This window comes from Pseudomonas sp. YuFO8, from assembly GCF_035065025.1.
Taxonomy (GTDB): domain Bacteria; phylum Pseudomonadota; class Gammaproteobacteria; order Pseudomonadales; family Pseudomonadaceae; genus Aquipseudomonas; species Aquipseudomonas putida_AE.
Window position 1 is genome coordinate 1 of record NZ_JAXDEQ010000031.1, and the last position, 57175, is coordinate 57175.

A 57175-nucleotide genomic window follows, 5' to 3' on the forward strand; every position below is an offset into this window, starting at 1 on the left:
CGGACAGTGAAAGCTTCCGGGTTTTTTGTTGCATCAGTGAAAGCCAAGTTGCCTGTCAGGGCCTCTTCGCTGGCAAGCCAGCTCCTACAGTGTTTTGTAGCGATCACGAATTCGCGTCACAAACCACATCTACGAAACCACTTAAATATCAATAAATCCACTGTCATTTGTGACAGTTACACTGCTGCGGAAAAAATCTTAGGGTGTTCCTCACGGCATCGACAGAACGTCAATGTCAATACCCATGAGATGAAGCTGAAATGGATAACAATTTCGAACGCATGTTAGAGACAATGAAACAACCCAACCCAGGAACCAATGGCACTTTCAAGTGGCGCTTGGATTCGGAGCTCGACTGGACCGAAGCGACCACTGCTCGCGCGGAACTTTGGAATCTTTCTGGTGGACGGAAAAAATGGTGCGTGTATGCCCGGACAGGCTCCCACCTAACAAATGACCTTTTCCACTATATATTCCAGTTTGACTACATTGACGAAAACGTTATTGACAAGACACTTACTCTAGGAGAACAGGGTCTTACCTTTACACATTATTACTCGATCGGCAATCCAGAATACAACGTAATAGATGCACTATCTGCTAAAGTCTCTATCAAACTCGATCCGAAGAACAACACTTTCAAGGGTAACTTTGAAGCGACATTCGGCTCCAACGTCAAATCCCCCAACGGCGAATTCGATTTGACAAGACAACCACGTTAAAGTTAATGACGTGGCAGACTATCCCAACTAGTGGTAGCTGCCCCTCACAATGGATGAGTGCACATTATCCATTGTGGGGTTACTCACAATGAGGCCATGGGTGTTGTCGAAAGATTCACTGGAGAAACGCCGCCACCCGACTCGCCGCCGAAGCCAAATGCTGCTCATGGGTAAACCCCGAAGCCTTCAACGGCTTCAAATCATGATCCCCCGCCACCAACCAGAACACCTCGATACACGGCGATAACGCATAGCCCTCGACCGCCTCACGGTTACCCAGCGCATCCCGCTCCCCCTGAACAATCAGCGTCCGCGTCTTCAATCCAGCCAAATGCTCAACCCGCGGTTTCTCCGGTTTGCCCACGGCATAAAACGGATAGCCAAGGCACACCAGCGCGTCCGCGCCCAGTTCATCGGCGAGCAAACTGGCCATGCGCCCGCCCATGGACTTGCCGCCAATGGCCAGCGGCCCAGTGACATGACGTCGCACTTCGCCGTACACCTCACGCCAGCATTCCAGCAGTTTCGCCGCCGGATTCGGCGGGCGTTTGCTGCCATCGACACGCCGCTGCGCCATGTACGGAAATTCAAAACGCAGCACGTTGACGCCGTGTGCAGCAAGGCGTTGCGCCATGTCGCTCATCCAGGCGCTGTCCATCAGAGCACCGGCGCCGTGGGCCAGGATCAGGGTTGCCGAGGCCTTGCCGCTGGCGACGTTCCACAACCATCCGTGATCCCGCACGCACTGCGCCCATTGATCCCCGTCAATACCGGCCTTGTGCTGTTTGTCCATGCTTGCCTCGCTTTTAGTCTGCCTATAACTCCGGCCAAAGGGTGCGTTTGCACACTTGGGCTGAACCGTGGATGGGGAACCATGAACACTTCTATCAGTACCGCCTACAACTATAAGGTGGTCCGCCAATTCGCCATTATGACGGTGGTGTGGGGCATCGTCGGCATGGGGCTCGGGGTTTTTCTCGCTGCCCAGTTGGTCTGGCCGGAACTCAACTTCAATTTGCCCTGGACCAGCTTCGGCCGCCTGCGCCCGCTGCACACCAACGCGGTGATCTTCGCCTTCGGCGGTTGCGCCCTGTTCGCCAGTTCGTTTTATTCGGTGCAACGCACCTGCCAGGCCCAGCTGTTTGCACCGAAAATCGCCGCCTTCTGTTTCTGGGGATGGCAGCTGGTGATCCTGCTGGCGGCCATCAGCCTGCCGCTGGGCTACACCAGTTCCAAGGAATACGCCGAGCTGGAATGGCCGATCGACATCCTGATCACCATCGTCTGGGTCGCCTACGCCATCGTGTTCTTCGGCACGATCATGCAGCGCAAGACCAAACACATTTATGTGGGTAACTGGTTCTTCGGTGCCTTCATCGTCACCGTGGCGATCCTGCACATCGTCAACAACATGGAGTTGCCGGTCAGCTTCACCAAGTCCTACTCGCTGTACTCCGGTGCCACCGACGCGATGGTGCAATGGTGGTACGGCCACAACGCCGTGGGCTTTTTCCTCACCGCCGGTTTCCTCGGGATGATGTATTACTTCGTGCCGAAACAGGCTGAGCGTCCGGTGTACTCCTATCGCCTGTCGATCGTGCACTTCTGGGCGCTGATCACCTTGTACATCTGGGCCGGCCCCCACCACCTGCACTACACCGCCTTGCCGGACTGGGCGCAGTCGCTGGGCATGGTGATGTCGCTGATCCTGCTGGCGCCAAGCTGGGGCGGGATGATCAACGGCATGATGACCCTGTCGGGCGCCTGGCATAAGTTGCGCAGTGACCCGATCCTGCGTTTCCTCGTGGTGTCGCTGGCGTTTTACGGCATGTCGACCTTCGAAGGGCCGATGATGGCGATCAAGACGGTCAACGCCCTCTCCCACTACACCGACTGGACCATCGGCCACGTCCACGCCGGCGCGCTCGGCTGGGTGGCGATGATTTCCATCGGCGCGCTTTACCACATGATCCCGAAAATCTTCGGTCGCGCGCAGATGCACAGCATCGGCCTGATCAACGCGCACTTCTGGCTCGCCACCATCGGCACCGTGCTCTACATCGCCTCGATGTGGGTCAACGGCATCGCCCAGGGCCTGATGTGGCGTGCGGTGAACGAGGACGGCACGCTGACCTACTCCTTCGTCGAAACCCTGGTGGCCAGCCACCCTGGCTTCGTCGTGCGACTGGTGGGCGGGGCGATCTTCTTCAGCGGCATGTTGCTGATGGCCTACAACACCTGGCGTACCGTGCGGGCCTCGCAGCCTGCCGAAGCCGCCGCTGCCGCGCAGATGGCCTGAGGAGTCCGCCATGAAACACGAAACTATCGAGAAAAACGTCGGCCTGTTGCTGCTCCTGATGATCCTGGCCGTAAGCATCGGCGGCCTGACCCAGATCGTCCCGCTGTTCTTCCAGGACGTGACCAACAAACCGGTGGAAGGCATGAAGCCCTACACCGCGCTGCAACTGGAAGGCCGCGACATCTACATCCGCGAAGGCTGCGTCGGTTGTCATTCGCAGATGATCCGCCCGTTCCGCGCCGAGACCGAACGCTACGGGCACTACTCGGTGGCCGGCGAAAGCGTCTGGGACCATCCGTTCCTCTGGGGTTCGAAACGCACCGGGCCGGACCTGGCCAGGGTGGGCGCGCGTTACTCCGATGACTGGCACCGCGCGCACTTGTACAACCCGCGCAACGTGGTGCCGGAATCGAAGATGCCGGCCTACCCGTGGCTGGTGGCCAACGCGGTCGATAGCAACCACACCGAAACCAAGCTCAAGGCCATGCGCACCCTGGGCGTGCCCTATACCGACGACGACATCGCGAGCGCGGCCGAGTCGCTCAAGGGCAAGTCCGAAATGGACGCACTGGTTGCCTACCTGCAAGTGCTCGGCACTGCGATCAAGAGCAAGAGGTGAGCCATGGTCGTTGAAATGAGCACTGGAATGATCCGCGGCCTGGGCACGGTCGTGGTGTTCGTGGCCTTCATCGGCCTGACGCTGTGGGTATTCAACGGCAAGCGCAACGCGCAATTCGCCGAAGCGCGCCTACTGCCGTTCGCCGACGAGCCACACCCCGAGATCCCCGAAGAATCCGCCACAAGGAGCACCCGGCCATGACCACTTTCTGGAGTACGTGGATCTGCGTACTGACCATCGGCAGCCTGATCGGCCTGACCTGGCTGCTGATCGGCACCCGCAAGGGCGAAACCAAGGGCAGCGTCGACCAGACCATGGGCCACAGCTTCGACGGCATCGAGGAGTACGACAACCCGTTGCCGCAATGGTGGTTCATGCTGTTCGCCGGCACCCTGGTGTTTGCCGTCGGTTACCTGATCCTCTATCCGGGCCTTGGCAACTGGAAAGGCATCCTGCCCGGCTACGCCAACGGCTGGACCGGCGTGCACGAGTGGGAAAAGGAAATGGACCGGGCCGACGCCCGATTCGGGCCGATCTTCGCCAAATTCGCCGCCATGCCGCTGGAGGAAGTGGCCAAGGACCCGCAAGCACTGAAAATGGGGGGTCGACTGTTCGCCTCCAACTGCTCGGTGTGCCACGGCTCGGATGCCAAGGGCGCGTTCGGCTTCCCCAACCTGGCAGACAGCGACTGGCGCTGGGGCGGCGACGCCGACACCATCAAGGCCACCATCCTGGGTGGACGCATGGCGGCGATGCCGGCCTGGGGTGAAATCCTCGGCGAAGCGGGGGTGAAGAACGTTGCCGCCTATGTCCGCCATGAATTGGCAGGCCTGCCATTGCCGGCGGACAGCAAGGCCGACCTGCAAGCCGGACAGCAAGCGTTCAGCAGCACCTGCACCGCCTGTCACGGGGCCAATGGCCAGGGCACAGCAGCCATGGGCGCGCCAAACCTGACGCACCCGGCCGGTTTCATCTACGGCACGGGGTTGACCCAGCTCGAGCAGACCATCCGCCATGGTCGCCAGGGTCACATGCCGGCGCAGAATGAGCTGCTCGGCAACGATAAAGTACAGTTGCTTGCGGCTTATGTGTACAGCCTGTCAAACGGATTGAATACAGAAAACCTGCAAGTCGAAGGCAAAAAGCAATAGTTCGCAACACCCCCACTGCCGCATTCTTTCGGATGCGGCAGTTCCCTGCCCCTTTGCGACCCATTGTCGCACCCTTCCATACCTCCCCTTTCGAATCCCCGGATTCGGGTCTACGCTTGATCGATGGGGACTGGCCCGTGCCGGTTCCAGGTCTTCCTTGCACGATGTGTTCAACCAATCGGCCGATTGAAAGGCCGCAAAGGCAGGTAGATACCGGCTGTCGAGCCAAATGCCGTCGGTCGGCGATCAGGCCTTTTCAACACACCCCGTTACAAGTGACCTGAACCCCTCGCTTCTTCCGTTCCCTGCGACATTTTGTCCGAGGCCAATTTTGACCCTACGCGGCGCATGGAAAGGCCGCAGAATCAGCATTTGAAAGCATTGACCCAGGTCATGGCGCGTTGCAATGACCCCCTGCTTTCTACATACTTGCGGCCGATTTTTAATCCTAATAAAACACCCAAACCGTGGAACCTTAGAATGAGCACAGCAATCAGTCCGACTGCTTATAACTATAAGGTAGTCCGCCAGTTCGCCATCATGACGGTGGTCTGGGGGATCCTTGGCATGGGGCTCGGTGTCTTCATCGCCTCGCAACTGGTCTGGCCGGAATTGAACTTCGGTCTGCCCTGGACGAGCTTTGGACGCCTGCGCCCGTTGCACACCAACCTGGTGATTTTCGCCTTCGGTGGTTGTGCACTGTTTGCCACTTCCTATTACGTCGTGCAGCGAACCTGCCAAACGCGACTGATTTCCGACAGCCTCGCGGCCTTCACCTTCTGGGGTTGGCAAGCGGTGATCGTCGGCGCCATCGTTACCTTGCCGCTGGGTTACACCACCACCAAGGAATACGCTGAGCTGGAATGGCCGATCGCCATTCTGCTGGCCATCGTCTGGGTTACCTACGGCCTGGTGTTCTTCGGCACCATCGTCAAGCGCAAGACCAAGCACATCTATGTGGGCAACTGGTTCTACGGTGCCTTCATCGTCGTGACGGCGATGCTGCACATCGTCAACCACATGTCGCTGCCGGTCAGCCTGTTCAAGTCCTACTCGGCCTACTCGGGTGCGACCGACGCGATGATCCAGTGGTGGTACGGCCACAACGCCGTAGGTTTCTTCCTGACCACGGGCTTCCTGGGGATGATGTACTACTTCGTGCCGAAACAGGCCGAGCGTCCGATCTACTCCTATCGCCTGTCCATCGTGCACTTCTGGGCGCTGATCACCCTGTACATCTGGGCCGGTCCTCACCACCTGCACTACACCGCTCTGCCGGACTGGGCTCAGTCCCTGGGCATGGCCATGTCGATCATCCTGCTGGCACCAAGCTGGGGCGGCATGATCAACGGCATGATGACCTTGTCGGGCGCCTGGCATAAGCTGCGCACCGACCCGATCCTGCGGTTCCTGGTGGTGTCCCTGGCGTTCTACGGCATGTCGACCTTCGAAGGGCCGATGATGGCGATCAAGACCGTCAACTCGCTGTCGCACTACACCGACTGGACCATCGGCCACGTACACGCCGGCGCGCTGGGCTGGGTTGCGATGATCTCGATCGGCGCGATCTACCACATGATCCCGAAACTGTTCGGTCGCGCGCAGATGCACAGCATCGGCCTGATCAACACGCACTTCTGGCTCGCGACCATCGGTACCGTGCTGTACATCGCTTCGATGTGGGTCAACGGCATCACCCAGGGCCTGATGTGGCGTGCAATCAACGACGACGGCACCCTCACCTACTCCTTCGTCGAAGCACTGCAGGCCAGCCACCCTGGCTTCATCGTGCGTGCCCTGGGCGGTGCGTTCTTCGCCGCCGGCATGCTGTTCATGGCCTACAACGTATGGCGTACCGTACGTGCCTCGAACCCGGCAGAAGCTGAAGCTGCCGAACAGATTGCTGTAGTTGGAGCTCACTGATGAAGCATGAAGCAGTCGAGAAGAACATTGGCCTGCTGGCCTTCTTCATGGTTATCGCCGTCAGTGTCGGCGGCCTGACCCAGATCGTTCCGCTGTTTTTCCAGGACGTCACCAACAAGCCGGTCGAGGGCATGAAGCCCCGCCCGGCCCTGGAACTGGAAGGCCGCGACGTCTACATCGCCAACGGTTGCGTCAGCTGCCACTCGCAGATGATCCGCCCGTTCCGTGCTGAAACCGAACGTTACGGCCACTACTCGGTCGCCGGTGAAAGCGTGTGGGACCACCCGTTCCTGTGGGGTTCCAAGCGTACCGGTCCGGACCTGGCCCGTGTCGGCGGTCGTTACTCCGATGACTGGCAGCGTGCGCATTTGTACAACCCGCGCAACGTGGTGCCTGAGTCGAAAATGCCGGCCTACCCGTTCCTCGTGGAAAACAAGCTCGACGGCAAGGAAACCGCGAAGAAAATGGAAGTCTTGCGCACGCTCGGCGTCCCTTACACCGACGAAGACATCGCCGGTGCACAGGATGCCGTGAAGGGCAAAACCGAAATGGACGCGCTGGTGGCCTATCTGCAAGGCCTGGGCACCATCATCAAAAGCAAACGGTGATCTAAATGGATATCGGGATGATTCGTGGCCTGGGCACCGTCGTCGTGATGGTGGCCTTCGTCGGTCTGGCGTTGTGGGTATTCAGTCCCAAGCGCAAGTCGGAGTTCGAAGACGCGACCTTGCTGCCTTTTGCGGATGATCCCGAAGCCATCAAGCACGTCGAGCAAGCTTCTAGGAGTAACAAAGAATGACTACATTCTGGAGTCTGTATGTCACAGTCCTCAGTCTCGGTACGATCTTTTCCCTGACCTGGCTGCTGCTGTCGACCCGTAAGGGCCAGCGCAGCGAGGCGACCGAAGAGACGGTCGGCCACTCCTTCGACGGGATCGAGGAGTACGACAACCCCCTGCCGAAATGGTGGTTCATGCTGTTCGTGGGCACCATCATCTTCGCCCTGGGCTACCTGGTGCTGTACCCGGGCCTGGGCAACTGGAAAGGCCTGCTGCCGGGTTACAACTACCTGGATAACGAGAAGCAGACCGCGTTTGCCAACGGCCAGACCGGCTGGACCGGCGTTCACGAGTGGGAAAAGGAAATGGCCCGCTCGGACGCCAAGTTCGGTCCGATCTTCGCCAAGTTCGCTTCCATGCCGATCGAAGAGGTGGCAAAGGATCCACAGGCCCTGAAAATGGGCGGCCGCCTGTTCGCCTCCAACTGCTCGGTCTGCCACGGTTCCGACGCCAAGGGTGCCTATGGCTTCCCTAACCTGACCGACGCCGACTGGCGCTGGGGCGGCGAAGCGGAAACCATCAAGACCACCATCATGGGCGGCCGTCACGCGGTGATGCCGGCGTGGGCTGAAGTGATCGGCGAGCAAGGCGTTGCGGACGTTGCCGCTTTCGTCCTGACCAACCTCGATGGCCGCAAGCTGCCGGAAAACACCAAGGCCGACCCGGTTGCCGGGCAGAAACTGTTCGCGGCCAACTGCGTGGCGTGCCACGGTCCGGAAGGTAAAGGCACCCCGGCGATGGGCGCACCCGACCTGACCCACCCGGCCGCGTTCATCTACGGTTCGAGCTTCGCGCAACTGCAGCAGACCATCCGTTACGGCCGCCAGGGCCAGATGCCTGCGCAAGAGCAGATGCAGGGCAACGACAAGGTTCACCTGCTGGCCGCTTACGTCTACAGCCTCTCGCATGGCGAGAAGGCTCCGGTGGCGGACGCCCAGTAAGGCAAACGCTTGATGCAACAAAAAACGGCCCCGCCAATGTGAATTGGCGGGGCCGTTTCTATTGTGGCTTACGCTAGTCTATAGATGCCCGCGACTCATTCTGGCAGCAATGGGCAACGGCGACCCAAGCGTATTCAATGCCTGCATGAACCTGGGAGAGACTCATGCACGCCCGGCAGCTTATGGAAGGCGACCGCCGCCCAAGGAGTCCAGGCCACCCGTTCCGCGCTTGTTGTCAGCAGCAATCCCCCTGGGGCGGGCTTTATCGATAGAAGACTCAATCGTGTGAGTCGGGGTACTGGACGTCGCCTGAGGAGCTGGAGCCGTGCAACCGGTCACAGGTTTCGGCTCCGGGGTGACTTGTGGCTCGGCAGCGGGGATTTGCACAGCGGTGGGTTCATCTTCATGATGGGTCATGGTTACTTTTCCTTAAGTAAATTATTGAATGTTCAAGCTGCGACCTGGCTACTGTCGCCGATCCAAAGTACGCATTTCATATTGACGATGCCATCCAGCATTGTTCTCAAACTATTACCCGGACCATAAGCCCTGAAATCGTCCAGGGGTGGATAAAGGGCAATAGCGAATTGTCTATAGTCAAGTGACCTGCATCATGTTTTGTTACATTCGCTACACCATTGTTGATTTTTCCCCAACGCGACCAAAGGTCGCACCCTTGAGCTAGAGCGACAGGCGTATCATTGGGCCACTGCGACACCTCTTTTTGACCGCGGTCGGCACGTACTGACCGAGGCATTTTTCCACTGCCGTGGGATGCAATGATGAGCAACCAGATTCCGGTACACGACGTCACTCCACCCGCCAAGAACGCGAACAACAGCGTCGACCTCTACGCCTCCAGGGAAAAAATCTACACCCGTGCCTTTACCGGCATTTTCCGCAACCTGCGAATGGCAGGCGGTGCCGCGCTGTTCCTGTTGTATTTCGGTACGGTGTGGCTCAACTGGGGCGGGCACCAGGCCGTCTGGTGGAACCTGCCTGAGCGCAAGTTCTTCATCTTCGGTGCCACCTTCTGGCCCCAGGATTTCATCCTGCTGTCCGGCATGCTGATCATCGCCGCCTTCGGCCTGTTCTTCATCACGGTGTACGCCGGCCGGGTCTGGTGCGGATACACCTGCCCGCAGAGCGTGTGGACCTGGATCTTCATGTGGTGTGAAAAGGTCACCGAAGGCGACCGCAACCAGCGCATCAAACTCGACAAGGCGCCGATGAGCGCCAACAAGTTCCTGCGCAAATTCAGCAAGCACAGCCTGTGGCTGTTGATCGGTTTCGTGACAGGCATGACTTTCGTTGGCTACTTCTCGCCGATTCGCGAACTGGTGATTCAGTTCTTCACCGGCGAGGCGGATGGCTGGTCGTATTTCTGGGTCGGTTTCTTCACCCTCGCCACCTACGGCAACGCCGGCTGGCTGCGCGAGCAAGTGTGCATCTACATGTGCCCGTACGCACGCTTCCAGAGCGTGATGTTCGACAAGGACACGCTGATCGTCTCCTACGACCCGCGCCGTGGCGAAAGCCGTGGCCCGCGCAAGAAAGGCATCGACTACAAGGCCCAGGGCCTGGGCGACTGCATCGACTGCACCATGTGTGTCCAGGTCTGCCCGACCGGGATCGACATCCGCGACGGCCTGCAGATCGAGTGCATTGGCTGCGCGGCGTGCATCGATGCCTGCGACGCGATCATGGACAAGATGGAGTACCCGCGTGGCCTGATCAGCTATACCACCGAGCACAACCTGTCCGGGCAGAAAACCCATAAGCTGCGCCCGCGCCTGATTGGCTATGCCGTGGTGCTGATGGCGATGATCGGCGTGCTGGTGACTGCATTCTTCATGCGTTCACTGGTCGGTTTCGACGTCAGCAAGGACCGCGTGCTGTACCGTGAGAATGCCGAAGGCCGGATCGAGAACGTCTACAGCCTGAAGATCATGAACAAGGACCAGCGCGACCACAGCTATGTGCTCGAGGCCACCGGCCTGCCGGACCTCAAGCTGCAAGGCCGGCGTGAGATCAAGGTGGCGGCCGGCGACATCATCAGCCAGCCGGTCGAACTGTCGGTGGCCCCGGAACAATTGCCGTCGAGCACCAACGAGGTGAAATTCATCCTCAAGGACGCCGATGACGCCAGCATCCACGTTGAAGCCAAGAGCCGATTCATCGGCCCACAAAATCGTTGAGAGAAGTGATCATGCCCGCAGCAACTGCCGCAAGTCCCTGGTACAAGCACCTTTGGCCGTGGATCATCATCGGGATCCTGGCCTGCTCGGTGACCCTGACCTTGTCCATGGTGACCATCGCGGTGAAAAACCCGGACAACCTGGTCAACGACAACTACTACGAGGCTGGCAAAGGCATCAACCGTTCGCTCGACCGTGAACTGCTGGCGCAGACCCTGTTGATGCGCGCCAGCATTCACCTGGATGACGTGACCGGTGAAGTCGACCTGCGCCTGAGCGGCAACAGCCAGCCGGCGACGCTTGAGCTGAACCTGATCTCGCCGACGCAACCGGAGAAGGACCGCAAGATCACCCTCACCCGCAGCGATACCGAACAGGGCCGCTATATCGGCCAACTGAGCGACAAGATCGAAGGCCGCCGCTTCATCGAATTGCTCGGCAGCCAGGATGACCACATCTGGCGCATGTTCGAGGAAGAACTGGTCAACCACGACAAAGAGCTGCTGCTGGGTGACGAGCCGCTGCAAGGCGCGGAAGACCTGAAGAAATAGAAAGCCGCGCTTCGCGCTTCAATGTAGGAGCTGCCGCAGGCTGCGATCTTTTGATCTTGCTTGTTAAGATCAAAAGATCGCAGCCTCGTTTCACTCGTCAGCTCCTACAGGGATAGCGCCCTCCCCGGACAATTTTGAATGACCACCCCAACCCCCTGCTACCACTGCGCCCTGCCCGTCCCGGCCGGCAGCCGCTTCACCGCCGCCGTGCTCGGGGAGTCCCGCGAATTCTGCTGCCCGGGCTGCCAGGCCGTGGCCGAGGCCATTGTCGCCGGCGGGTTGGAGAGCTATTACCAGCATCGCAGCGAAGCCTCGGCCAACCCCGAAGCACTGCCGGTGCAATTGGTCGATGAACTGGCGCTGTACGACCGCGCCGACGTGCAGCAACCCTTCGTTCGCCACGAAGGCGAACTGGCCGAAACCACCCTGCTGATCGAAGGCATCAGTTGCGCCGCCTGCGGCTGGTTGATCGAGAAACACCTGCGCACCTTGCCGGCCGTTGCCGAAGCACGCCTGAACCTGTCCAACCATCGCCTGCACGTGCGCTGGACCGACGCGCAATTGCCACTGAGCCGGGTGCTCGCCGAGCTGCGCCACATCGGCTACGCCGCCCACCCCTACCAGGCCGACCGCGCCAGCGAACAACTGGCCAGCGAGAACCGCCTGGCCCTGCGCCAGCTCGGCGTGGCCGGGCTGCTGTGGTTCCAGGCGATGATGGCGACCATGGCCACCTGGCCGGAATTCAACATCGACCTCAGCCCCGAGCTGCACACCATCCTGCGCTGGGTCGCGCTGTTCCTGACCACGCCGATCGTGTTCTACAGTTGTGCGCCGTTCTTCAAGGGCGCCATGCGCGACCTGCGCACCCGGCACCTGACCATGGACGTTTCGGTGTCGCTGGCCATTGGCAGCGCCTACATCGCCGGGATCTGGACCTCGATCACCGGAGTCGGCGAGCTGTATTTCGATGCCGTCGGCATGTTTGCGCTGTTTCTGCTGGCCGGGCGCTACCTGGAACGGCGCGCCCGGGAACGCACCGCCGCCGCGACCGCGCAACTGGTCAATCTATTGCCCGCTTCATGCCTGCGCCTGGGTGGCGACGGCCAGAGCGAGCGCATCCTGCTCAGCGAACTGCGGGTCGGCGATCAGGTGCTGGTGCATCCGGGGGCGATCCTGCCGGCCGACGGCAAGATCCTCGACGGCCAGTCATGCATCGACGAGTCGCTGCTGACTGGCGAATACCTTCCGCAGCCACGCACCCCGGGCGACGCCGTCACCGCCGGTACACTGAATGTGGAAGGCCCGTTGACCGTCGAAGTCCTGGCCCTGGGTCAGGACACCCGCCTCTCGGCCATCGTGCGCCTGCTCGACCGCGCCCAGGCGGAAAAACCGCGCCTGGCGGAAATTGCCGATCGCGCCGCGCAATGGTTCCTGCTGCTGTCGTTGATCGCCGCCGCCGCCATCGGCCTGCTGTGGTGGGAGCTGGACCCTTCGCGGGCCTTCTGGATCGTGCTGGCGATGCTGGTCGCGACCTGCCCCTGCGCCCTGTCCCTGGCCACGCCGACCGCCCTCACCGCTGCCACCGGCACCCTGCACAAGCTGGGTTTGCTGTTGACCCGCGGCCATGTGCTGGAAGGATTGAACCAGATCGACACGGTGATTTTCGACAAGACTGGCACCCTCACCGAAGGTCGCCTGGCGCTGCGCTCGATCCGCCCCCTCGGCACTCTCGACAGCGACCAGTGCCTGAGTCTCGCCGCGGCCCTGGAGAACCGTTCCGAACACCCGATTGCCCGCGCTTTTGGTCGCGCGCCGCTGGCCGCCGAGGACGTTCACAGCATGCCGGGGCTTGGCCTCGAAGGGCAGGTCGGCGCGCAACGCTTGCGCATCGGCCAGCCCGGTTTTGTCTGCGCACTCAGCGGCGCTGCCGTGCCGGCCATTCCGGACGAAGCCGGCCAATGGCTGCTGCTCGGCGATAGCCAGGGGCCGCTGGCGTGGCTGGTGCTCGACGACCGTCTGCGCGCCGATGCCCCTGCCCTGCTCGCCGCCTGCAAGGCACGCGGCTGGCGCACCCTGTTGCTGTCCGGCGACAGCTCGCCGATGGTCGCCAGTGTCGCGGCCGAGTTGGGTATCGACGAGGCCCGGGGCGGCCTGCGCCCGGACGATAAACTGCAGGTCCTGCAACAACTGCACAGGGAAGGCCGCAAGGTGCTGATGCTCGGTGACGGGGTCAACGATGTTCCCGTCTTGGCCGCCGCCGATATCAGCGTGGCCATGGGCTCGGCCACGGACCTGGCGAAAACCAGCGCCGACGCCGTGCTCCTGTCCAACCGCCTCGATGCCCTGGTGCAAGCCTTCAGCCTGGCACGGCGCACCCGTCGGGTGATCATCGAGAACTTGCTGTGGGCGGGACTGTACAATGGCCTCATGTTGCCGTTCGCCGCCCTCGGCTGGATCACGCCTGTGTGGGCCGCGGTCGGCATGTCGATCAGTTCGTTGACCGTGGTGCTCAACGCCCTGCGCCTGACTCGCCTGCCGAGCGCGCCGACTGCCCGCACCACGCCAGCAACCCGCCCGCTGCCGGCCTGAGCCGCGCGGGCATGGAGTCCAGATGCCAGCTCTCTACGTGATGATTCCCGCCGCGCTGTTGATCGTGGCCATCGCCGTCTACATCTTCTTCTGGGCGGTCGACAGCGGTCAGTACGACGACCTCGACGGCCCGGCCCACAGCATCCTGTTCGACGACCAGGACCCGAACCACACCGCGGCGGTCGACGAGGCCAGCGGCCAGCCGCCCAAACCCGACGACAAGGCGCCGCCCCATGCTTGAATTGGCACCGCTGCTGGTGTCGGCGCTCATCCTCGGCCTGCTCGGTGGCGGGCATTGCCTGGGCATGTGCGGCGGCTTGATGGGCGCATTGACGCTGGCTATCCCCAAGGAGCAACGCAGCCGCCGCTTTCGCCTGCTGCTGGCCTACAACCTGGGGCGCATCCTCAGCTACGCCGCCGCCGGCCTGTTGATCGGCCTGGCCGGCTGGGCGGTGGCCAACAGTCCCGCGGCGATGTTCATGCGTGTGCTCGCCGGCCTGCTGCTGATCGCCATGGGCCTGTACCTGGCCGGCTGGTGGAGCGGGCTGACGCGCATCGAAAGCCTCGGTCGCGGCCTGTGGCGGCATATCCAGCCGGTGGCCAACCGACTGCTGCCGGTGTCGAGCCTGCCCCGCGCGCTGCTGTTGGGCACGCTCTGGGGCTGGCTGCCGTGTGGCCTGGTCTACAGCACCTTGCTGTGGTCGGCCAGCCAGGGCAATGCGCTGGACAGTGCGCTGTTGATGTTGGCGTTTGGGCTGGGGACCTGGCCTGTTTTGCTCGCTACGGGGCTGGCGGCTGAACGGGTGACGGCGTTGTTGCGTAAACGCAGCGTGCGCATGGCGGGCGGGTTGTTGGTGATGTTGTTTGGGATCTGGACACTGCCGGGGCCGCATCAGCATTGGCTCATGGGGCATTAAAAGCATAAGATCGCAGCCTGCGGCAGCTCCTACATGGGATGGCATTACACCTGTAGGAGCTGCCGAAGGCTGCGATCTTTTGATCTTGATCCTCCTTGATGCAAATCAAGATGCCCCACCCCGCCCTCGCATAAAGTGGCTGACACTGCCAGCCTATCCGGGGGAATGCCCGCATGATGCTCGACGCCATTCGTTGGGACACCGATCTGATCCGCCGTTATGACCTGGCGGGACCGCGCTACACCTCCTACCCGACCGCCGTGCAATTCCACAGCCAGATCAGCCCGTTCGACCTGCTGCATGCCCTGCGCGACAGCCGCAAGGCCGCGCGCCCGTTGTCGCTGTACGTGCACGTGCCGTTCTGCGCGAACATCTGCTACTACTGCGCCTGCAATAAGGTCATCACCAAGGATCGCGGCCGCGCACTGCCTTACCTGCAGCGCCTGGAACAGGAGATCCAGTTGATCGCCTGCCACCTCGACCCGACACAAAAAGTCGAGCAGCTGCACTTTGGCGGCGGCACACCGACCTTCCTCAGCCACGACGAGTTGCGCCAGTTGATGGCCCACCTGCGCAAACACTTCAATCTGCTGGACGATGATTCCGGCGACTACGGCATCGAAATCGACCCCCGCGAAGCCGACTGGTCGACCATGGGCCTACTGCGCGAACTGGGTTTCAATCGGGTCAGCATCGGCCTGCAAGACCTTGACCCGGCCGTGCAGCGCGCGGTCAACCGCCTGCAGAGCCTGGAGGAAACCCGCGCAGTGATCGACGCCGCCCGCACCCTGCAGTTTCGCTCGATCAACATCGACCTGATCTACGGGCTGCCCAAGCAGACCCCGGAGAACTTTGCGCGCACCGTCGACGAAGTCATCAGCCTGCAACCGGACCGGCTCTCGGTGTTCAACTACGCACACCTGCCGGAACGCTTCATGCCGCAACGGCGGATCAACAGCAACGAGCTGCCGACTCCCGCGCAAAAACTGCAAATGCTTCAGGGCACCATCGTGCAACTGACCGCCGCCGGCTACCGCTACATCGGCATGGACCACTTCGCGCTGCCCGACGATGAACTGGCGATTGCCCAGGAGGAAGGGACCCTGCAACGCAACTTCCAGGGCTACACCACCCACGGCCATTGCGACTTGATTGGCCTGGGTGTGTCGGCGATCAGTCAGATCGGCGACCTGTACTGCCAGAACAGCAGCGACCTGAATCGATACCAGAACGCCCTGGCCTCGTCACAACTGGCCACCAGCCGTGGCCTGCTGTGCAACGCCGATGACCGACTGCGCCGCGCCGTAATTCAGCAGCTGATCTGCAATTTCAGCCTGGAATTCGCCCAGATCGAACAGGCCTTCAATATCGATTTTCAAGGTTATTTCGCCGAACTTTGGCCGCAATTGCAGTGCATGGCCAAGGATGGCCTGATTGAGTTCGATAGCGAACGCATCACGGTATTGCCGGCAGGCCGCCTGCTGGTGCGCTCGGTGTGCATGGTGTTCGATGCCTACCTTGCGCAACACAGTCAGCAAAGGTTTTCCCGGGTGATCTAGATCCCTGCGACAAATCCGCCGCGTGCTGGCCTCAATGTCCTACAGTGGGTTACCCTTACAGCTTATGTGTGTTTTCCCACAAGGATTGAAGAAATGTCCGAGCCAGTAAAATTGCGCGCTCACACCCAGGCACATTGCAAGGATTGCAGTCTGGCCCCGCTGTGTTTGCCACTTTCTCTGAATCTGGAAGATATGGATGCGCTGGACGAAATCGTCAAACGGGGACGCCCTCTGAAAAAGGGCGAGTTTCTGTTCCGCCAAGGCGACCGGTTCGACTCGGTCTACGCCGTGCGCTCCGGCGCCCTGAAGACCTTCAACCTGAGCGATGGCGGCGAAGAACAGCTCACCGGCTTCCACTTGCCGAGCGAACTGGTCGGGCTATCGGGCATGGACACCGAAAAGCATCCGGTGTCGGCACAGGCGCTGGAAACCACCTCGGTGTGTGAAATCCCCTTCGAACGTCTCGACGAACTGGCCCTGCAACTGCCGCAGTTGCGTCGTCAGCTGATGCGCGTGATGAGCCGCGAGATTCGCGACGATCAACAGATGATGCTGCTGCTGTCGAAAAAGACCGCCGACGAGCGCATCGCCACCTTCCTGGTCAACCTGTCGGCGCGCTTCCGCGCCCGGGGTTTCTCGGCCAATCAGTTCCGCCTGAGCATGTCGCGCAATGAAATCGGCAACTACCTGGGCCTGGCGGTGGAGACCGTGTCGCGGGTGTTCACGCGCTTCCAGCAGAACGAACTGATCGCCGCCGAAGGCAAGGAAATCCGCATCCTTGACCCGATCCAGCTGTGCGCCCTGGCCGGTGGCTCCCTCGAAGGCTGATTCGGCCGATCGCGGCTGAGCGAAACGGTTCAGCCGCCGTTATACTGTGTCGTTTGCAGCCTGCCAGGACATCTTCGATGGTCTTCGACTCCTTCGACATCAAATCCTTCATCCGCCCCGTGATCGACTTTCCCAAGCCCGGCGTGATCTTTCGCGACATCACCCCGCTCTTCCAGTCGCCCACGGCCCTGCGCCTGGTGATGGACAGTTTCGCCCACCGCTATGTCGAGGCGGATTTCACTCATATCGGCGCCATGGACGCCCGGGGTTTCCTGATCGGTTCGGTGCTGGCCTATCAGCTGAACAAGCCGCTGGTGCTGTTTCGCAAGCAAGGCAAGTTGCCAGCCGACGTCCTGGCCGAAGGCTATGCGACGGAGTACGGCGAAGCGTTTCTTGAAGTGCACGCCGACAGCCTGTGCGAAGGCGATTCGGTGGTGATGTTCGACGACCTGATCGCCACCGGCGGCACCCTGATTGCAGCGGCGAACCTGGTTCGGCGCATGGGTGCGCGGGTTCATGAAGCGGCGGCGATCATTGATTTGCCGGAGCTGGGCGGGTCGCAGCGCCTGGAAGACATGGGGATTCCTACTTTTTGCCTGACGCAGTTTGCTCTTACCGATAAGTAAGCGGCGACTGTACTGACGCTATCGCCGGCAGGCCAGCTCCCACAGGGTTCTGTGTCATGCGCAGGATTTGCGTACGGCGTAGATCCTTGTGGGAGCTGGCCTGCCGGCGATGACGTGAGTCGCTACACAGCAAGCCTCAGAGTCCCATCTGCTTGCTGATGATCTCGTTCATCACTTCCCGCGTCCCCCCGCCAATCGAAAGAATCCGGTTATCCCGGTACAACCGCTCCACCAGGCTCTCGCGCATGTAACCCAGGCCACCGAGGATCTGCACGGCATCGTGGGTGATCCGGTCTGCGGTATCCGTGGCAAAATTCTTGGCCATGGAAATCTCCTTGATCACGCTCTTGCCCGCCGCCATCTTCGCCGCCTGCCGGTAGGTGAATTCCCTTGAGACTTCGAGTGCCGTGGCCATCTCCGCCAGACGATGCTTGATCACCTGGAACTTGCCGATCGGCTTGCCAAAGGCTTCACGCTCGCGCGCCCACTTGAGGCTCTCCTCCAGGGCAAGCTGCGCAGTCATGTTGGCCATCAAGGCCAAGGCCAGGCGTTCGTTCTGGAAATTGCCCATGATGCAGGCAAAACCCATGTTTTCGCTGCCGATCAGATTGCCTACGGGCACTTGGCAATCATCGAAGAACAGCTCGGCTGTGTCCGACGCCCACCAGCCCATTTTCTTCAATGGCCGTCCGACGGTAAAACCCGGTGTACCCTTTTCGATTAGCAACAGGCTGATGCCGGAAAAACCCGGCTCGCCGGTGCGCACCGCGACGGTGTAGAAATCCGCGCGCACACCGCTGGTGATGAAGGTTTTACTACCGCTGACCCGGTAGAAGTCGCCCTCACGCACGGCGCGGGTTTGCAGGTTGGCGACGTCGGACCCGCCGCCGGGTTCGGTGACGGCCAGGGCGCTGATTTTCTCGCCGGACAGCACCTGTGGCACGACCCGGTCACGGATTTGCGGCCTGGCCCACTTGAGAATCGGCGGCAAGCCGATGTCCAGCGACCCCAGCCCCGCCACCAGGCCTCCGGAGCCACAGCGCATCAGTTCTTCGCTGGCGGCGATCTTGGCAAACACATCGCCCTCGTGGCTGCCACCCAGGCTCTGTGGATAACCGATGCCGAGAATGCCCGCGGCGCCGGCTTTCACGTAAAGCTCTCGGGGAAAGCTTTCGGCTTCTTCCCACCGGTCGATGTCCGGCAGGATCTCGCGCTCGACGAAGCGTCTTACGCTGTCGCGGACCATTTGGTGGCTGGGGTCGAAGTATTCCTCGAAGGCAGGCATCGGCGAACTCCACTGAAGGGTTCAGCGAAGTTAACCGAGCGCTTGCTTGGTTTTCAACAGGATTGTGTGAATCAGCGGGACCGAGGCGCCTGCATCGCCAGCAAGCCGGCTCCTACAGGGGTTCTGTAGGCACCGCTAATGCCATGTGGGAGCGGGCTTGCTCGCGAAGGCGTCAGTAAAAACACCACACAACTTAGAGGGAAATCGGCTTACGCCCCGCAAACGAATGCGCCAGCGTCCCGCCATCCACCAACTCCAGCTCGCCTCCCAACGGCACGCCATGGGCGATGCGCGACGCGATCAGGCCTTTGCTGCTGAGCAACTGGGCGATGTAGTGCGCGGTGGCTTCACCTTCCACCGTCGGGTTGGTGGCGAGGATGACTTCAGTGAACGTGCCCGCCTCCTCGATCCGCGCCATCAACTGCGGAATGCCGATCGCCTCCGGGCCCAGACCGTCAAGCGGCGACAGGTGGCCCTTGAGCACGAAGTAGCGGCCACGGAAACCGGTCTGCTCCACGGCGTAGACGTCCATCGGCCCTTCCACCACGCAGAGCAAGGTGTCGTCGCGCCGGGTATCGGCGCATTGCGGGCAGAGGTCGTCTTCGGTCAGGGTGCGGCACAGACGGCAGTGACCGACCCCGTCCATGGCCTGGCTCAGGGCCAGTGCCAGGCGCGAGCCACCACTGCGATCACGCTCGAGCAACTGCAACGCCATGCGCTGGGCGGTTTTCTGACCCACACCTGGCAAAACTCGCAGGGCGTCGATCAGTTGGCGAATCAAAGGGCTGAAGCTCATGGGGAAAAGTCCGACGAAAACAACGAGACGCGGTTTATACCCGCGCCTCCGTTGAGCGTCAATTATTGCGCTGGCGCCACCCGTACCACCAACTTGCCGAAGTTGCGGCCTTCGAGCAGGCCGATGAACGCATCAGGCGCATTCTCCAGGCCATCGACCACGTCTTCGCGGAACTTCACCTTGCCATCGCGCACCCACGACGCCATCGCGCTGATGAATTCCGGCTGGCGATCACCGTAATCGTCGAACACGATGAAACCCTGGATCCGTACGCGCTTGGTCAGCAACGTGCGCTGCAACAGCGGCAGGCGATCCGGGCCGCTCGGTGCTTCGCTGGCGTTGTAGGACGCAATCAGGCCACAGAGCGGAATCCGCGCCTTGGGGTTGAGCAACGGCACCACAGCGTCGAACACCTTGCCACCGACGTTCTCGTAATAGATATCGATGCCCTTGGGGCACGCCTGCGCCAGCTCGTCGACGAAGTCCGGGCTCTTGTGGTCGACGCAGGCATCGAAGCCCAGTTCTTCAACCACATAGCGGCATTTTTCCGCCCCACCGGCCACGCCGACCACGCGCAGGCCCTTGATCTTCGCCACTTGCCCAACCACCGAACCGACTGCGCCGGATGCCGCCGCGACCACCAGGGTCTCGCCTTCCTTTGGCTGGCCGATGTCCATCAAGCCCATGTAGGCGGTCATGCCCGGCATGCCGAGTACACCCAGGGCCATGGACGGGCTGGGCAGACCCGACGGTACCGGGATGATACTGCGACCGTCGTTGATGCTGTGGCTCTGCCACCCCGTGGCGCCCACCACCAGATCCCCTTCATGAAACTTGGGATGGCGCGAACGCTCGACCCGGCTGACCGCACCGCCGGTCATCACGTCGCCGATTTCCACCGGCGCGGCGTAGGACGGCGCATCACTCATGCGCCCACGCATGTAGGGATCCAGCGACAGGTAAAGGGTCTTGAGCAGCACCTGACCCTCTTCCAGATCGGGGAGCGCGACGCGCTCCATGCGGAAGTTTTCCGGTGTTGGCGCGCCGACCGGGCGCGAAGCCAGGACGATTCGTTGGTTGAGGGTCATGGGGTCGGACATGGCAGCGTCTCCTTTCGATGAATTCGGGGGTATAGGGAGCAGACCTTTGTGGCGGTATGGCGTTCGATGTTTATTCAGTTGGACCGAGGGGACTTTATCGCCAGCAGGCTGGCTCCCACAGGGATCACTTCGATCCTGTGGGAGCCAGCCTGCTGGCGATAGCGCCCGGGCAGACACCTCACTTCTTCCTGCCAGAAACAAAAATGCCAGGCGCTATGCCTGGCATTTTTTGTAACTCATCTGAGGCCTGAAGGCGAATCAGAATGGCAGTTTCATGCCCGGTGGCAGTTGCATGCCAGCGGTCATGCTGCCCATTTTGTCCTGGCTGTTGGCTTCGATCTTGCGCACGGCGTCGTTGACGGCCGCAGCGAACACCGCTTCCAGCATTTCCTTGTCATCTTCGCTCAGGCCTTCGACCAGGCTTGGGTCGATGGTCACGCGCTTGACGTCGTGACGACCGGTCATCACCACGGTGACCATGTCGCCACCGGCTTTACCGGTGACTTCGGCGTTGGCCAGCTCTTCCTGCATCTTGGCCATTTTTTCCTGCATCTGCTGTGCCTGCTTCATCAGGCCGGCCATGCCACCTTTCATCATGGGAATCACCTCAAAAGTACTTGGATTAAAACGGCGCCCCGCCCGTTCGGGCGAGCGCCTTCAGTTATTAGCCCTGACTGACCAGGGCCTCGACAGGTTCAATAGTATCGTTACGGATGACCGCACCGAACTGCTGCATCATTTGCTGGATGAACGGATCACCATGGATTGACTCCTCGGCCTCGCGCTGACGGTCGGCACGCCGACGGGACGCCGCCTGGGCCGGGGTTTCCTGCTCGGGCTTGATCAGCTCCATGGCTAGGGTCAGGGTGCGCCCGTGATACTGGTTCAACGCTTCGTTGAGGCGCCGCTGTTGCGTGGCGTTGAACAAGGCGCTGTGGGCCGGGTCCAGGTGCAGCAACCAATTGTCGCCATCGACGGCGATCAGCGTGCAGTTGGCGGCGATGCTGCCGGTCATGCCGGAGATCGGCAGGTTCGGGAACAGCTCCAGCCATTGCAGGGCCAGGCCGGTGGCCGGTGCTGCGGCAGGCTCCGGCTCGGGTTCTGCGGCCGGCTCGGCGGCGTGCTCGCTGGCCAACTCGTCGAGGTAGCTGTAGGCCGAGTCCATGTCTGGCTCGATGTAATCTTCGTCCAGCGGCGGCTCGTCATCCAGGTCCATGCCCGGCGTGGCAGCATCGACTTCGGCCACCGACGGCTCTGGAATGGGCGCGGCGGCCCACTCCGGCGCGTCCGGCACCACGCTGTCCGGCGTCGGCAGTGGCATCGGCGGCAACTCGGGCTGCTCGCTGGCGGTTTCCAGCACCGGCTCGACGGCTGGCTGCTGAACGACTTCCGGCTCGACCGGGTCATTCCACGGCAGGTCGACCACTTCTTCGACCACGACCGCCTCGACCACCGGCTCAGGCACCGGCTCAGGCGCTACAACGGGAGCAACCGGCGCAGGTGCCGCAGCCACGGCTGCAACGGGTACAGCGGTTACAGGCGCAACGACCGGCGTGGCAGCCACTGATTTGGCGGAATCAACCGTGGCCTGGCTGATCCCCACTGTCTTTAGCGGTTGCCTCGGCGCGTCCGCAGTATCGGCGGGGCGGAACGCCAGCATGCGCAACAGCACCATTTCAAAGCCGCCACGGGGGTCTGGCGCCAGCGGCAGGTCGCGGCGGCCGATCAAGCCCATCTGGTAATAGAACTGCACGTCTTCGGCCGGCAAGGCCTGGGCCAGGGCCAGCACCCGGTCGCGGTCGCCGTGACCGTTGTCGACGCCTTCAGGCAAGGCCTGGGCAATGGCGACACGGTGCAGCACATTGAGGATTTCCGAGAGCACGCCGTTCCAGTCCGGGCCCTGTTCAGCCAGGTGGCGGACCGCTTCGAGCAAGGCCTTGGCGTCGCCTTCGATCAACGCATGCAACACGTCATAGACCTGACCATGATCGAGGGTACCAAGCATCGCCCGCACGTCAGCGGCCATGACCTTGCCTTCACCGAAGGCGATCGCCTGGTCGGTGAGGCTCATGGCATCGCGCATCGAACCGTCGGCGGCACGACCGAGCAACCACAGCGCGTCGTCTTCGAACGGTACGTTCTCGACGCTCAGCACATGGCTCAAATGCTCGACGACCCGCTCCGGGGTCATGTTCTTCAGGGAGAACTGCAGGCAACGGGAAAGAATCGTTGCAGGAAGTTTCTGCGGGTCGGTGGTGGCCAGGATGAACTTGACGTAGGGCGGCGGCTCTTCGAGGGTTTTCAACAGCGCATTGAAGGAATGGCTGGAAAGCATGTGCACTTCGTCGATCAGGTAGACCTTGAAGCGCCCGCGGCTAGGGGCGTACTGCACGTTGTCGAGCAGCTCGCGGGTGTCCTCGACCTTGGTGCGGCTGGCGGCGTCGATCTCGATCAGGTCGACGAAGCGCCCTTCATCGATCTCGCGGCACACCGAACACTCGCCACAAGGCGTTGAAGTGATACCTGTTTCACAGTTCAGGCATTTGGCGATGATCCGCGCAATGGTGGTCTTGCCGACCCCGCGCGTACCGGTGAACAGGTACGCGTGGTGCAGCCGCTGGCTGTCCAAGGCATTGATCAGAGCCTTGAGCACATGGGTCTGGCCGACCATTTCGCGGAACGAGCGCGGACGCCATTTACGTGCAAGAACCTGATAACTCATCGAAAACCGTCGCAGCGAAGGAAGCAGAAGCGGCTAATGCTAGCGGAGCAAGGCACAAATTGCATCCGGTGCGCTCGTCTAATCTGGCTAAGCTGCTCTTTGGAAGGATTTATCGGAGCGTTTATGCGGCTGGGCTTGGGGGCACTGCTGTTGATCAGCCTGGACGGGGCGGCCGCTGACGCGCCGCTGCGCTTCGTGATACCTGACAGTTGGGCCATGCCGATGGTGCAGCTGGAACGTGGGCGGCCGACCCAGGGCATCCTGTATGACGTGATGCTCAGCCTCGCCACCCAGGTCGGCGTACCGGCGCAGTTTCACGTATTGCCCCGCGGTCGGGTGCAGAGCGCCATGGAGCATGGCGAGGTGGACATTCGCTGCTACGCCGCGCAGTCATGGACGCCGAACCAGTCCGGCGACTATATCTGGAGCATTCCGCTCTGGACGCAACCCGACTTGCTGATCAGCCAGTCCGGCGCTCCGACGTCAGTGAATCCGACTCACCTGGCCCATCAATCGATCGGCACGGTACTCGGCTACAGCTACCCGGCCCTGCAACCGCTGTTCGACGCCAACCGACTGCAGCGCGACGATGCACGCAACCAGGAACAAGTGCTGGAGAAGCTGCATGCCGGGCGCAACCGTTATGCGGTCAGCAACCAATGGACCCTGGACTGGTTCAACCAGCGATTGCTCCCCCAGCAGCAACTGCAAAGGGTGGCGCTGCTGCAGGAACAAAACGTCGGCTGCTATGTGCGCAATGATCCCAAGGTGCCGGTGCAGCGCATACTGCGCACCCTGCTGCGGATGAAGATGTCTGGGGAGATCGATGACATCATTCGGCTCTACATTGGCGGCAAGGCTGAAGCCAGGCCGTGACCGGTTGCCTGCGCCACCCGCCATTGCGCTGGCGCGACAAAACCGGCGACCCAGCCCGGCACATCGACGGCCGGCATCGGCTGCGCAATGAAATCCCCCTGGGCCACTTCGCAGCCAAGATGCAACAGCAGCTCACCGTGCTCGATACTTTCCACCCCCTCGGCGACCACCTGGCGACCAAATGCCCGGGCCAGGCCGATCACGGCCGTGGTCAAGGCCAGGTTATCACCGTCGTGAACAATGTCGCGCACAAAGGACTTGTCGATCTTGATGGTCTGGGTGCGCAGGCGCTTGAGGTAACTCAGGGATGAGTAGCCGGTGCCGAAATCCCCCAGGGAAAACTGCACCCCCAGCGCCTGGCAGGCCTGCAGGCACGCACTGACATGCTGGATGTTCTCGACTGCGACCGACTCGACGATCTCCAGGTCAAGGCGCTGCGGCGCGACCCGATCGTGCCGCGCCAACAGGTTTTGGAGCCGTTCCACGAAATCCGCCCGCTGAAAATGCCGCGCCGCAATATTGATGCTCACCGGCCAGTCATGCCCATCCTGTCGCCATAGATCCAACTGGGCCAACACCTGATCGACGACCCATTCACCGATATCGATGATCAGGTCTGTCTCTTCCACCTGGGGTAGAAATTCCCATGCGCGCACCAGGCCGTTTTGCGGATGCTCCCAGCGCAGCAATGCCTCGAAGCCGACGACCCGGCCACGGCGCATGTTGACCTTGGGCTGGAAATGCAGGCGCAGTTCGCCGTCCACCAGCGCCTGCCGTACCCGCTCGACCGTCTCGTGAGTCGCCTTGACCTCACGGTCGCGGGTCACGTCGAATATATGAAAGCGCTTGCGACCGCTCTGTTTGGCCACATACATGGCCTGGTCGGCATGCCGCAACAGGGTCCCGGCATCTTCGTTATCGTCAGGAAAGAGCGTGACGCCAATGCTGGCAAACACATGGATGTCCTTGCCATGCAGCGAAGACGGTACCGATATGGCTCCCAGCACCCGGTTCAGCGCCGCCCGCAGTTGCGGCAGATCGTGTACGTACCGCAACACCAGGACGAACTCGTCACCTGCCAGCCGCGCGACCACATCCTCGCCACGCACGATGTTGCGCAGGCGCTTGGCCACCTCCACCAGCAGCAGATCGCCCGTGGCATGTCCGTAGCCATCGTTGACCGCCTTGAAGCCGTCGAGATCGAGCATGCACACCGCCAGCGCAATGTTCTCCTGGCGGGAGAACTCCAGCGCCTGATCGAGCAGATCCGAGAGAAACGCACGATTGGGCAGCCCGGTGAGCACGTCATGGCCGACCCGCCATTGCAGGGAATGCAGGAGTTGCCGTTTTTCACTGATGTCGAACCGAATCGACAGATACCTCTCGACCCGCCCGGTGGCGCTATCGATCACCGGCACCATGGTGCTGTCGACCCAATACAGGCTGCCATCCTTGGCGCGATTGCAGATCTCGCCCTTCCAGATCTGACCCAGGGCGATGGTGCGCCACATCTCGACGAAAAATTCAGTGGCGTGCATACCGGAATTGAGCATGCGATGGTTTTGACCAAGCAATTCTTCACGGCTATAGCCGGACACTGCGCAAAACTGATCATTGACGTGGGTGATCCGGCCGCTCAGATCGGTCTCGGAAAAAATCGCGGCGGCATCCACCGCCCTGCGGTACTTCTCATCCATGAGTCAGGCTCGCTGTCGCTGGCGGTGGAACCCGTTCAAGGCAGCAACACCGATGCTGGTAATATTGTGCAAGAGCTCTCGCCGCCTTGCGTGAACGCGCACTAATGGCTTTTTCACATCGTTCCATAATCTGAAACAAGCGCATTCAATGTCGCATTCGCGCGGCAATTCTACGAAATACATCACATTTTGAAAAGCAAGGTGATGGATCATGCAGTTGTCTAATGCGAAAATCTATCGTTAAGTTCTTGATTCTAAATGGGAATTGAGCGATGCACATTTCAAGTTTGGGTCCAGCCATCCGGCGGTACCGCAAGGTCGCGGGGCTTACTCAGGCTGAACTAGGCGAAAAAACCGGTTTTGACCCCAAAACCATCAGCCGCTTCGAAACCGGCACCTATACCCCCAGCGTGGATGCACTGTTCATGTTTGCCAATGTGCTGGGGGTGAAGCTGAAAGCCTTTTTCGCCGACCTTGGCGATGAAGACGAACAGCGGGCGTATCTGTTCGATGTCATACATAAAGCCCCCCCAAAGGATCTGGGAAAGCTGATTGCAGCGGTTGACCAGGCCTTGTCCAAGCCTTAGAGCCAGAAAAGAACAAAGGAGACCGACGTGTCGCGCTCGACAGGTCGCCCTCCTTTTTCCATGTCGCAGGAAAATCACGGACGACAAAAAACCGCTATGGGCAGATGCCATGGCAGTACAGGAAAAATGGTTCGAGGCAGATAACGCGAGAGAGGGTCTCGCGGTTCGTTAAGGTGGTAACCCCACCAGCCACACCCCGGCACACAATGTCACCGCTGCGGCTGCTCCCTTCCAGGCCTGACCGGGTTCACGGCTGATCGTTGCGGGGGGACCGATGGGGTCACCATAACGACGCTCACCTGACGGCGAGCCGCGCCATTGTACCTATCTGAGACGAAGTTACAACCGTTCGAGCGGATTAAAAAAAATGAACTGGTTCAAGGACATGCAATACCCTTGAAAATCTCGTAGTGGGATCGAGATCCGACGCATGCCCCCCTGTAGGAGCTGGCTTGCCAGCGAAGGCGCCCTCAAGTTCGCCCAATCACTCACGACCGTACCCAATCTATTGTGGGAGCCGACCTGCCAGCGAAGGCAGCCTCAAGTTCGCCCAATCACTCACGACCGTACCCAATCTATTGTGGGAGCCGACCTGCCGGCGATGGTCGTTCAACGATAAAGCGTGTTAACTGGCTCACCCCGGCGCTCTTGCGTTTTTTGCTGGCAAGCCAGCACCTACACCTCCCAATCCGCCTTCGCAATCTGCAACCCATGCAACCCCTTGTACGCCGCACGCTCCGGCTGGCTCCACCCCTCGAGCAACGCATCATCCAGGCGATAGACCTCCACCCCCAGCGGCCGGCATACACTCAGCGGATCCTGCGCATCCGGCCCCCACATGGCCAGCGACAGATCGCCACCCGGACAGGTCGACAATGCACACAGCAAATCGATCTCGGCGAAAAACTCCAGGTAATCGCCCTTCTGCGCCGGGCAGGCCTTCATGAAGTACATGTCATCGTGGTTCAGCCCCGTGCACTGGAAGATGTTCAACACGTCATGCACGTCGAATTCAGTCAGGCCGTGGGGCAGTACCGCGCGGGTCAGGTTGGAATGACAGTGATGATGGAAGTCCTCGCCGGTGAGCATTTTGTTCACATAGGGATCACAGCGGGTACCCAGCAAGTCGTGCAGGCGGCCGCCATGTTCATCGATACCATAAGCGGCGAGGCTGTCATCGGTAATGGTCACCAGCGGCCGCAAAAAAGGCAGGTTCGACCAGAGCCTGTCGTGAGTGCTGACGTGCGCGCCCTGCAACTGCCGGGTCCGCGCCGCCCACAAGCGTTCGCGCGGATCGTTGGCGTTCCACACATTGAAGTCCCCCACTTGCGGCCCGACCGGCGTGGTGACACGAAACACATGCCCGGCCGGGACCGTCCAGGCACGACCGGTGCGAATCGGCACTTCGAACGACTCGATCAAGGTGCGCCCGTCCTTCGCGTCGCGAACCCGCTCGTAGAAGGCCTTGTCCACCTGCAAGGCCGAGCCTTTGCTGACTTGATAGGCCGCCGGATAGTCTTTGTACATGGCACAGATCCTCGATCAGTGATGAGAAGCAGGGGCAAGTATTTGCAACAGTAGGTGTTCGGAGTCATCGAGATACAGGCTCATGGCATCTGCGGCCCCGCGCTTGTCACCCTCGGCGAGCAGCTCATGGATCTGCCGATCGCGAGCCAGCCAGGGCGCCTGAAAACGTGATTCATCGGGGGCGGTGCAGAACACCAGGCGCAACTGCGCGACCACGTTGGTGAAAAACTCATCGAATAACGGACTGCGCAACAGCCCGACGATATGTTGGTGAAAGGCCAGGCCATGGGTGCCGACGGCGCGCCAGTCCTCGCGGTCCCGGGCCAGCTCGGTAGCCTCCAGGGCTTGGAGCATGCGATCGGACTGAGACTCGCACAGGGGCCGGCTTGAACCGATTGCCTGCAATTCGAGCGTACGACGAACCTTGAACAGGTCCCGCACATCCTCGATCCCCAACCGGCGCACCATCACACCCTTGTTGCGCACATAGCGAGTCAGCCCCTCCTGCCCCAAGCGATGCAGGGCCTCGCGAATGGTATTGCGCGAAGCGTTGTAGGCTGCCACCAGATCGTTTTCCACCAAGGCCATGCCGGGCAGCAAGCGTCCACCAATGATGTCGGCGCGCAACTCCAGCGTGATGTGATCGGCCAATGACAGTCCGCTGCTCATACCCGTTACCTCGGATTGTTCAACAATCGACGAGGAAGAAATAATCACTATTCGTGCCATATTCCATTGGCGTTTCAATCAAGTTCGACGCATCTGCATGCTTTTTAGAAATAGAAGTACAGTCACCATCCAATTTTCATTGGTTAATATGGCGCATTGATGTGGAGATATCAGATGCGTTACTCGCAGGACCATAAAGCCCAGACCCACAAACGCATCATCAAGGAAGCTTCTGTACGCTTTCGCCGCGACGGCATCGGCGCGACCGGCCTGCAGCCCCTGATGAAAGCGCTGGGCTTGACCCACGGTGGCTTTTATTCACACTTCAAATCCAAGGACGAGCTGGTGGAAAAAGCGCTACAGGCTGCCGGGGATGAAGTGGACGTCCGGTGCGCCGAGCTGTTCGCCCAGGACCGGCCCTTGGAGGCGTTCATCAACGCCTACCTCTCTGAATGGCACCAGACCTCGCCCCACGAAGGCTGCCCGCTGCCGACCATGTCTTCGGAACTCGGCATGCGCGGCCAGCCGAGCCCCACTTCAGACGTGGTACTCCATGCACGATTACGCCAGATTGAAAGTACGCTGGAGGGCGAGAACACCGAGCACCGCAGCATCGTCATCATGTCCACGTTGATCGGCGCGCTGCTGCTTTCGCGCAGCGTCGAGAATCCCGAGCTGGCCGCCGAGATCCTCGAGGTGACTCGTAGCTATCTCAATCGATCCGGCACTAGCCAGCCCAGCGTTTGAACAGCACGCTGGCGTTGACCCCGCCAAAGCCGAAACCGTTGGACAACGCGTACTCGATCGCCATCGGCCGAGCCTGGCCATGGACAATATCCACGCCCTCGGAGGCCGGGTCCGGGTTATCGAAATTGAGGGTCGCCGGCACGATCTGATCGCGGATCGCCAGCAGCGTGAAAATGGCTTCGATGCCGCCGGCGGCACCGAGTAAATGCCCGGTGGCCGACTTAGTCGATGTCACCGCAATGCCGTTGTTCGAACCGAACAATGACTTGATGGCTGCCAACTCTCCCAAGTCGCCTACCGGCGTCGAGGTGGCATGTGCATTCAGATGCTGGACCTGCTCCGGCAAAATTCCCGCCTGTGCCAATGCCAGTGACATCGCCCGGCGTGCGCCACTGCCATCCTCAGGCCCCGCGGTCAGGTGATAGGCGTCAGCACTGGTGCCATAACCGACCACTTCTGCCAGGGGTTGAGCACCCCGGGCCAAGGCATGTTCCAGGGATTCGACTACCAGAAGGCCAGACCCCTCGCCCATGACAAAGCCATCGCGATCCCGATCGAACGGTCGCGAGGCGCGCTCCGGGGTGTCGTTGAACGCGCTGGACAAGGCACGCGCCGCCGCAAAGCCGGCCAGGCTGACCCGATCGATCGCCGCCTCCGCGCCGCCACACACCGCCACATCCGCTTCACCACAACGAATCAGCCGCACCGCATCGCCAATCGCCTGGACTCCGGCCGCACAAGCCGTGACCGGCGCCCCCAACGGACCCTTGAACCCATGCTGGATCGACACATGACCCGCCGCCAGATTCACCAGGAACGAAGGAATGGTAAACGGCGACAAACGTCGCGGCCCACGGCTGTCCGTGGTGCGCACCGCATCGGCAATCGCCCCGAAACCACCAACACCGGAACCGATAATGGTTGCCGTGCGTTCCTGGGCCTCGCCTGTTTGCGCCTGCCAACCCGCCTGTTCGATGGCCTGGCGCGCCGCCTCCATGGCAAACAGAATGAACCGGTCCATCTTCTTCTGTTCCTTGGGCGGTGTTGCCCGATCCGGGTCAAAACCCGCCTCCGGATCCTCCGCCAGGGTCGGCACGGCCCCACCGACACTGGTCGGCAGATCGGCCACCACCTCGCCAGGCAAAGTGCGCAACCCCGAACGTCCGGCCAACAACCGCGCCCAGACCGCTTCGACGCCGCTACCCAGCGGCGACACCAGCCCCATGCCTGTCACTACCACTCGACGATCACTCATACCACAACCACCTCATACCGGTTCGCCCGCGTCATTTGTAACGCGCGGCAGCCTTGCTTTTGGAAAGGTTAGGCGCCATGACGAGACGCGCCGCCACAAATGCATCCCAGTCGCCAGCATTCGGCAAGGACGGAATGGTGACCAACTCACCCTGATCCAGACCCGCCAGGGCTGCATCGACCATCTCGCCCGCCTCCATGACCATCTCCGCCGGAATCTGCGAAGCATCGATACCCGAACGCTCCCAGATCTCGGTACGCGTCACCCCTGGCAATACAGCCTGGACCTTGACGCCGGTGCCGTCGAGCTCTGCGTTCAACGACTGGGTCAGACTCAACACATAAGCCTTGCTCGCGCTGTATGTCGCATTGAAACGCTCAGGAAACAACGCCACCACCGATGCAATGTTGATGATCGTGCCCCGCCCCGCCTTGGCAAAACCCGCCGCCGCAGCCGACGCCAAACGCGTGACCGCCGTGATATTCAACTGAATCATGCGCTCCAGCTGGTCCAGATCAGCATTAGCCAACAACCCATCCGCCGCCACCCCCGCATTGTTCAGCAACAGGCTGATACTCGAATCACTGCGCAGACGCTGCTCAAGCTTCAGCACGTCATCCTTCTGCGTCAAATCCGCCTTTAACACCTCCACCTGAACACCATGGGCATCACGCAACGCATTCGCCGCCGCTTCAAGCCGCTCTTGATCACGGGCGACCAACAACAAATCAAAACCACGCGCCGCCAGGCGCTGCGCGTAGATAGCGCCGATACCGGAAGAGGCGCCGGTGACGAGGGCGGTGCCTTGGGACTGAAGGGAAGACATGAGGTTGCTCCTGGGAGATGCCAGAGGAATGGACAGGCGCCAAATCTCAGCGCGCCTGGGCGGAAAGCCTATTTATTATATGCATAATTTATTTGCAGTATGATAGCCGTAATTTTTTAAACGCTGACGAAAGGCAAAACCTTGCAGCAATCGCCAGAAAGCAAAAAGGCCGGTCAATGACCGGCCTCCAAGGCTGAGTGACAAGCTTAGTTCACCTGAAGCTTCTCGCGATTTTTATCCAGAAGGGCCTTGCCGATACCCTTGACTTCGAGCAACTCGTCGACGGATGCAAACGGACCATTACTTTCACGATACGCAACAATCGCCAAAGCCTTGGCCTCCCCCACGCCGGACAACTCACGCTGCAAGGTCGGCGCATCGGCCTTGTTGAGGTCCACCTTTGCGGATTGCGCACCCGACGAAGCCTCCATTGCCACCGGAGCCTTGGACGCCTCCGACTTGGCCGCAGGCGCGGCGTTAGCAGGGATAGATAGACTGGTGAGCAGGGCAAAAACCAGGGAATAGAAATAGCCTGTACGCATAAATGACGCTCCATGACATCGATTGAGGAAGCAGCTTTTCCGCAGCTGCTTCCTCAAGTTAGGCGATGTAGGGAGGGTGTCAAAAATGTGTCTATTGCGGGATGTGAGACAATCAGGGTTCGAGGCGACGTTGCTGGTAGATCCAGTCGACAATCTCGCCATCGGGGGTGTAGCCGCTGACAGTTTCGCACAGCAGCTGGCGAACACGTGTGTAGTCGTCACGCTCAACGGCGCTCAGCAGCTCCGTCAACTTCACCTTAAGCATGTCCCACGGCAGGAAATCTTCATTGGCTGTCATGATCATCGGGTGTGATGTCGCCGAAACGTTATCTCCAATCAGGAGTTCTTCGTAAAGCTTTTCGCCAGGACGCAAACCGGTAAATTCAATTGAGATATCACCATGTACGTTTTTTTCCGAGCGAACACTCAACCCTGATAGATGGATCATTTTTTCTGCCAGCTCGACGATTTTCACCGGTTCGCCCATATCCAGCACAAAAACATCACCCCCTTGCCCCATCGACCCTGCCTGGATGACAAGTTGTGCAGCCTCAGGGATGGTCATGAAATAACGAGTGATTTTCGGGTGTGTAACCGTAATGGGTCCACCAGCCTTGATCTGCTTGTGAAAAAGCGGGATCACGGAGCCCGATGAGCCAAGCACATTACCAAACCTGACCATCGTGAAGCGGGTTTTGTTGACGCGGGATACGCCGGCCTTGTCGCCAAACAAAACGGGGGCCTTTTCGAGGCTAAGGGCCTGGAGCGTCAATTCTGCAAGACGCTTAGTGCTGCCCATTACGTTGGTCGGCCGTACGGCTTTGTCCGTAGAGATCAGAACAAAGTTAGAAACACCCGCCTGCAGCGCTGCTTGAGCCGTATTCAATGTTCCGATGATATTATTCAGTACGCCTTCTGCGATATTGTGTTCAACCATCGGGACATGCTTGTAGGCGGCCGCGTGATAGACAGTATCAACTTGCCAGGCTTTCATCACATCAAGCAGTTTTTCCTCATTACGCACCGAACCCAGGATTGGAAGCAGCTTGACGTTCAGTGACTCACGAGCGACCCGTTGCTCAAGCTCAGACAGAATGCTGTAGAGGTTGAACTCGCTATGCTCGTAAAGGAGCAAGGTCGTAGGCTTTAACTCCAGTATCTGACGACACAATTCGGACCCGATTGAGCCACCCGCACCTGTAACCAGGACTGACTGGCCAGAAATGCAGTGTTCAAGAAGATCTTCCAACGCTGGTACCGCGTCACGACCTAGCAAATCTGCTATGTCGACCTCTTGGATATCATCGACCTTCACCCGCCCGCTTGCCAGGTCCATGAACCCAGGCACGCTGCGGACATGCAACGGAAAACGCTCAAGAAAACCGAGAATCTCCCGGCGGCGGGCACGGTTTGCCGACGGGATCGCCAGTAGAATTTCCTGCGCCCCCGTAGTATCGAGCATCTGCTGGATATGTTTTGGTTTGAATACTTTTAATCCGGAAATGACACGGCTGGCGATGCTTCCATCATCGTCGATGAAAGCAACCGGCCGCATTAGCCTGCCTATGCGCAGAGCGGCAACAAGTTGATTGCCCGCTGCTCCGGCCCCATAAATGGCCACTTTCGGCAAGCCATTGTCAACATTGGCAAAAGGCACATGTTGAACCGTCGCAAACCAATCGCCTAAAAAATACTGGCGCATTGCCAACCTCAGACCACCTATCATGACCAGGCTCAGCCACCAATAGTTGAAGATGATCGACCGAGGCACGACGTTCTGGTGGTTGCTGTACCAAAAGACGATTACTCCAAGGATCAACGCCGAAAGGCTGACAGCCTTGATTATCGCTATGAGTGCATCAGTACCGAAATATCGCATTACTGCTCGATACACGCCGAAATGAGCGAACAACGGGATTGAAACGATAGGCGCGCTAACGAAAAGCCAGATGTGGTCACTGAAAGGGTTGACCAACTCCTCTATGCCAAGCCTTACGACAAATGCCAGCCATAACGCCCCCCAAACCAGGACGATGTCTGTCAGAATCTGAATAATTCGTTTGCGACGGCGGGACAACCCCAGCAGCATAACCCTCAACCCATCCATACCCTCTCCTGATACCTCATGCGGCTTCAAATTGTTATACCTGCCATTCTACGTCCCTACGAGGAGCGATCACCTAGAAAATACCACTAATTTTCCTGCGCCCCTATCAGAAACGACATGGATACCGCTGCTCACTATCCCCTTGAAAAGACGACAATACTACCGAAAGACACACAGGAACCTCTGCCCTGCCGTCGCTACTTACTTTCACGGGCCGAGCTGCGCTTTCGAGTGGCCATATTGAAAAAAATCTGCTACTCCAGCCACCGAACAGCCCATCACCCGGAGCGCCCTTTGAGATCGCCATACGTCGACTGCACACACTCGAAATCCTGAGTCTTTACAACGCGGTTCACGGTGTTATTCTCTTCCCTCGGTGGGCTGCTGGGACAGCCTGTGCGAGCTGAACAAGCAACGGACTCGAACGAGGGAGAGTACGCTTCGCACTTGAGGAACTGGTTGCTAATTTAGCAGCATTGGCAACGTTTCTTACCGAAAATCTGAAACAAGCCAAAAGTTAACTCTTGAGTCGTCAGGAAACTCACCCTCTCCTTACAGCATACCTACCCGTTAAGGCAGCGATACACGCTAAATTTGCCTGAGCTTCAAATGAGAAACTCCTGATGACCAAAATTCAATGAGCCTGATTGCACGTATAAACAAGCCGTCGATAGTTAAGGCCGTCCGCGCATTTTCATGGCTAACCATTGATCGAGTAGGTCAAGTCGCCACGACTCTGACTGTAAGTGCATTGCTGGCTCGCGGAGCGGGTGTTGAATCCTATGGTCAGTGGCAAGTAGCTCTTTCGCTGCTATTCATGCTTGCGACGCTTTCCAACTTTGCCAGTAACGACGTCACAATTCCTCTGGTGATTGCGAAAGGAGGGGAAGGCAGGAGCGTTATATCCGCAGCGTTGAAATTGCGGTTTCTGGCAGCCTTATTCAACATTGGCTTAGGTATTCTACTTGCGCTTTTCTGGCCAGGCACGTCAACCCTCCTGGTTATTCTTATACTACCCATACTATTCAGAGAACCAGTCATTGCGGTTATGATGTGGTTCATGGCTACGGGCAACATAAGACCTTACGCGCTAATTTCCATATCAACTCTGGTCATACGTCTTTTCTGCACGATAATCATCTACTTGGCAGACAAACCGCTTTACTGGTACGTCATCCCTCTACTCATAGAAAATATTTTTTTCGTTGGCTTACTTTTGCGCGAAGCCAAAAAGGAAAAAATAGGGCTCTTTCAGAAAGTACCAACAGAGTTCTTGCGCAGTATGGCGCACCTCTCTGGCTGGGGCTGGCTTGCAGCAGTAGCGTCGCTAGCCATCATGAGAGCAGATCGCCTGCTGCTCTCAACCCTTGTGCCTGCCGACAGCCTGGGCCTGTATTCAGCAGCTGCTCAGATAAATGACAACTGGTATTACCTGGGAATTTTAATGGTCGGCGGACTTGCTCCGACATTGATCTACCGAGCCAACCCCAGATTGATTGTTCGCAACACCGTCATGCTGACAACTGCAGTGTTGTCGATATGTGCCATGGGCGCGGCCTTCATATCATTTTTCTCAAAAGAGATCATTCTGATTATATTTGGCAAAGAGTTCGATGCTGCGGCTGACATCCTGAAAATAACCACTTGGACCACTGCCTTAATCCCAATTGACATGATCCTTAGCCTCCCTCTACTGCACTTCCGTAAGATAAAATGGGTTGCCGTTAAGAACATCTGCATTTTATTAGGCGTTCTAGGCATAGCCTATTTTCTATTCCCACGCTTTGGCATTTTTTCACCGGCCGTGGCGTTGGCTACCGGATATTTCACATCCATAGTTTTGACCTGCATTAAAATTCGCACCTTGAGGGTGGAAGATGAACGTTGAGCTGAACAACCCGTCAATAATAAACAACAAATCAGGATCACTCGTGCCGCTTTCAACCCTACTGTGCGTCTTTTCGTTCGTATCAGGACTGGTAGCACTAAACCAGACCTCGCTACTAGACGGCTCCGAACCCTGGTTCAATACGTTTGTAGCAATTGAGTTTTTGGGGATCTTATTTTTCTCAGCTGTCAGCACTGCGCTGCTGGAAAAAACAATCATACACCCCTACATATTCCTTCAGGGAACGTTGGCACTGTTTATAGGTGGGCGTTTTTTAGCCTCTCCCTTTCTCGACGCTGCGATATTTTCTGACAACAACTACATCCCCATCGAACTTAGTTATTCGGAAGCCAGCCACCTCATGAGCTTCATCTGCGGCGCATTATTAATGATGCACGCGGGTTACTTGCTCATTCACGTGCTCGACAAGAAAGGACAGATAGCCTTTCCAAGGGACCGTGCGCAGAAAGGCCTGTTCATCCCGTGCCTGGCCCTTCTTTCAGTCTCTGCGATCATTTCCGTTTATGCGATCACCCAACATTACGCGGCGTGCGTTGATCGGGGATACATGGCTATTTATCAGGACCAGAGCACCGACAACCTCTTGAGGCTCTCTTCAATCGGGCAGTATGGCCTGTTACTCGGCGCGGGACTTGCCTTCGCAACATCCAAACGATGGCTGCAGCTGCTCGCCATATCTCTGGTAACGGGGTACTACATTGCCTATCTCGGCGTAGGATTAAGAAGCGGTTTCCTGGCTCTCGTGCTCATGGCAACCTGGCTTGCGCACACCCGCTTGAAACGATTGAACATTATTACATTGCTTTTTGTACCAATCGCAATGTTTGGCCTGGCTCAATTATCTACTACCGTGGGATGCCGAGCTTCAGGCGGCGAGGCGCCTGTAAAAGAGACCATCTCTTCACCCTCCAACTCATCCAACTCATCCAACTCGTCAGCATCATCAGTCTCTTCCGCCACCAACCAGAAAGAAAAGATTGAATCAAGCGGGCCTAATGCGCTTGAGCGATACACGGAAAATATTAAACTGCAACAACTTGCCTGGTTTTCCTATCTGCAAGGCTCGACACTGGTCTACACCGGTGCAGCAATGAGAATCGACAACTATCCCACCAGTGCATTTCTTCAGACATTTATTCCAGGCTACAGTCAGATTGCCCACATCTTTCAGCCAGGAAAAATAAGCTCGGACTTTTACTTTCCGCACTATTTGGCTAGAAGCTATTCGGAAGAAAAGTATGATAAAGGGTTCGGCATGGGCTGGAGCATTTTTTCTGACCTGTCGGCATTCTCCAAAGGAAACACCTTTCTCTTCGGCCTCTTCTCGATCATGCTCGGATTAGCGCTCGCCTATTTTATTAAAGGAATCGAGAGCAGCGCATACTTATACGGCGCTTTAGTCTGCACATTTATGAAGCTTATGCTTTTGCCGCGAAGTGGTCTTTACAGCGTAATTCCTTACCTTGCTGTTTATACATTTATTTTTCTGGGGTGGAAGCTATTTATGTACGTACTACAACGACTAAAGAAAGAAAAGGGCTTGGCCACTGAGACCTAATCAGGCCAGATGATACATCTCATAGCACATACTCAGCTGAGAACGCCATGCGTTCTCAGCTTGCTGCATTTAAAAGCTCACAGCGCACAAAGTGACCAACGCCTTCCTTCCGCTATCGCAGCTGTATAAACAGATCGCGAAATACAGTCACCTCGTGATTTAGCTGGAGATTTCCGCAACACCTGAAATATTTGATCTCTAAATCTAATGCCGAATACAGACTACTGATTACACCGAGTACGTTATAGCAGGCCAACGCTCTACATATCTCAACAACGACTGTTAAAACACCACCTTTAGTCGGCACATTGATTCCAGCCAGCCTATTGTATTCGCCAAATTGTCGAAACCATCTACACAGCCCTCAGTTGTCGATACACTCAGCAAGCTATTGCGACTATCGTAAGCGTCTGGCGAACACACCTATGAAAGTGTTGAACCGAAGATAACGGCATCAGCATTTCAATTGTCCATAGGCTCGGGCCATGACTTCCCAGGTTCTCGCGTCGGCAGGAATCAGATGCTCAATACGCAGCGCCTCCATCGTAATGTCGAGAGGCATGCCAAATGTTGTAAAAGTTGACATGAATTTCAGTTCCCCGTGCCTTGAGTCGAGCCGCGTCAGTACCAACGGAGGCAGTTCGTTTGTCAACGTGGAAGCCTCTTGAGGCGTGGGGAGGCTTTTCAGAAGCGTAGCGAGCCCCGGGTTGCTCAAGGCCTCTCTAGCTGCCCTTTGCCAAGCAATCAATCTGATTTCCTCGACGTTGTTCAGATGATCGCCCAACCCTCCAGGCTCCAGCAGCGTTACCAACAGATTTAGGCCTTCTGCCGCATCGGCACTCAGGCCGACCAGATCGAACAGCACTCCAGTGCTGGCGTTGGCTGCCAATATCTCCCACTGACTCCCCAAGACAATCGCTGGTGCGGGGTTGTTGGCATGAAGCAGGTGAGTTATAGCGTCACGAACAGCCTCCATGCTTGGCGAGGTAAGAGGTGTTGCTTCGTAGCGCGGTGCATAACCACTGGCGAGAAAGACGCTGTTGCAGTGCTCTAGAGGCGCATTGAGTGCCATGAGTAGGTTATGCAGAGTTCCCGGGCTTGGCTTGGCGCGCCCTGTCTCGATGCAGCTGAGGTGGCGCTGAGAAATACCTGACATCAAGGCTAGGTCGAGTTGGCTCAATTTTGCCTGACGTCGCAGTTGACGCAACTGCTCACTTGCAGCGATGGAGGGTGTCGTTCGAGGAAAAGGTCGGGTGCTCATTGTTCGACTCTGACGGCGCGAATTGGCTGAGTCCATGACCTGTGAGGTCATTGATCTCGTCGTGACAATATCACTACCTTGTCAGCGTTGATCACCGCTTCTTGCTCAAGGAGGACAAATGAAAAGACCCTACCTCTCACTTGCCACATTGGTGATTTTTTCCTTGTATACGGCGGGTACCATGTTCGTTGCCGATCAATCGCTCATCGACTTCGGCCTGGAGTTAATATCCAGCCCGGACACTGCCCAAGTAGTTATTGACCTTTACCTGCTCGGCGTCCTCGCTTGCATCTGGATGTATCGGGACGCTCGCTCCAAAGGCCGATCTGCGGTCTCTCTTGTGCCTTACTTTCTGATAACGGCAGTCTTCGTATCGATTGGCCCATTGCTTTACCTCGTTATCAACGGATTCGCCAAGAAGAAGCTGCCTACGGATACCACCGGTTACAGCATCAATATTTCGCGCAATCTCGACTAAAAGGAATGAAGAGGAAGTCCGTTGGCGTTTGGCAATTCCTTTGTTTCTAGATGTCCGGCCAACACGCCTTGCGTGATTGAATGGGCGCCCATCGATGCGGCAGCAACTCCGTAATCTCACTCGCCCGCTGCGTCGGCAGGCGAGTCAGAACATCCTTCAAGTAAGCATACGGATCATGCCCGTTCATGCGCGCAGACTGGATCAAACTCATGATTGCTGCCGCCCGTTTGCCGCTGCGCAGTGACCTGGCGAACAACCAGTTGGAGCGCCCAAATGCCCACGGTCTTATCTGATTTTCGACCGCGTTATTGTCTATGGGCACAGCGCCGTCCTCTAGATATCGAGTCAGTGCCATCCAGCGCTTGAGGCTGTAATCCAGAGCTTTGGCGATAGCCGACCCTTCGGGCACAAGGTCGCGCTGGGCCATCATCCAGGTATGGAGTGCGTCGATAAGGGGCCCCGCTTTTTCCTGACGTACTCGCCAGCGTTCTTCGTCGGTCATCTCCCGCGCCAGCCATTCAATTTCGTACAACCCACCAATTGAGTGCAGCGCCTGCTCGGCCAGCTGGAAGCTTGCTTTGTAACCACCAAAATCATCGCAAACCAGCTTGCCATTCCACGCGCCAAGGAAGTTGCGTGCATGCTCTCCCGCACGGGTTGGACTGAAGTCATAAACGACCGCCTTGAGCCCCGAATATGGCGTAGTGCAGTAGGCCCAGACATAAGCACGATGCGTTTTCCTCTCACCCGGGGCGAGCATCTGCACCGGCGTTTCGTCAGCGTGGATCACGCCTTGAGCAAGCACTGTTTCGCGTAGCGCATCGACCAAGGGCTGGAGCTGCACACCGGTTTGACCGACCCATTGCGCCAGTGTCGAGCGGGCGATGGCCAAGCCGGCGCGGCCAAAGACTTTCTCTTGCCGATACAGCGGCAAATGGTCGGCAAATTTGGCCACCATCACGTGAGCCAGCAGCCCTGCCGTCGGGATGCCCCTATCGATGACCTGGGCGGGAACCGGTGCCGAGTCAGTGTTTCACACTGGCGGCAGACCCATTTCCCGCGCACATGCTGCTCCACCGTAAACACGCCCGGCGTGTAATCCAGCTTCTCGCTGACGTCCTAGCCAACCCGCTGGAGCTGGCAGCCGCAGGCGCATTGGATGTTGTCGGGTTCGTGCTAAATCACGGTACGCGGAAACTGCGCAGGCAAGGAAACACGCTTGGGCTGCTTGCGTGGTTCAGCTTGCGCAGCCGGCGGACTCAACGCCTTCAGCTCGGCTTCAATGGCCGCGATGTCGGTGTCGAGCAAGTCGTCGAGCAAGCTGCCTTGCTCGGGACTCAATTGCTCACTGCGCTTGGCAAACTTGTTACGTTTGAACCAGGCGATTTCGTGGGTGAGTTGCTCGATGATGGTTTGGTCGCGGTCGTTCTTCTTGCCCATCCTGTCGACTTGCTGTCCGAGCGAATCAACCTGGGACAGCAACTGCGCAGCGAAAGCGCGCAGTTGGTCGGGGGTCATCTGATCGAGATTGGGCGAGGAAGTCATGCCCTGGATTTTACCAAAGCGGATCGCCTGCGGCAGCAGGCCGAGGCGCTAATTACAGCTTCTAGAGCACTGTGATTGCACCGCCAGCCCCAACGCGTTGCACCTTCCGAACTCCAGCATTAAGGGCGATGGTGTCCGCGTATTTTTAAGCGGACGCCATCGGCCTTAACGTCAGGATTTCCATGCGCCATCGAAGCTCTTATCCGAAACCCTTCAAGGCCCAGGTTGTTCAGGAATGCCTGCAACCGGGCGCAACCCTATCCAGCGTCGCCATCAGCCACGGCATCAACGCCAACGTGATCCGCAAGTGGCTGCCGCTTTACCGAGACCAGCCGCCAGCAGCGTTTCCGGCTTTCGTTCCGTTGAGAGCTGCACCCAAGCGGCAGACGGAAGCTTTGGCGATTATTGAGCTGCCGCTTGGCGAGCAATCGATCACGGTGAAATGGCCGATGTCTGATCCTGAAGGCTGCGCCCGCTTTGTCCGTGGACTCACGCAATGATTCGCATCGACGCCATCTGGCTTGCCACCGAGCCCATGGACATGCGTGCCGGCACCGAGACCGCGTTAGCCAGAGTGATCGCGGTGTTCGTTGCGGCGAAGCCGCACTGTGCTTATCTGTTTGCCAACCGCCGCGCCACTCGTATGAAAGTGCTGGTGCATGACGGGATTGGCGTCTGGCTGGCTGCTCGTCGATTGAACCAAGGAAAGTTTAAAGGCAGACCGAGCACCAAAGCCTGAAGTTGCTCGGCATCCAGCTCCATCTCGCAGCCTGGTCGAATGCCTGGCCAGTACTGCCCCAGACGCTTACCGACTATCTCCCACCGCACTAACACTAATCCGATGACGCACAGCAAAGCCCGCCATGATGACTTCAGAACGATGCTAGACAATTGATAAACGCTTGAAACAGGAAAGGAGCCTTTAGCTCCGCTGCATTACACCCGCCTCGGTAATCGAAAGGCGGGAAGAAACCTACAGATTTCAGTGGCTTATACTTTCAGATATACCCATCTACTGCCATTACCGGCTTGATTCAAGCTCCCCTGCGTGAAACCTTACAGCTAAAGCGATCAACGGGGCATAAGCTATAATCAGTCCAAACAGACCGTCAATCTTAGCCATGGCTATCAATATTGCAATCGGCGTAAGCCATAGCAAATTAATGATCCCTATGGCCAATGTTACTGGAACATGCTTACCGAACTGGCGGGATGCATACTGGTACCCATGGCTACGATGCGCTTCGTAGACCTTATCGCCCCGCACCAGTCTGCGCACTAGCGTAAATGTGGCATCAACAATGAACACTCCCAGCAACGCCAACCACGCCCACAGCAATTGAGGCGCATGCCAGGCCGCTTGAATAGACAACACGCCCAATGTCATTCCAAGAAAACCGCTTCCCGCATCTCCCATGAAGATCCGTGCAAAAGGGAAGTTCCAATAAAGGAACCCTGCCACAGCCATGGTCAACAACAGTGGAAGCCAAACAAGGTCACTGAAACCTGTGAGGTAATAAATCAGCGAAATCGACAGACCAACACATATAGCTTCAATACTTGCAAGACCGTCAATGCCGTCCATAAAATTGTAAAGGTTCAACATCCAGACCAGATAAAACGCCGCCAGGATATTACCTACCCACCCTAAATCGACGACAATTCCGAATACTGAAACTACCGGCAAGCCTCCCAGCCAGTACAAGGCCCATGCCGCGGCACTGAAATGGCCGAGTAGCCGCCAGCGAGCGGCAATGTGCCCATGGTCGTCCAGAAAACCGATGACTGCGACGGAAAATCCTGCCCCGAGCAATGCGATCAGACCAGACCATGAAGTAGCGCCCGCCACCCCCAATAAAGGAATCATCACCAAAAAACTCAGAACAATGGCAACTCCACCACCGCGCGGCGTCGGCAACTGGTGAGAGCTACGAGCATTGGGAACATCCAGCAAGCTCCGCGACAACGCATACTTTCGCAAAGCCCCGGTCAACAGCAGGGAAAGAACTAAAACTACGGGCAGAAGCCATAAAGTCATCTTTCAAAGATCCAGTTTTTAGTTAACTAAAAAGATTTAGACAGACCGCTCCGATCTATAACGCAACCCGGCCTCTTTCAGCGCGACAGACGAAGATTGTTGAGGAACCCAACCTAAAAGTCTGCGAGCCTTCGATGAATCTATCACCAAGGACCGGAACAGCTGCGTATAGAGTGAGGTTTTCCCCAGCATAAATGAGCAAACGTAAGCAATAGGTGCCGGTAACGGAAACAACTTTGCACGCCGCCCCATGCCGTCCGCCAATAGCTCTACAATGTCTTTAGTTGATACATCGTCGCCATCGGAAATCAGAAACAGCTCATTTGCTGCTGCAGGGTGATCGATACAAAGTCCGATAAACTCAGTGAGATTGCCTAACGAAACCATGCTTCTCTTGTTATTTGTCATCGCAAATGGTAACGGAATACCTGATGCCACCAACTTTAGAAGACGCTGAAAATTTCCTGGAGCATGTGCAGCATAAACCAACGGCGGTCGAATAATCACCAGCTCCATGGAGCTTCCACTCACGAGCTCCCATAGCAGCTCTTCTGCCTTGCGCTTGGACTCTGCATAAATGGCATGCGGTGCGTTCGGACTGAGCTCATCGAACCCACAGCCCTCGGTATATGCACCGTTTACGCCAATCGAGCTTATAAATACGAAACGCTTTACCCCTGATTTAAGCGCTTGCTCAGCCAGATTGAGTGCGCCCTCCACATTGACTCGGTTAAATTCGCTCTGGTCATCTCCAGCGTCCAGGACATGTGCGCGCGCAGCCAGATGAACAACGACCTCAACACCCTTGAGAGCCTCATTCCAGTCAGTTGCAACCGAAAGATCTCCCACCGCTACGGTGTGATTAGAGCCAACAGCTTCAGTGCCAAGCTTCCTGACAGAGCCTTTGACATGATGAATAGCCGCTTTGCTCAGCCTGTCAATCAATGCTCGGCCAAGAAAGCCCGTCGCACCAGTAACCAGAACATTCATAATTTGCCCAAACTAATAAGCGCCAAATTCCAACACTGCTTGAGCAGCATCAATTAAAAAAAGCGCGATATTCGGCGATCAACAACTCCGAATACCTTTTGCTATCAAACGAATTTACTGCTCTATCTCTGGCCGCGGAGGACATTTTGCACAAGATCTCCTCATTCGTTACAAGCATTCGTATTGCATCGGCAAGAGCGGACGTGTCACCCACAGGTACTAGAATCCCGGTCTGCCCATCGACAACAGCATCGGTTAGCCCGTATATACTCGTCCCGACGGTAGGAAGCCCCATTGCCGCAGCCTCAATAACTACAGTGCCGAACCCCTCGCGATAACTTGGCAAACACAACATATCGCCTACAGACATGTACATTTCAGGAGTGCTGGAGAAACCCACTACTTTAATACGGCTCAAGACGTCGGGACAAGACACGCTCTCGATGATCGCCAAACCGTCTGGCTCATAAGGCCCAACCAGCAATAAAAAGACGTCGTTTTTTTCGGCAATCAACAACTCGAAGGAACGTATCAGTTCATTAACGCCCTTATCTTTGGTAATCCGACCAACGAAGACGATAACCTTGCTCTGCGGCTCAATACCCAGTTGGCGCTTTAATGACGCGTTCTCACTTTCACTGAAACGCTTCGGATCAAAACGTGTCAAATCGACACCTGCGAATGAGCCCTCCCCCAGAACACTCAACCTATCAGCCTTGACAATATGTTCAGACACCAGGAACTGTTGCTGACTAAAACTATCGGTATAGCAACGAGTATTCAAATAGCCAATAGTTCTGTCACAAAACTTCAGGATACTTTTTTTCAAACCCGTCATTGTTACCCAGGGCTGCCCCGTGTAGGTATGCAAGCGAACCTTTACACCTGCAAGCCGTCCTGCAATTGCGCAAAGAAGCCCAGCCTTGGGCGTAGTCGAATGAACGATATCAAATTTTTGTGAACGAAATACTTTAACAAGAGAAAGTAAGGACCGAAGATCCTGTACAGGATCGATTTCCCTAACCATCTTCAACGGTATGAAACCGTCACCTACAAGGTTACGTAACTCGCCCCCCAGTTCATCATCGCTGGAAATTATCGTCACTGCTGCTCCAGCTTCCTTAAGCGCTTTGACAGGCGAACTTAATTGAGTCACGATGAAAAACGGAACCGTGGAAACCCTTGCTATTTTTAGTTCTAAATTCGACAAATCAAACCTCGCGCACCACTCAAACCGCCCAAGTCGCACAGAACAAATATTACCCGCACCAATGATAATTATTCAAATTAAATCAGGGCATCGAACTATATATCACATATATTTTCCGGGACGTGCTTGCGAGGCACAAAACCCAAGACCGTTTCAATTTTTTTGAACGGATAGCGAGTCCTGGCAGTGAGCGCATTAACCCTTTCTTGGGTTATTAGCCCTTTAGTAAGGACAGACGCCACTGAAACACCCAAGCGAACCAGACTTTCCGGAAGCACAACCTTGGGTGGAGACACAGCAACGCCAACTGCAATGCCCGCGATAACGTCCCTCAAAGGACAGTCATTGGAAATATTAAAAATTTCACCCTTGGCTCGACCATCAAAGCCACACAACATTAACGCAGAGACAACATCATCTACATGAATGTAGGTGGAAATAGAATCTTTGAAGCCAACATAAAAAAACAATCTGCGCCGTACGATACCAATCAACTGCCTTATAGAGTTGTTTGGCATTCCCGGACCGAACACATTCGACGGCCTTAATATCGAAAATGTAAACTGTCCATTTTTTGGCATTGAAACAATACACTGGTCAGCAAGAGTCTTCGTGACCTCATATTGCCCCTTCGGGTTGACTTCGGTTTCTTCTGTTACAATGCGCTCTACATTGGGAACAGATCCATAAGCACCCACACTGCTCAATTGAACCCAGTGCACCGTTTGACTTGAAGTTTGTTCCGTAATGGCCTTAAGGAAACGCTGGGTTGATGCAACATGAAGTTCATGCATCAGGTTTTCGTTTCGTATTTCACCGGCACAATTAAAAATGACCTCACAGCCATCCAACAGTGCCACAAAGTCCAGATTTTGATCTTTTAGATCACCGACGAAGGCTTCTGTATTTTTATTGGAAACCTTACCTTGGGTCCGGGTGAGAATCCTGACTTGATGACCTTCTTCAAGCAAACGATCAACCAGCCTGGAGCCTATAAATCCGTTAGCGCCCAAAACCAAAACCTTCATCGCTTCTCCGTATCAAATCCAAAAGCAACGCCTAGTTAAAAAAGCAACAAATTCATTACTTTCAATAAAAAGAAAGCAACCATCTCGGTCACCCTTTTCTCGCCATTTTACTCGTTTTTAGCCGATTGCGCCTGAGAAAGACCAAAATGGGAGCAATCGCCATACCCATCAAAAAAGCAGTCAAGATCAGTATTGATACTGCTATCGGAGGGGCGACGCCGCCCAAAAAGACAAGCGATACCGAATTTTGATTTTCGATAGTAAATACCAGAATACCCGCTGATATCACCGTAATTAACGCAACCATGATGATCTTTGTGAGGTTACGCATAAGTAGCTCCCTGGAAAACGGATATCAACTCCCCTCCTCCTCATCTTCATTCACCCGATCCCGCAATTCCTTCCCAGGTTTGAAATGCGGAACAAACTTGCCATCCAGGCTAACCGACTGACCGGTCTTCGGATTGCGCCCTACACGAGGTGCGCGGTAGTGCAGGGAGAAGCTGCCAAAACCACGGATCTCGATACGATCGCCGGTGGCCAGGCATTGGGACATTTGCTCAAGCATGGTCTTGATGGCCAGCTCCACATCCTTGGATGAGAGCAGCCCTTGATGGGTGACAATTCGTTCGATCAACTCCGACTTCGTCATAATTTTCCCTTCTTTTTCAAGCAGCTAGATCAGCGCTTCAAAGGTTTTAGCATGCCCTGACAAATTTGAACAGCCCCCTCCTGTAGCCTGTTTTTTCTTCCGGGGCACTACACTCCCCTGCCCGCCCACTCACCTGCAGATAACCAGCATCGTCCGCGTAACTAAACCCGCGGGATTGAAGCCAAAGAGAAATTCTTCCTCTTCTTCCTTTGCATCATCGGACCTTGCCACGACTGTATAGCCTGCACCTTTGCATTCCTTGGCTGCGCGCTTCTGACACCTTTCCCAGTTCGATCCCAGCCCCGAGCAATCGATCTCGATACCACTGACCCCACGCACGGCATGCGTTTTCGCACTGGTGGCACACCCTGCCAATGCCAGCACCGCTATGACGACTACGAGCGTTTTCATTCACATCCTTATGCCAGGCACAGCGCCTGACCGTCGATTACCCCAAGCTAAGACTAGCTGCAAATAAGCGATTGATCCTGCTAAAGAAACAGACAGTTTTGGTGAGGTAATGTTTCGGGTTTACCCGAAAAGATCGCAGCCTGCGGCAGCTCCTACAGGGCGTGAGCCAAATTGCAGGCACAAAAAAGGGCGACCGAAGTCGCCCTTTTTTACAGAAAGTCAGAACTTAGTTCTGTTTTTCCATTTGTGCACGCAGCAGGTCACCAAGAGTGGTGGCTACTGGAGCATCCGAACCAGCTTGCGGCTTGTCGCGCAGGCTCTGGATCGCTTCTTTCTCTTCTTCAACGTCTTTCGACTTGATCGAGAGCTGGATTACGCGGCTCTTGCGGTCAACGCTGATGATCTTGGCTTCTACTTCTTCGCCTTCTTTCAGAACGTTGCGCGCGTCTTCAACGCGATCACGGCTGATTTCGGAGGCTTTCAGAGTCGCTTCGATATCGTCGGCCAGGGTGATGATGGCGCCTTTAGCGTCAACTTCTTTCACGATGCCCTTAACGATTGCGCCTTTGTCGTTCTCTTGAACGTACTCGGAGAACGGATCGCTTTCCAGTTGCTTGATACCCAGGGAGATGCGCTCGCGCTCTGGGTCAACCGACAGGATAACGGTGTCCAGCTCGTCGCCCTTCTTGAAACGACGAACAGCTTCTTCGCCAACTTCGTTCCAGGAGATGTCGGACAGGTGAACCAGGCCGTCGATGCCGCCGTCCAGACCAATGAAGATACCGAAATCGGTGATCGACTTGATGGTGCCGGAGATTTTATCGCCCTTGTTGAACTGGCCAGAGAAATCTTCCCATGGGTTAGATTTGCACTGCTTGATGCCCAGGGAGATACGACGACGCTCTTCGTCGATGTCCAGAACCATAACTTCCACTTCGTCGCCGACTTGTACGACTTTCGAAGGGTGGATGTTCTTGTTGGTCCAGTCCATTTCGGAAACGTGTACCAGACCTTCAACGCCTTCTTCCAGCTCAGCGAAGCAGCCGTAGTCGGTCAGGTTGGTTACACGAGCGGTAACGCGAGTGCTTTCTGGGTAACGGGCTTTGATAGCAACCCATGGATCTTCGCCCAGTTGCTTCAGGCCCAGGGAAACACGATTGCGCTCGCGATCGTACTTCAGAACCTTGACATCGATCTCGTCGCCAACGTTGACGATTTCGGAAGGATGCTTGATACGCTTCCAAGCCATGTCGGTAATGTGCAGCAGGCCATCGACGCCACCCAGATCGACGAATGCGCCGTAATCGGTGAGGTTCTTGACGATACCTTTGACTTGTTGGCCTTCCTGCAGGGATTCCAGCAGAGCTTCGCGCTCGGCGGAGTTCTCGGCTTCCAGGACGCTACGACGGGAAACGACAACGTTGTTGCGCTTCTGGTCCAGCTTGATGACCTTGAATTCCAGCTCTTTGCCTTCCAGGTGCGTGGTGTCGCGCACTGGACGGACGTCAACCAGAGAACCTGGCAGGAACGCACGGATGCCGTTAACGTCGACAGTGAAGCCGCCTTTAACCTTACCGTTGATAACGCCCTTGACCACTTCTTCGGCTGCGAAGGCAGCTTCCAGAACAATCCAGCATTCAGCGCGCTTGGCTTTTTCACGGGACAGCTTGGTTTCGCCAAAGCCGTCTTCTACCGAGTCCAGCGCAACGTGAACTTCGTCACCGACGTTGATAGTCAGGTCGCCAGCGTCGTTGTAGAACTGCTCAAGCGGGATGAGTGCTTCAGACTTCAGGCCAGCGTGAACGGTTACCCAGCGAGCTTGGTAATCGATATCAACGATAACACCGGTGATGATGGAGCCTGCCTGAAGGTTCAGGGTTTTTAGGCTTTCTTCAAAGAGTTCCGCAAAGCTTTCGCTCATTTTAATTCCTGTTGATGAGGGCGAAGAATACGCCCATCTCCACACCCCAGACGGTGTGGGTTAGTTTCATTTAGAAGAAGCGCCCCAGGACTATGACTGGTCCCCTGCGGCCTTCTTGGTCACCCGGCGATATCGCGAATGGCGATCTCGCTCATGATGCGTTCCAGCACCTGGTCAATGGATAATTCCGTGGAATCCAGCTGTATGGCGTCAGCCGCCGGCTTGAGCGGGGCTACCGCTCGCTGGGTGTCACGCTCATCGCGTGCACGTATCTCATCTAGCAGACTCGACAGACTAACACCCTCGACTTTGCCCTTCAACTGCAAATATCGACGGCGTGCCCTTTCCTCGGCGCTGGCGGTCAGGAAAATCTTCAGCGGCGCATCTGGAAATACCACCGTGCCCATGTCACGACCATCGGCCACCAGGCCCGGCGCTTCCTGGAAAGCGCGCTGGCGCTGCAGCAGCGCCTCGCGCACCGCGGGCAATGCAGCCACCTGGGAGGCACCCGAACCGACGCTTTCGGTACGGATCACATCACTGACTTCGTCACCCTCCAGGATGATGCGCTGCAGCTGACCTTCGGTCGCCGCGATGAATTGCACATCCAGATGAGCGGCGAGTTTTTTCAGCAACTCTTCATTGGTCAGGTCGACGCCGTGGTTATGCGCAGCGAATGCCAGCAAACGGTACAGCGCACCGGAATCCAGCAGGTTCCAGCCCAGGCGCCTGGCCAGGATCCCGGCTATGGTGCCTTTGCCCGAGCCGCTTGGCCCATCGATGGTGATGACCGGTGCAATGCTCTTCACGACTGGGCCTCTTGCGCAACGCGGATACCGACCTGCGCGCACAGCGCGAGGAAGTTGGGGAACGAGGTCGCCACGTTGGCGCAGTCGTGGATGCGGATCGGCGCCATGGCGCGCAGCGAGGCAACGCTGAAGGCCATGGCAATCCGGTGGTCGCCGTGACCATGGACTTCACCACCACCGATCGAACCGCCATCGATGATGATGCCATCCGGGGTCGGTTCACACTTGACGCCCAGCGCCAGCAAGCCATCGGCCATGACCTGGATCCGGTCCGACTCCTTGACCCGCAGCTCTTCGGCGCCGCGCAGCACGGTGCGCCCTTCGGCGCAGGCCGCAGCGACGAACAGCACCGGGAATTCGTCGATCGCCAACGGAACCAGCGCCTCGGGAATCTCGATACCCTTGAGTTTAGCTGCTCGCACGCGCAGGTCCGCCACTGGCTCGCCGCCGACTTCACGCTGGTTTTCCAGGGTGATGTCAGCCCCCATCAGGCGCAGGATGTCGATCACGCCGGTGCGGGTCGGGTTGATGCCGACATGCTCCAGCACCAGCTCCGAACCCTCGGCGATCGACGCGGCCACCAGGAAGAACGCCGACGACGAGATGTCGCCCGGCACTTCAATGTGGGTCGCGGTCAGCTTGCCGCCGGACTCGACCGAAGCGGTAGCACCGTTGACGCTGACCGGGTAGCCGAAGCCGCGCAGCATGCGCTCGGTGTGGTCGCGAGTCGGTGCAGGCTCGGTGACGGTGGTCTTGCCTGCGGCGTACAGACCCGCCAGCAGCAGGCAGGATTTAACCTGGGCACTGGCCATTGGCATGGTGTAGGTCAGGCCCTTGAGCTTGTTACCACCGCGAATGGTCATCGGCGGACGGCCTTCAGCGGCAGTCTCGATCACGGCACCCATTTCACGCAGCGGGTTGGCCACGCGATTCATCGGGCGCTTGGACAGCGAAGCGTCGCCGGTCAGGGTGCTGTCGAAGTCCTGTGCCGCCAGCAGGCCGGACAACAGGCGCATCGAGGTACCGGAGTTGCCCAGGTAGATCGGACCCGGTGCTGGCTTGAGGCCATGCAGGCCGACACCGTGAATGGTCACACGACCATGGTGCGGGCCTTCGATGACCACGCCCATGTCGCGGAACGCCTGCAGGGTCGCCAGGGCGTCTTCGCCCTCGAGGAAGCCTTCGACTTCGGTCACGCCTTCGGCCAGGGAGCCCAGCATGATCGAACGGTGGGAAATCGACTTGTCACCTGGTACGCGAATCCGACCGGACAGGCGGCCACCAGGTTGAGCCAGGAAAATCAGATCGTTGGAATTCATAGCGTCCACATAGGCCCGACGGGCCAGGATTTTACTGAAATGCTCGCGGGCAACCCGGGCGCGAGTGAAAACGCCCAATAATTGGTGCCCATCCCCTGCATCGACCGCGTCGCGCAAGGCGTCGAGGTCGCTGCGAAATGTATCGAGTGTGCGCAGGACAGCTTCGCGGTTGGCGAGGAAGATGTCATGCCACATGACCGGGTCGCTTCCGGCGATTCTTGTGAAATCGCGGAAACCGCCCGCAGCGTAACGGAAGATCTCAAGGTTTTCATTGCGCTTGGCCAGCGAGTCGACCAGGCCGAATGCCAGCAAGTGCGGCAGATGACTGGTGGCCGCCAACACTTCGTCGTGGCGTTCGACCTGCATGTGCTCGACATCGGCGCCCAACTCGCGCCACAGACGATCGACCACGGCCAGGGCCTGCGGATCGGTCTGCTCCAGCGGTGTCAGGATCACTTTATGGCGACGGAACAGTTCGGCATTCGAGGCTTCCACCCCGCTCTGCTCGGAACCGGCGATCGGGTGGCCCGGCACGAAGCGCGCCGGCATGCCGCCGAAAGCCTCGCTCGCCGCACGCACGACATTGCCCTTGGCGCTGCCGACGTCAGTCAGGATCGCTTGCCCCAGATCCATGCCCGCCAGACGGCCGAGCATTTTTTCCATGGCAAGGATCGGCACGGCCAACTGGATCACGTCGGCGCCCTGGCAAGCAACCGCCAGGTCATCTTCGCAGCGATCCACCACACCCAGCTCAACCGCGAGTTTGCGCGACTGCGGGTCGAGATCGACCCCGACCACTTCGCGGCACAGGCCACTTTCGCGCAAACCCTTGGCAAACGAACCGCCGATCAACCCCAGACCGACCACCACCAGGCGTCCAATCATGGGTTCAGCAGATTGCAGTGCAGTGACATCAACCACGGGCCAGAACCTTGGCCAGCGCCTCGAGGAAGCGGCTGTTTTCCGCCGGCAGGCCAATGGTGATGCGCAAGTGGTTCGGCATGCCGTAGTTGGCCACCGGACGCACGATCACGCCTTCGCGCAGCAGCCCCTGGAACACCGGGGCCGCCACCTGACCGAGGTCAACGCAGATGAAGTTGCCTTTGGATGGAATCCAGCCCAGCCCCAGATCACGGAAACCCGCTTCCAGTTGCTGCATGCCCGACTCGTTCAGGCGACGGCTTTCAGCCAGGTATTCGGCGTCCTGAAGCGCAGCGCAGGCAGCGGCCAAGGCCAGGCTGTTGACGTTGAACGGCTGGCGCACGCGGTTCAGCACATCGGCGACCACGGCGGTGGACAAGCCATAGCCGACGCGCAACGCCGCCAGGCCGTAGGCCTTGGAGAATGTGCGCGACACCAGCAGGTTCGGGTAAGCCGCGAGGAAGTCCAGGCCGTCCGGCAGGTCGCTGCCTTCGGCGTATTCGATGTAGGCCTCGTCCAGCACCACCAGCACGTGCTCAGGCACGTCCTGGAGGAATTCGTCCAGCGCCTCGGTATCGAACCAGGTCCCGGTCGGGTTGTTCGGGTTGGCGATGAACACTACGCGGGTATTGGCGTCGATGGCCGCCAGCATCGCCGGCAGGTCATGACCCCAGTCCTTGGCCGGAATCACTTTGGCCTGGGCGCCGACGGCCTGGGTCACGATCGGGTAGACCGCAAACGCATGTTCGCTGAACACCGCGTTGAGGCCTGGCGCCAGGTAGGCGCGCGCCACCAACTCAAGGATGTCGTTGGAGCCATTGCCCAGCGTCACCTGGTTAAGTTCGACGCGGCACTGCTCGGCCAGCAGGGTCTTGAGCGAAAAACCGTTGCCGTCCGGATAACGGGTCAGCTCAGCCAACTCTTCACGGATGGCCGCCAGGGCCTTGGGACTGGCACCCAGCGGGTTTTCGTTGCTTGCCAGCTTGACGATGCTGGCCGGATCGAGATCCAGCTCACGCGCCAGTTCGTCCACGGGCTTGCCCGGAACGTATGGCGAAAGTTGTTGCACGCCCGGCTGTGCCAGAGCGAGGAAATTGCCACTCATTTGCTACCGCCCCTTAGAGAACTGCTTTCGGGTAGGAACCCAGCACTTTGAGTGCTACTGCTTCCTGGCTGATCTTTTCCAGCACACCTTTTACCAGCGGATCGCGGTGGTGGCCGACGAAATCGATGAAGAACACGTAGGTCCATTTACCGCTGCGCGACGGACGGGTCTCGATTCGCGTCAGGTCGATGCCGTTGTCGTGGAACGGCACCAGCAATTCGTGCAGCGCGCCCGGCTTGTTGCTCATCGAGACGATGATCGACGTCTTGTCGTCGCCGGTCGGCGGCACTTCCTGGTTACCGATCATGAGGAAGCGCGTGGAGTTGTCCGGGCGGTCCTCGATTTTCTCGGCCAGGCGAGTCAGCCCGTAGAGGCCGGCCGCCATGTCGCCGGCGATCGCCGCCGAGTTCCACTCGCCCTTGACCCGCTTGGCCGCTTCGGCGTTGCTGGACACCGCCACGCGCTCGACATTCGGGTAATGGGCGTCCAGCCACTTGCGGCACTGGGCCAGGGACTGGGCGTGGGAGTAGATGCGGCTGATGCTGTCGGTCTTGGTGTTTTCACCGACCAACAGGTGATGGTGAATCCGCAGCTCGACTTCGCCACAGATCACCATGTCGTGCTCGAGGAAGCTGTCGAGGGTGTGGTTGACCGCGCCTTCGGTGGAGTTTTCCACCGGGACCACGCCAAAGTTCACCGCACCGGCCGCCACTTCGCGGAACACTTCGTCGATGGCCGCCATCGGCTTGCTGATCACGGCGTGGCCGAAGTGTTTCATGGCCGCAGCCTGGGTGAAGGTGCCTTCAGGACCGAGGTACGCCACTTTCAGCGGCTGCTCGAGAGCCAGGCACGAGGACATGATTTCGCGGAACAGCCGCGCCATTTCTTCGTTGCCCAGCGGCCCCTGGTTGCGCTCCATGACACGCTTGAGCACTTGAGCTTCGCGCTCGGGACGATAGAACACCGGCACTTCGCCTTCGGCCAGCGAGGCCATCTTTACTCGCGCGACTTCCTGGGCGCAACGCGCACGCTCACTGATCAGCTCCAGGACTTTAGTGTCCAGAGCATCAATGCGAACGCGCAGTGCCTTGAGTTCTTGCTCAGACATTAGCCGTGTTCCTTCTCGAACTCTGCCATGTACGCCACCAGCGCGTTGACCGCGTTGATATCGACGGCGTTATAGATGGAGGCGCGCATGCCGCCCACGGAACGGTGGCCCTTGAGGTTCAGCAGGCCACGCTCGTCGGCACCGGCCAGGAACGGCTTGTCCAGACGGTCATCGGCCAGGCGGAACGGCACGTTCATCCACGAGCGGTCCGACTTGTTGATCGGGTTGCTGTAGAGGCCGCTGGCGTCGATGAAGTCGTACAGCGTGCGCTGCTTGACGTCATTGAGCTTGCCGATGGCTTCGACACCGCCCTGCTCCTTGAGCCACTCGAACACCAGGCCGGACAGGTACCAGGCCAGGGTCGGTGGGGTGTTGTACATCGAGCCATTGTCGGCCGCGACCTTGTAGTCGAGCATGGTCGGGCACTGGGAACGGGCGCGACCCAGCAGGTCTTCACGCACGATGTTGACCACGATGCCGCTCGGGCCGATGTTCTTCTGGGCGCCGGCGTAGATCATGCCGAAGCGCGAGACATCCACCGGACGCGAAAGGATGTCCGAGGACATGTCGGCCACCAGCGGAACATCACCGGTCTCGGGAATCCACTGGAATTCCAGGCCGCCGATGGTTTCGTTCGGTGCGTAGTGCACGTAGGCCGCGTCTTTCGACAGCTTCCATTCGTTCTGGCCAGGAATGGCGAAGTAGTCGTAGGGCTTGGCGGTGGCGGCAACATTGACGTGGCCGAAGCGCGACGCTTCTTCGATGGCTTTCTGCGACCAGATACCGGTGTCGATATAGTCCGCGGAGCCATTTTCCGGCAGCAGGTTCAGGGGAATCTGGGCAAATTGCTGGCTGGCGCCACCTTGCAGGAACAGCACTTTATAGTTCGAGGGGATATTCAGCAGATCACGCAGATCCTGCTCGGCCTTGGTGGCGATGGACACGAACTCATCGCTGCGATGGCTCATTTCCATGACCGACAGACCCTTGCCGTGCCAGTCGAGGAGTTCACCCTGGGCGCGCTGCAGGACAGCTTCGGGAAGCGCCGCAGGACCGGCACAGAAGTTATAGGCTCTCTTGCTCACATCCAATCTCGCTCTGATTTGGTGGTATCACTGTAGGAGCGAGCTTGCTCGCGAAAAACCTGAGAGCGCAAGGGTGCACCAGACGCTCTGCGTTATCGTTGACGACCATCGCGAGCAAGCTCGCTCCTACAGGGGATCTCATTATTTCAAAAGGGACAAACAACAAGGGGGCGAATTTTCATCCGCCCCCTGTTTACCCGCTTATTCCTGTGGTTCTTCGTCAGCGGCGGCGTCGAGTTGCTGGTCCTCGACGATTTCGTCGATCACGACATTGCCCTCGAACCCGGCACCTTCTTCACCTTCCAGCTCTTCACCCTCGACTTCCGACGGCTCCTGGACCCGCTCCAGACCGACCAGCGTTTCATCGCTGGCCAGCTTGATCAGGGTCACGCCCTGGGTGTTACGACCCAGGCTGGACACTTCGTCGACACGGGTACGTACCAGGGTACCCTGGTCGGAAATCAGCATGATCTCCTCGCCATCGAGCACCTGGACCGCACCGACCAGACGGCCGTTACGATCGTTGCTGACCATGGCGATCACGCCCTGGCCGCCACGCTTGTACTCAGGGAACTCGGTGATCGCAGTGCGCTTGCCGTAACCACGCGCCGAAGCGGTGAGGATCTGGCTGCCTTCTTCCGGGATCAGCATGGAAATCAGCTTCTGCCCTTCCGGCAGGCGCATGCCGCGTACACCGCGGGCGGTACGGCCCATGGCGCGAACGTCGGATTCCTTGAAGCGCGTCACCTTGCCGCCGTCGGAGAACAGCATGACTTCGCGTTCGCCATCGGTGATGGCCGCGGAGATCAGCACGTCGCCTTCGTCCAGCTCCAGCGCGATCAGGCCGACGCTGCGTTGACGGCTGAAGGATTCCAGCGGGGTCTTCTTCACGGTGCCGTTGGCGGTGGCCATGAAGATGAAGTGACCCTCGGTGTATTCCTCGACCGGCAGCATGGTGGTGATGTATTCACCATCATCCAGCGGCAGCAGGTTGACCAGCGGACGACCACGGGCGGCGCGGGACGCTTCAGGGATTTCGTAGGTTTTCAGCCAGTACACCTTGCCCTTGCTGGAGAATAGCAGCAGCGTGGTGTGGCTGTTGGCCACCAGCAGGTGAGCGATGTAGTCCTCATCCTTGACGCCGGTGGCCGACTTGCCTTTACCGCCACGACGCTGGGCCTGGTACGCAGCCAATGGCTGGGTCTTGGCGTAGCCACCGTGGGAAATGGTCACGACGCGATCTTCTTCCGGGATCATGTCGCCCAGGGTCAGGTCGAGACGGGCATCGAGGATCTCGGTGCGACGCACGTCGCCGTATTCGGCACGGATC

Annotated in this window: 53 protein-coding genes, 1 other RNA gene and 2 pseudogenes (1 of these 56 cut by a window edge); 25 read left to right on the plus strand and 31 right to left on the minus strand. The window is 58.2% G+C overall.

The annotated features are described in order from the left end of the window. Positions 1 to 260: 260 nt before the first annotated feature. A complete protein-coding gene (locus tag SOP95_RS23025; RefSeq protein ID WP_323608430.1) occupies positions 261 to 722 on the plus strand; it encodes a hypothetical protein in 462 nt (153 codons plus the stop codon). 115 nt (positions 723 to 837) lie between these two features. Here the strand turns inward: SOP95_RS23025 and SOP95_RS23030 are convergent, their stop codons facing one another. Next, positions 838 to 1515: an alpha/beta family hydrolase gene (locus SOP95_RS23030; protein WP_323608431.1), complete on the minus strand. Its 678-nt coding sequence runs from the start codon at positions 1513 to 1515 to the stop codon at positions 838 to 840. An 81-nt stretch (positions 1516 to 1596) separates the two neighbouring features. Between SOP95_RS23030 and ccoN (SOP95_RS23035) the strand changes: the two genes are divergently transcribed. The 16 genes from ccoN (SOP95_RS23035) (at position 1597) to SOP95_RS23110 (ending at position 17761) form a co-directional block, all read left to right on the plus strand. Then, positions 1597 to 3021, plus strand: coding sequence for a cytochrome-c oxidase, cbb3-type subunit I (gene ccoN, locus SOP95_RS23035; protein ID WP_323608432.1), 1425 nt, complete (start codon positions 1597 to 1599; stop codon positions 3019 to 3021). Between the two features lie 10 nt (positions 3022 to 3031). After that, a complete protein-coding gene (ccoO, locus tag SOP95_RS23040; RefSeq protein WP_274077978.1) occupies positions 3032 to 3640 on the plus strand; it encodes a cytochrome-c oxidase, cbb3-type subunit II in 609 nt (202 codons plus the stop codon). Positions 3641 to 3643: 3 nt separating this feature from the next. Then, complete coding sequence (locus SOP95_RS23045) at positions 3644 to 3841, plus strand: cbb3-type cytochrome oxidase subunit 3 (RefSeq protein WP_323608433.1); 198 nt, start codon at positions 3644 to 3646, stop codon at positions 3839 to 3841. Beyond that, positions 3838 to 4791: a cytochrome-c oxidase, cbb3-type subunit III gene (ccoP, locus tag SOP95_RS23050; protein ID WP_323608434.1), complete on the plus strand. Its 954-nt coding sequence runs from the start codon at positions 3838 to 3840 to the stop codon at positions 4789 to 4791. The genes SOP95_RS23045 and ccoP (SOP95_RS23050) overlap by 4 nt, the downstream gene beginning before the upstream one ends. A 480-nt stretch (positions 4792 to 5271) precedes the next feature. Next, entirely contained in the window at positions 5272 to 6714 is a 1443-nt protein-coding gene (ccoN, locus tag SOP95_RS23055) for a cytochrome-c oxidase, cbb3-type subunit I (protein WP_274077975.1), read from the plus strand. After that, complete coding sequence (gene ccoO, locus SOP95_RS23060; protein WP_274077974.1) at positions 6714 to 7322, plus strand: cytochrome-c oxidase, cbb3-type subunit II; 609 nt, start codon at positions 6714 to 6716, stop codon at positions 7320 to 7322. The genes ccoN (SOP95_RS23055) and ccoO (SOP95_RS23060) overlap by 1 nt, the downstream gene beginning before the upstream one ends. 5 nt (positions 7323 to 7327) lie before the next feature. Next, on the plus strand, positions 7328 to 7513 hold the full coding sequence (locus SOP95_RS23065) for a CcoQ/FixQ family Cbb3-type cytochrome c oxidase assembly chaperone (RefSeq protein ID WP_032831505.1): 186 nt from the start codon (positions 7328 to 7330) through the stop codon (positions 7511 to 7513). Next, positions 7510 to 8493 (plus strand): cytochrome-c oxidase, cbb3-type subunit III, encoded by a 984-nt coding sequence (gene ccoP, locus SOP95_RS23070; RefSeq protein ID WP_323608435.1) that lies wholly within the window; start codon positions 7510 to 7512, stop codon positions 8491 to 8493. Before SOP95_RS23065 ends, ccoP (SOP95_RS23070) begins: the two co-directional genes overlap by 4 nt. Before the next feature lie 782 nt (positions 8494 to 9275). Continuing rightward, positions 9276 to 10691, plus strand: coding sequence for a cytochrome c oxidase accessory protein CcoG (ccoG, locus tag SOP95_RS23075; protein ID WP_323608436.1), 1416 nt, complete (start codon positions 9276 to 9278; stop codon positions 10689 to 10691). 11 nt (positions 10692 to 10702) lie between these two features. Further along, positions 10703 to 11242: a FixH family protein gene (locus SOP95_RS23080; protein WP_274077971.1), complete on the plus strand. Its 540-nt coding sequence runs from the start codon at positions 10703 to 10705 to the stop codon at positions 11240 to 11242. Between the two features lie 138 nt (positions 11243 to 11380). Further along, complete coding sequence (locus tag SOP95_RS23085) at positions 11381 to 13831, plus strand: heavy metal translocating P-type ATPase (RefSeq protein WP_323608437.1); 2451 nt, start codon at positions 11381 to 11383, stop codon at positions 13829 to 13831. A 22-nt stretch (positions 13832 to 13853) separates the two neighbouring features. After that, complete coding sequence (gene ccoS / locus SOP95_RS23090) at positions 13854 to 14072, plus strand: cbb3-type cytochrome oxidase assembly protein CcoS (protein WP_323608438.1); 219 nt, start codon at positions 13854 to 13856, stop codon at positions 14070 to 14072. Continuing rightward, complete coding sequence (locus SOP95_RS23095) at positions 14065 to 14748, plus strand: sulfite exporter TauE/SafE family protein (RefSeq protein WP_323608439.1); 684 nt, start codon at positions 14065 to 14067, stop codon at positions 14746 to 14748. The genes ccoS and SOP95_RS23095 overlap by 8 nt, the downstream gene beginning before the upstream one ends. A gap of 176 nt (positions 14749 to 14924) precedes the next feature. Further along, the gene (hemN, locus tag SOP95_RS23100) at positions 14925 to 16307 is read left to right on the plus strand and encodes an oxygen-independent coproporphyrinogen III oxidase (RefSeq protein ID WP_323608471.1); all 1383 of its coding nucleotides are present in this window, start codon (positions 14925 to 14927) and stop codon (positions 16305 to 16307) included. A 93-nt stretch (positions 16308 to 16400) separates the two neighbouring features. After that, a complete protein-coding gene (gene fnr / locus SOP95_RS23105) occupies positions 16401 to 17135 on the plus strand; it encodes a fumarate/nitrate reduction transcriptional regulator Fnr (protein WP_274077968.1) in 735 nt (244 codons plus the stop codon). Positions 17136 to 17212: 77 nt separating this feature from the next. After that, positions 17213 to 17761 carry an adenine phosphoribosyltransferase gene (locus tag SOP95_RS23110; RefSeq protein ID WP_323608440.1) on the plus strand — a complete coding sequence of 183 codons (549 nt, stop codon included), beginning with the start codon at positions 17213 to 17215 and terminating at the stop codon, positions 17759 to 17761. Between the two features lie 136 nt (positions 17762 to 17897). Here the strand turns inward: SOP95_RS23110 and SOP95_RS23115 are convergent, their stop codons facing one another. The 5 genes from SOP95_RS23115 to dnaX all read right to left on the minus strand — a co-directional run bounded on the left by SOP95_RS23115 (position 17898) and on the right by dnaX (position 23664). Next, entirely contained in the window at positions 17898 to 19046 is a 1149-nt protein-coding gene (locus SOP95_RS23115) for an acyl-CoA dehydrogenase family protein (protein WP_323608441.1), read from the minus strand. 193 nt (positions 19047 to 19239) lie between these two features. Then, the gene (recR, locus tag SOP95_RS23120) at positions 19240 to 19842 is read right to left on the minus strand and encodes a recombination mediator RecR (protein WP_274077966.1); all 603 of its coding nucleotides are present in this window, start codon (positions 19840 to 19842) and stop codon (positions 19240 to 19242) included. A 62-nt stretch (positions 19843 to 19904) separates the two neighbouring features. Beyond that, positions 19905 to 20942, minus strand: a complete 1038-nt coding sequence (locus tag SOP95_RS23125; RefSeq protein ID WP_323608442.1) for an NADP-dependent oxidoreductase — start codon at positions 20940 to 20942, stop codon at positions 19905 to 19907. A 258-nt stretch (positions 20943 to 21200) separates the two neighbouring features. Further along, entirely contained in the window at positions 21201 to 21539 is a 339-nt protein-coding gene (locus SOP95_RS23130; RefSeq protein WP_007933349.1) for a YbaB/EbfC family nucleoid-associated protein, read from the minus strand. Between the two features lie 67 nt (positions 21540 to 21606). Then, entirely contained in the window at positions 21607 to 23664 is a 2058-nt protein-coding gene (dnaX, locus tag SOP95_RS23135; RefSeq protein ID WP_323608443.1) for a DNA polymerase III subunit gamma/tau, read from the minus strand. A gap of 123 nt (positions 23665 to 23787) precedes the next feature. Here dnaX and SOP95_RS23140 point away from each other — a divergent pair, with 123 nt between their 5' ends. After that, positions 23788 to 24540, plus strand: a complete 753-nt coding sequence (locus tag SOP95_RS23140; RefSeq protein ID WP_274077963.1) for a substrate-binding periplasmic protein — start codon at positions 23788 to 23790, stop codon at positions 24538 to 24540. On the opposite strand, the gene SOP95_RS23145 is transcribed toward SOP95_RS23140, so the two are convergent. Beyond that, a complete protein-coding gene (locus SOP95_RS23145; RefSeq protein WP_323608444.1) occupies positions 24507 to 26237 on the minus strand; it encodes a putative bifunctional diguanylate cyclase/phosphodiesterase in 1731 nt (576 codons plus the stop codon). The two genes, SOP95_RS23140 and SOP95_RS23145, sit on opposite strands and share 34 nt — an antisense overlap. Before the next feature lie 272 nt (positions 26238 to 26509). Between SOP95_RS23145 and SOP95_RS23150 the strand changes: the two genes are divergently transcribed. Further along, positions 26510 to 26824, plus strand: a complete 315-nt coding sequence (locus SOP95_RS23150; RefSeq protein ID WP_046819450.1) for a helix-turn-helix domain-containing protein — start codon at positions 26510 to 26512, stop codon at positions 26822 to 26824. A 180-nt stretch (positions 26825 to 27004) separates the two neighbouring features. Here the strand turns inward: SOP95_RS23150 and ffs are convergent. From ffs to SOP95_RS23165, 3 genes are all read right to left on the minus strand, one after another. Beyond that, positions 27005 to 27101, minus strand: an RNA gene (ffs, locus tag SOP95_RS23155) — signal recognition particle sRNA small type. 398 nt (positions 27102 to 27499) lie between these two features. Beyond that, on the minus strand, positions 27500 to 28351 hold the full coding sequence (locus SOP95_RS23160) for an urea carboxylase-associated family protein (protein ID WP_274074973.1): 852 nt from the start codon (positions 28349 to 28351) through the stop codon (positions 27500 to 27502). Between the two features lie 15 nt (positions 28352 to 28366). Continuing rightward, entirely contained in the window at positions 28367 to 29020 is a 654-nt protein-coding gene (locus SOP95_RS23165) for a GntR family transcriptional regulator (protein WP_323608446.1), read from the minus strand. A 174-nt stretch (positions 29021 to 29194) separates the two neighbouring features. On the opposite strand from SOP95_RS23165, the gene SOP95_RS23170 reads away from it, so the two are divergent. Continuing rightward, positions 29195 to 29767, plus strand: a complete 573-nt coding sequence (locus SOP95_RS23170; protein ID WP_323608447.1) for a TetR/AcrR family transcriptional regulator — start codon at positions 29195 to 29197, stop codon at positions 29765 to 29767. Here the strand turns inward: SOP95_RS23170 and fabF are convergent. From fabF to SOP95_RS23190, 4 genes are all read right to left on the minus strand, one after another. Continuing rightward, entirely contained in the window at positions 29748 to 31022 is a 1275-nt protein-coding gene (gene fabF, locus SOP95_RS23175; RefSeq protein ID WP_323608448.1) for a beta-ketoacyl-ACP synthase II, read from the minus strand. The genes SOP95_RS23170 and fabF overlap by 20 nt on opposite strands. A 31-nt stretch (positions 31023 to 31053) precedes the next feature. After that, entirely contained in the window at positions 31054 to 31848 is a 795-nt protein-coding gene (locus SOP95_RS23180; protein ID WP_274074969.1) for an SDR family NAD(P)-dependent oxidoreductase, read from the minus strand. Positions 31849 to 32054: 206 nt separating this feature from the next. Then, positions 32055 to 32390 (minus strand): ComEA family DNA-binding protein, encoded by a 336-nt coding sequence (locus tag SOP95_RS23185; RefSeq protein ID WP_323608449.1) that lies wholly within the window; start codon positions 32388 to 32390, stop codon positions 32055 to 32057. A gap of 112 nt (positions 32391 to 32502) precedes the next feature. Next, positions 32503 to 34497, minus strand: coding sequence for a polysaccharide biosynthesis protein (locus tag SOP95_RS23190; RefSeq protein WP_323608450.1), 1995 nt, complete (start codon positions 34495 to 34497; stop codon positions 32503 to 32505). A gap of 637 nt (positions 34498 to 35134) precedes the next feature. Between SOP95_RS23190 and SOP95_RS23195 the strand changes: the two genes are divergently transcribed. Both SOP95_RS23195 and wzy read left to right on the plus strand, forming a co-directional pair. After that, positions 35135 to 36385, plus strand: coding sequence for a hypothetical protein (locus SOP95_RS23195; protein ID WP_323608451.1), 1251 nt, complete (start codon positions 35135 to 35137; stop codon positions 36383 to 36385). Further along, positions 36375 to 37964: an O-antigen polysaccharide polymerase Wzy gene (gene wzy, locus SOP95_RS23200; RefSeq protein ID WP_323608452.1), complete on the plus strand. Its 1590-nt coding sequence runs from the start codon at positions 36375 to 36377 to the stop codon at positions 37962 to 37964. The genes SOP95_RS23195 and wzy overlap by 11 nt, the downstream gene beginning before the upstream one ends. 454 nt (positions 37965 to 38418) lie before the next feature. On the opposite strand, the gene SOP95_RS23205 is transcribed toward wzy, so the two are convergent. Then, positions 38419 to 39225, minus strand: a complete 807-nt coding sequence (locus tag SOP95_RS23205; protein WP_323608453.1) for an MmyB family transcriptional regulator — start codon at positions 39223 to 39225, stop codon at positions 38419 to 38421. A gap of 118 nt (positions 39226 to 39343) precedes the next feature. Between SOP95_RS23205 and SOP95_RS23210 the strand changes: the two genes are divergently transcribed. Next, positions 39344 to 39703 carry a hypothetical protein gene (locus SOP95_RS23210; protein WP_047542315.1) on the plus strand — a complete coding sequence of 120 codons (360 nt, stop codon included), beginning with the start codon at positions 39344 to 39346 and terminating at the stop codon, positions 39701 to 39703. Between the two features lie 46 nt (positions 39704 to 39749). Here SOP95_RS23210 and tnpC read toward each other — a convergent pair. Further along, positions 39750 to 41248 (minus strand): annotated as a pseudogene (tnpC, locus tag SOP95_RS23215) (IS66 family transposase). A 182-nt stretch (positions 41249 to 41430) separates the two neighbouring features. On the opposite strand from tnpC, the gene tnpA reads away from it, so the two are divergent. Next, positions 41431 to 41748 carry an IS66-like element accessory protein TnpA gene (gene tnpA, locus SOP95_RS23220; protein ID WP_130931505.1) on the plus strand — a complete coding sequence of 106 codons (318 nt, stop codon included), beginning with the start codon at positions 41431 to 41433 and terminating at the stop codon, positions 41746 to 41748. Next, positions 41745 to 41987, plus strand: coding sequence for an IS66 family insertion sequence element accessory protein TnpB (gene tnpB / locus SOP95_RS23225; RefSeq protein ID WP_323608454.1), 243 nt, complete (start codon positions 41745 to 41747; stop codon positions 41985 to 41987). The genes tnpA and tnpB overlap by 4 nt, the downstream gene beginning before the upstream one ends. A gap of 282 nt (positions 41988 to 42269) precedes the next feature. On the opposite strand, the gene SOP95_RS23230 is transcribed toward tnpB, so the two are convergent. The 15 genes and pseudogenes from SOP95_RS23230 to gyrA all read right to left on the minus strand — a co-directional run. Then, complete coding sequence (locus SOP95_RS23230) at positions 42270 to 43286, minus strand: MraY family glycosyltransferase (RefSeq protein ID WP_323608455.1); 1017 nt, start codon at positions 43284 to 43286, stop codon at positions 42270 to 42272. 36 nt (positions 43287 to 43322) lie between these two features. Further along, positions 43323 to 44276, minus strand: a complete 954-nt coding sequence (locus tag SOP95_RS23235; protein ID WP_323608456.1) for an NAD-dependent epimerase/dehydratase family protein — start codon at positions 44274 to 44276, stop codon at positions 43323 to 43325. Positions 44277 to 44325: 49 nt separating this feature from the next. Then, on the minus strand, positions 44326 to 45486 hold the full coding sequence (locus SOP95_RS23240) for a glycosyltransferase (RefSeq protein WP_323608457.1): 1161 nt from the start codon (positions 45484 to 45486) through the stop codon (positions 44326 to 44328). Positions 45487 to 45581: 95 nt separating this feature from the next. Continuing rightward, positions 45582 to 46514: an NAD-dependent epimerase/dehydratase family protein gene (locus SOP95_RS23245; RefSeq protein WP_323608458.1), complete on the minus strand. Its 933-nt coding sequence runs from the start codon at positions 46512 to 46514 to the stop codon at positions 45582 to 45584. Positions 46515 to 46602: 88 nt separating this feature from the next. Then, positions 46603 to 46845, minus strand: a complete 243-nt coding sequence (locus SOP95_RS23250) for a DUF1049 domain-containing protein (RefSeq protein WP_323608459.1) — start codon at positions 46843 to 46845, stop codon at positions 46603 to 46605. 24 nt (positions 46846 to 46869) lie between these two features. Continuing rightward, a complete protein-coding gene (ihfB, locus tag SOP95_RS23255; protein ID WP_323608460.1) occupies positions 46870 to 47166 on the minus strand; it encodes an integration host factor subunit beta in 297 nt (98 codons plus the stop codon). Positions 47167 to 47295: 129 nt separating this feature from the next. Beyond that, positions 47296 to 47577: a hypothetical protein gene (locus SOP95_RS23260; RefSeq protein ID WP_323608461.1), complete on the minus strand. Its 282-nt coding sequence runs from the start codon at positions 47575 to 47577 to the stop codon at positions 47296 to 47298. A 226-nt stretch (positions 47578 to 47803) separates the two neighbouring features. After that, positions 47804 to 49498 (minus strand): 30S ribosomal protein S1, encoded by a 1695-nt coding sequence (gene rpsA / locus SOP95_RS23265; protein WP_274074946.1) that lies wholly within the window; start codon positions 49496 to 49498, stop codon positions 47804 to 47806. Between the two features lie 119 nt (positions 49499 to 49617). Continuing rightward, positions 49618 to 50307, minus strand: coding sequence for a (d)CMP kinase (cmk, locus tag SOP95_RS23270; protein ID WP_046819430.1), 690 nt, complete (start codon positions 50305 to 50307; stop codon positions 49618 to 49620). Beyond that, positions 50304 to 52511, minus strand: coding sequence for a bifunctional prephenate dehydrogenase/3-phosphoshikimate 1-carboxyvinyltransferase (locus SOP95_RS23275; RefSeq protein WP_323608472.1), 2208 nt, complete (start codon positions 52509 to 52511; stop codon positions 50304 to 50306). The genes cmk and SOP95_RS23275 overlap by 4 nt, the downstream gene beginning before the upstream one ends. Positions 52512 to 52539: 28 nt before the next feature. Continuing rightward, positions 52540 to 53652 (minus strand): histidinol-phosphate transaminase, encoded by a 1113-nt coding sequence (hisC, locus tag SOP95_RS23280; RefSeq protein WP_323608462.1) that lies wholly within the window; start codon positions 53650 to 53652, stop codon positions 52540 to 52542. Positions 53653 to 53665: 13 nt separating this feature from the next. Continuing rightward, positions 53666 to 54760, minus strand: a complete 1095-nt coding sequence (pheA, locus tag SOP95_RS23285; protein ID WP_027620100.1) for a prephenate dehydratase — start codon at positions 54758 to 54760, stop codon at positions 53666 to 53668. After that, the gene (gene serC, locus SOP95_RS23290; protein ID WP_274074943.1) at positions 54760 to 55845 is read right to left on the minus strand and encodes a 3-phosphoserine/phosphohydroxythreonine transaminase; all 1086 of its coding nucleotides are present in this window, start codon (positions 55843 to 55845) and stop codon (positions 54760 to 54762) included. Before serC ends, pheA begins: the two co-directional genes overlap by 1 nt. A 28-nt stretch (positions 55846 to 55873) precedes the next feature. Then, positions 55874 to 55987: pseudogene (locus SOP95_RS23295) on the minus strand (outer membrane lipoprotein carrier protein LolA); the annotation flags it as partial. 59 nt (positions 55988 to 56046) lie between these two features. Then, a protein-coding gene (gyrA, locus tag SOP95_RS23300) for a DNA gyrase subunit A (protein ID WP_323608463.1) crosses the window boundary here: on the minus strand, positions 56047 to 57175 show its 3' end. The gene runs 1526 nt beyond the window's last position; only the last 1129 of its 2655 coding nucleotides appear in the window; its start codon lies beyond the right edge, outside the window — the gene reads right to left on this strand; it ends in the stop codon at positions 56047 to 56049.

Bases quoted from the DNA above. Each gene is read 5' to 3' on its own strand.
- tnpA (WP_130931505.1), top strand. From the start codon at position 41,431: ATGCGCCATCGAAGCTCTTATCCGAAACCCTTCAAGGCCCAGGTTGTT.
- SOP95_RS23130 (WP_007933349.1), bottom strand. From the start codon at position 21,539: ATGATGAAAGGTGGCATGGCCGGCCTGATGAAGCAGGCACAGCAGATG.
- SOP95_RS23065 (WP_032831505.1), top strand. From the start codon at position 7,328: ATGGATATCGGGATGATTCGTGGCCTGGGCACCGTCGTCGTGATGGTG.
- SOP95_RS23095 (WP_323608439.1), top strand. From the start codon at position 14,065: ATGCTTGAATTGGCACCGCTGCTGGTGTCGGCGCTCATCCTCGGCCTG.
- tnpB (WP_323608454.1), top strand. From the start codon at position 41,745: ATGATTCGCATCGACGCCATCTGGCTTGCCACCGAGCCCATGGACATG.
- SOP95_RS23190 (WP_323608450.1), bottom strand. From the start codon at position 34,497: ATGGATGGGTTGAGGGTTATGCTGCTGGGGTTGTCCCGCCGTCGCAAA.
- recR (WP_274077966.1), bottom strand. From the start codon at position 19,842: ATGAGCTTCAGCCCTTTGATTCGCCAACTGATCGACGCCCTGCGAGTT.
- hisC (WP_323608462.1), bottom strand. From the start codon at position 53,652: ATGAGTGGCAATTTCCTCGCTCTGGCACAGCCGGGCGTGCAACAACTT.
- SOP95_RS23150 (WP_046819450.1), top strand. From the start codon at position 26,510: ATGCACATTTCAAGTTTGGGTCCAGCCATCCGGCGGTACCGCAAGGTC.
- SOP95_RS23165 (WP_323608446.1), bottom strand. From the start codon at position 29,020: ATGAGCAGCGGACTGTCATTGGCCGATCACATCACGCTGGAGTTGCGC.
- SOP95_RS23085 (WP_323608437.1), top strand. From the start codon at position 11,381: ATGACCACCCCAACCCCCTGCTACCACTGCGCCCTGCCCGTCCCGGCC.
- ccoP (WP_323608434.1), top strand. From the start codon at position 3,838: ATGACCACTTTCTGGAGTACGTGGATCTGCGTACTGACCATCGGCAGC.
- SOP95_RS23160 (WP_274074973.1), bottom strand. From the start codon at position 28,351: ATGTACAAAGACTATCCGGCGGCCTATCAAGTCAGCAAAGGCTCGGCC.
- ccoS (WP_323608438.1), top strand. From the start codon at position 13,854: ATGCCAGCTCTCTACGTGATGATTCCCGCCGCGCTGTTGATCGTGGCC.
- ihfB (WP_323608460.1), bottom strand. From the start codon at position 47,166: ATGACGAAGTCGGAGTTGATCGAACGAATTGTCACCCATCAAGGGCTG.
- ccoG (WP_323608436.1), top strand. From the start codon at position 9,276: ATGAGCAACCAGATTCCGGTACACGACGTCACTCCACCCGCCAAGAAC.
- SOP95_RS23275 (WP_323608472.1), bottom strand. From the start codon at position 52,511: ATGATTGGACGCCTGGTGGTGGTCGGTCTGGGGTTGATCGGCGGTTCG.
- SOP95_RS23080 (WP_274077971.1), top strand. From the start codon at position 10,703: ATGCCCGCAGCAACTGCCGCAAGTCCCTGGTACAAGCACCTTTGGCCG.
- fnr (WP_274077968.1), top strand. From the start codon at position 16,401: ATGTCCGAGCCAGTAAAATTGCGCGCTCACACCCAGGCACATTGCAAG.
- rpsA (WP_274074946.1), bottom strand. From the start codon at position 49,498: ATGAGCGAAAGCTTTGCGGAACTCTTTGAAGAAAGCCTAAAAACCCTG.
- SOP95_RS23045 (WP_323608433.1), top strand. From the start codon at position 3,644: ATGGTCGTTGAAATGAGCACTGGAATGATCCGCGGCCTGGGCACGGTC.
- SOP95_RS23230 (WP_323608455.1), bottom strand. From the start codon at position 43,286: ATGACTTTATGGCTTCTGCCCGTAGTTTTAGTTCTTTCCCTGCTGTTG.
- ccoO (WP_274077978.1), top strand. From the start codon at position 3,032: ATGAAACACGAAACTATCGAGAAAAACGTCGGCCTGTTGCTGCTCCTG.
- fabF (WP_323608448.1), bottom strand. From the start codon at position 31,022: ATGAGTGATCGTCGAGTGGTAGTGACAGGCATGGGGCTGGTGTCGCCG.
- SOP95_RS23025 (WP_323608430.1), top strand. From the start codon at position 261: ATGGATAACAATTTCGAACGCATGTTAGAGACAATGAAACAACCCAAC.
- hemN (WP_323608471.1), top strand. From the start codon at position 14,925: ATGCTCGACGCCATTCGTTGGGACACCGATCTGATCCGCCGTTATGAC.
- ccoN (WP_323608432.1), top strand. From the start codon at position 1,597: ATGAACACTTCTATCAGTACCGCCTACAACTATAAGGTGGTCCGCCAA.
- ccoN (WP_274077975.1), top strand. From the start codon at position 5,272: ATGAGCACAGCAATCAGTCCGACTGCTTATAACTATAAGGTAGTCCGC.
- SOP95_RS23245 (WP_323608458.1), bottom strand. From the start codon at position 46,514: ATGAAGGTTTTGGTTTTGGGCGCTAACGGATTTATAGGCTCCAGGCTG.
- ccoO (WP_274077974.1), top strand. From the start codon at position 6,714: ATGAAGCATGAAGCAGTCGAGAAGAACATTGGCCTGCTGGCCTTCTTC.
- dnaX (WP_323608443.1), bottom strand. From the start codon at position 23,664: ATGAGTTATCAGGTTCTTGCACGTAAATGGCGTCCGCGCTCGTTCCGC.
- SOP95_RS23185 (WP_323608449.1), bottom strand. From the start codon at position 32,390: ATGCGTACAGGCTATTTCTATTCCCTGGTTTTTGCCCTGCTCACCAGT.
- wzy (WP_323608452.1), top strand. From the start codon at position 36,375: ATGAACGTTGAGCTGAACAACCCGTCAATAATAAACAACAAATCAGGA.
- SOP95_RS23115 (WP_323608441.1), bottom strand. From the start codon at position 19,046: ATGCCTGCCTTCGAGGAATACTTCGACCCCAGCCACCAAATGGTCCGC.
- SOP95_RS23235 (WP_323608456.1), bottom strand. From the start codon at position 44,276: ATGAATGTTCTGGTTACTGGTGCGACGGGCTTTCTTGGCCGAGCATTG.
- SOP95_RS23140 (WP_274077963.1), top strand. From the start codon at position 23,788: ATGCGGCTGGGCTTGGGGGCACTGCTGTTGATCAGCCTGGACGGGGCG.
- SOP95_RS23125 (WP_323608442.1), bottom strand. From the start codon at position 20,942: ATGTCCGACCCCATGACCCTCAACCAACGAATCGTCCTGGCTTCGCGC.
- SOP95_RS23205 (WP_323608453.1), bottom strand. From the start codon at position 39,225: ATGAGCACCCGACCTTTTCCTCGAACGACACCCTCCATCGCTGCAAGT.
- SOP95_RS23180 (WP_274074969.1), bottom strand. From the start codon at position 31,848: ATGTCTTCCCTTCAGTCCCAAGGCACCGCCCTCGTCACCGGCGCCTCT.
- SOP95_RS23260 (WP_323608461.1), bottom strand. From the start codon at position 47,577: ATGAAAACGCTCGTAGTCGTCATAGCGGTGCTGGCATTGGCAGGGTGT.
- SOP95_RS23170 (WP_323608447.1), top strand. From the start codon at position 29,195: ATGCGTTACTCGCAGGACCATAAAGCCCAGACCCACAAACGCATCATC.
- SOP95_RS23030 (WP_323608431.1), bottom strand. From the start codon at position 1,515: ATGGACAAACAGCACAAGGCCGGTATTGACGGGGATCAATGGGCGCAG.
- SOP95_RS23145 (WP_323608444.1), bottom strand. From the start codon at position 26,237: ATGGATGAGAAGTACCGCAGGGCGGTGGATGCCGCCGCGATTTTTTCC.
- ccoP (WP_323608435.1), top strand. From the start codon at position 7,510: ATGACTACATTCTGGAGTCTGTATGTCACAGTCCTCAGTCTCGGTACG.
- SOP95_RS23250 (WP_323608459.1), bottom strand. From the start codon at position 46,845: ATGCGTAACCTCACAAAGATCATCATGGTTGCGTTAATTACGGTGATA.
- pheA (WP_027620100.1), bottom strand. From the start codon at position 54,760: ATGTCTGAGCAAGAACTCAAGGCACTGCGCGTTCGCATTGATGCTCTG.
- SOP95_RS23195 (WP_323608451.1), top strand. From the start codon at position 35,135: ATGAGCCTGATTGCACGTATAAACAAGCCGTCGATAGTTAAGGCCGTC.
- SOP95_RS23110 (WP_323608440.1), top strand. From the start codon at position 17,213: ATGGTCTTCGACTCCTTCGACATCAAATCCTTCATCCGCCCCGTGATC.
- SOP95_RS23210 (WP_047542315.1), top strand. From the start codon at position 39,344: ATGAAAAGACCCTACCTCTCACTTGCCACATTGGTGATTTTTTCCTTG.